Origin of the sequence: Acetobacter tropicalis (genome assembly GCF_030644465.1) — a bacterium.
Taxonomy (GTDB): Bacteria; Pseudomonadota; Alphaproteobacteria; order Acetobacterales; family Acetobacteraceae; genus Acetobacter; species Acetobacter tropicalis.
Genome location: NZ_JAUYUW010000001.1, coordinates 2,281,724 through 2,337,369 on the forward strand (window position 1 = coordinate 2,281,724; position 55,646 = coordinate 2,337,369).

Below are 55,646 nucleotides of genomic sequence, written 5' to 3' on the forward strand. Positions count from 1 at the left end.
TATGGAACCTGACCACGATTCCGCTAACAGTCATGAGATCCGCCGGTCCTTCGGGTACCGGCTGGCTCGTCTTGCGTCCGTATGGCGGCGTGAGATTGATGCAGATTTGCGGGAATTCGGGCTGACGGACGCAACGTGGCGGCCCATCTATTATCTCAATTTTTCATCAGCCCCGGTCAGGCAGACTGATCTGGCCCGTTCCCTCTCGCTGGAAGCGCCTTCGCTTGTGAGGCTTCTGGACGTGCTGGAGAAGCGCGGCTTTATTGTGCGTGAAATTGATGAGGATGATCGCCGTTCCAAACTTGTCAGTATTACGGAAGAAGGGCGGGATGTTGCCGCTCTGGTCAGCCGCGCGGCTGATGAGGTGACAAACCGTCTGACAGCGGATGTCTCTTCCGCCGAACTGGAGCAATGCTGTCATATTTTTGACCGTGTGGAACAGGCTGCCGTTGGACAGAAAGACCAGCCGGCAGGTGAGAGAGAACACGCACGGTGATGGTTGGAACGAGAATGGCGTCATGCTGACGGAATTCAATCTTTTCGGTGTCTTTATGGCGCCGGTTGTTGTCTATGCGCTGGCGGCTCTGCCGCTCACGATGTTTGTACGGTTCGCCTTGTGGTGGAGCGGCCTGCTGGGCTGGTTCTGGCATATCGCGCTGTTCGAAGTCTCTCTTTACGTGTGTATTTTCTGCTTGCTGATCCTGTACGTCTGATCCCCCGATAAAGGCTTTTGAGTCCCCGCAATGCCCCTTCTGCGCACCCTGATACGAGTTATTCTGACCCTGGCGGTCGTCTCACTGGCCATTGTTCTGGGGATAACCCTCTGGAACGTTTACATGATTGCGCCCTGGACCCGTGATGGCCGCGTGCGTGTGTATGTGGTTGACGTTGCCCCTGAAGTTGCGGGAACGGTGGTTCAGATTCCGGTGGTGGACAACCAGTTTGTTCATAAGGGCGATCCCTTGTTCGTGCTGGACCCGGTGCGGTTCCGTCTGGCGATTCGGGAAGCACAGGCCCGGCTGGATGGCGCGTTGGAAGACCTGAAGCTCAAGCGTAATGATGCACGCCGCCGTATGGGGCTGGGTGGCATTGTGTCAGCGGAAGAGCAGGAAGTCTTCAACTCCAATGTGGCAACCCAGATTGCCTCTGTGGATGCCGCCCGTGCGGCGCTGGATCTGGCAAAGCTGAACCTCCAGCGTTCCGTGCTGTATTCACCCGTTAATGGCTATGTGACCAACCTGAACGTACGAGTGGGGGATTACGCATCTGCCGGGCAGGCCCGGATGGCCGTGATCGATTCTGATTCCTACTGGGTTTACGGGTATTTTGAGGAAACAAAGATGTGGGGCGTGCATGTGGGGGATGAAGCCCGCGTGAAGCTGATGGGGTATAAACCTATCCTGACAGGCCATGTTGTCAGTATCGCCCGTGGTATCAATGACACCAACGGCACCCCCGACAAGCTGGGCCTTCAGGACGTGAACCCCATCTTTACATGGGTGCGTCTGGCCCAGCGTATTCCGGTTCGTATCCATCTGGACCATGTGCCGGACAGCGTTACGCTGGCAGCGGGCATGACGGCGACTGTCAGTGTTGGACCAGAGCCACGTGGGCGTCGGGGTAAGCTGACGACCTGGCTGCAAGATCATCTCTGAGCGCGACGGGAAACGGAAAATGAAGGTTCGTCGTCGCCTCGGCCTGTTCATGGCGTCTTCCATGCTGCTTTCGGCCTGCACAGTTGGGCCGAACTATCAGCCTGATCGCATGAAAGTGCCTGCGCAGTTCAAGGAAGCGGCGGAGGAACACCCCGCAACTCCGGAAGAAATTGCACACACCACTCAGGAAATGACCGAGTGGTGGGCTTCCTTCAATGATCCCATGCTGACCAGTCTGGTGAAGCAGGCGATTGAAGGGAACTTTGATCTCCAGATCGCTGGTCAGCGTATTCTGGCGGAACGGGCTATTCGTGATCGGTCAGCTTCCCAATGGTATCCGCAGATGGACGCCAATATGGGCGGGGGGGATGTTCGGTATTCTCTGAACATTGATAACTGGCCCATTCGTCCGGGTAATCCGCAAAACCGGCCAGAAGCGTCCATGCTGACATATGGTGCCATGGCTACATGGGAAATGGACGTATTCGGCCGTATCCGCCGCGATGTGGAAGCGCACGAGCGCGCGGTGGAAGCGTCCATTGAAGGCCGCCGCGCCCTGTTGATGACGCTGCTTTCCGAACTGGCGTCTGATTACATGCTGCTGCGGGTAACGCAGTTGCAGATTCATATCGCCACGGACAATATCCGGGTGGCCAAGGATGCGGTGGACCTGACCAACAAGCTGTATCTGGAAGGTGTGGGCAACACCTTGCAGATTGCACAGGCGCAGGCGGAACTGGATTCCCAGATTGCGGCCCGTGAACCGTTGAAAACCCGTGTCTCCCAGATCACGCATGCCATTGCTGTGCTGCTGGGGAAAATGCCGGGCGAGTTGGAAGATCAGCTCAAGGTGGTGCGGCCGCTGCCGACGGTTCCCGCGTTCCCCGCGACTATGCCGTCCATTGTGATGGCGAACCGCCCGGATATCCGGATGGCGGAACGTAAATATGCATTGGCAACGGCGCAGATTGGTGTGGCGGTGGCCAACCTGTATCCGCACTTTGTTATTCCGTTGACGTTCAACCCCAACGCGTCAGCCATGTACCAGCTCTTCCAGGTGAACGCCATGAGCTGGCAGTTCCTGATGATGGCCAGCCTGCCCTTGATGCATGGCGGCAAGATGACGGCGGAAGTCCGGGCAGCACAGGCATCGGCCGAGGCCGCGCGGTTGGAGTATAGGCAGACGGTGTTGACCGGCTTCAAGGAAGTTGAAGATGCCATGGCCGCTTGGCATGATGACATTGAATATGCCGAGCAACTGCATAAGGCTGCGGAAGACAGTGCGACTGCCAGCGAGCGGGCACGCAAGCTGTACGGTGCTGGTCTGGTTGGCTTTCTGGAAGTGCTGACCACGGAACGCACAACCCTGAATGCCCAGAACCAAGAAGCACTGGCCAAGCTGGAACGTTTGCGTGATGCCGTGAACCTTTACACGGCTTTGGGCGCTGGGTGGAAAGGCGTGCCGCTTACCAACACCACACTTCCTGTTTCTCTTGAAACGCAGAATGTGTTAGCGCGGGCCTTCAAACAGTAATTGCAGGGGGCCCCCATGCGCAGCCAGTCCTCATCTTATGTGCGTCGGCTTCTGCTGATTTCCTTCTGTTTTCTGGGAGGATTTGCGCTTCTGTGTATCAGCGGCTGGGTCATGGTGGTCAGGAGCAGCCCGCAGGATACGACACTGGTTACAGTGTTTCGCTGGGTGCCTGTCATTTTGGGGGCGTTGACCGTTCTGTTCGGGTTCTATCTGCTTAATCTGCCCGTGCCAGAAGATCCGGAAGATTTTTTTCTGGGTGACGATGCAGATGGAACGGTTGAACGGATGGATGGAAAGTAACCGGCTGTTTGAGACGCTTTCCCGGCCAGTTTGGCAGGATTTTTGACTCAGATTGCCTTGGCTGCTTTCGTTGCTTCGGTATTACGAGAGCAAGAGAATAAAAAACCATCCCCCGCTTTTTATGAGCGGGGGATTTTTTCTTGAAAGACCCCGAACCTGAAAGTCTGAGGTCTTTTTAAGCGACCGCCTTATTTTTTGGGCGCGCGTACAGCCGTTACTTCAATTTCGATCAGCCAGCCGGGGTTGGCGAGTTGCGCCACGGCAAAAGCAGAGCGAACCGGCAGATTGGGCTGTTTCGCTGTGCCGAAATACTGGGTGTAGGCTTTCATCATGCCTGCAAAATCAAGCTGTTTTGTGCGAGGGTCGGCCACCATGTAGATATGCATCTGCACAACGTCCCCCATGGTCAGGTTCAGCTTTTTTAGCTCGGCTTCAATGCGCTGAAGAGAGGCAAGCGTCTGGGTCTGCGTGTCACCATAGGCTTCAAGGCTTTTGGGCGGAGCAGTTTTATCCTGCACCGGGGCCCCCATGCCGCTCAGATAGATGGTGCTCGCTCCTGCCGGAACCTCAATGGAGGTCGAGATCGGAAAATCGCCTTCGGCATGACGCACAATGCCCGTTTCAGCCTTGGCCACCAGCGGCATGGCCGTTGTGGCGGCAACCAGCGCCAGCGTACCAGCGGAAAGAAGAGTTTTGGAAAGGCGCACGTTATTCATCCTCTACAGTCAGGTGAGGCCGCATGGCGGCGACGTCTTCAGGCTTGAGCGTGTCAGTATAGTGGTTGCCAAAGTGCGTGCGAACGTAATTCACAACATTGGCCACCTGCTGGTCATTCAGCGCCACACCAAACCATGGCATGCCACCAAATCCGTTCAGCACCACATAGGCCGGGTATTCGGCACTTTGTAGCTTGGGGTTTCCTGCCAGCGCGGGAAAGCGGGCTCCAGCGCCTTCCGCGCCTTTGCCGTCCGGCATATGGCACCCTTGGCAGACATGTTTGTAAACCGCAGCACCATCGGGCAGCGTCTGCACCTTGCCTTCAACTGAACTGGCGCTGTCAGCATGGGCGACATCCGGCATAAGGGCGGGGGAGAGCAGAAGGGCGGAGAGAAGGAGAATGTGACGCATCAGGCGGCTCCCAGTGCGCGTTTGTGCAGACGGGTGACGGCATCCAGCGCGGAGAGGATGGCTCCTTCCTGCCAGCAGCCAATGTAGGAAGCGTGTTCACCAGCCAGAACAACCCGGTTATCGACACTGCACAGTGTTTTGTAGTGGGTTTTGCGGGCCTCTTCCGTCCACATGGAACAGCAGCCGAGAGTCCAGGGCACGCGGCTCCAGGCAAAGCTGACGCCGTTTGAAAACTCCTTGCGGTATTGTGGGTGAATGGCTGTACCTTGGGTCAGGGCCCGTTCAAGCCGTTCCTTGGGGGTCATGCCTGCAAAATCATACGCGGCGGGGCCAAACATATAGCCCCCCAGCAGAACCGCCGGCCCTTTGGAGAAAATACCGTGGCTGGGGTAGGATATCTGGCTGATCTGCTGGTCAGTAAAGCTGATGCCACCGTAAATCTGATCATCTTCCTCCCAGAAGCGGCGTTTGAATTCCATGCCCATCTTGACCGAGGACGCATAGGGCACGGCCAGAATGGCGGCTTTCATGGCGTCACTGACCTGCACATCCAACTGGGACAGAACGGAGAGCGGAATGGTGCAGACGCAGTAATCGGCCTGGGCCTGGCGCACCGCTCCACCGTTGGCCATATCATTATAGGTAACGGTCACGCCTTTCTGGTCCTGATGCAGGGCTGTGACCTTGCAGTTGAGCGTGATCAGATCCTTTACCTGCCGGGTGAAGCCCTTGCCAATCTGGTCCATGCCGCCAACAGGCTGGAACATGGTGGTCTGCATATCCAGCCGTTCATGAAAGGCCATCCAGTTCCATAGGCCGGACTTCATGACATCGTCCCGTGCGAACAGATCGGAGGGAATGGGCGCGCCATCAATGCCGCCGCCTTGCGGGCGGGCGAAGCCACGGCGAAGGGAACTGGTATTTCCTTTCTTGTAGGTGTAATCCTTCGCCAGCCCACCCCAAGATTTCATGGCCGTGCGCAGATGGTCGCGTTCGTCCTCGCTGACAAGATCGTCCAGCTTGTGCTGATCAATGGCTTTGGCAATCAGTTCGGCCGTGAAGCCGGTGAAATCCGATGCAAATTCCCGATAACGGACGGCCTTGCCGCCAAAGGCCCCTGTGGAGTGCAGCCAGGAATTATGATTGAGCTCGATAAACGGTTCGAGCTGGATGCCAAATTCCCGGCAGTAATGCAGGAGCCCCTGATGATGATAGGGGATACGCCACGGGCCGGGGTTGATGTAATTGCCCGGCGCAAACCCCACTTTTTGCGTGGCTCCGCCCAGTTCTGTTACGGTATCGCCACCGCGCAGGCTGATGTTGCGGCCACCACTGCGGCTCTGAAATTCAAGAATCTGAACATCGTAGCCGGCTTTTCGTAATTCATAGGCGGAGAGCATGCCCGAAAGGCCAGACCCCAGCACGAGAACCTTGGTTCCTTTTTTGGCTCCGCCAAGGGCTGGCGGCCCTTTGAAATCCGTTCCCTGAGCATGGCCAAGACTGGTCATGGCCTGATAAAGGGCGGCGCTTCCTGCCAAAGTGCCAATGCGCGTCAGCAACTGCCTGCGGGTGGGAGGAGAAGAATGAGCAGATGGCATCAATAAACCCCAAGATATCCTAAAAGCGTTGCATCAGGAACGATCACGGCGGAGGAAAGGCCGGGTGGAGCGTGAAGTGTCGGCTAAATGTTCCTCGTTAAGAACATTACGTTATCAATCTGACAGTGACAACAGCTCTGATGCAATGCAATGAAAGGCGGGGCAGCGGCAGGTTTCCCTGCCGCGGCAAGCGATGAAGGAAAACCGGGCTTATCGCGTCCAGCTCCAGTTCCGTATTTCCGGCATATCCTCTCCATATTCGCACACATAGCGTTGGTGCTCAGCCAGTTTGTCCAGCACGGCTTGGTGGGCGTAAGCCGCTTTGGAGGCCAGTCTGGGCACGTGCCGGATGACGTTGGACACCAGATGGAAGCGATCCAGATGGTTGCGCACTGTCATGTCAAACGGGGTGGTGGTTGTGCCTTCCTCACGGAACCCGTGCACATGGAAGTTGATGGCGTTCCGGCGCTTGTAAATAAGCTGATGCACCAGAGCAGGATAGCCGTGGAATGCGAAAATAACCGGCTTGTCGGTTGTGAACAGGGTATCAAACGTGGCGTCTGGCAGGCCGTGCGGGTGCTGGTCTGGCGTTTGCAGCGTCATGAGATCAACCACGTTGACCACACGGATTTTCAGGTCCGGAATATGTTTGTTGAGAATACTGACAGCCGCCAGTGCTTCCAGTGTCGGCACATCTCCCGCGCAACCGATAATCACGTCCGGTTCTGAGCCTTTATCGTTACTGGCCCATTCCCAGATGCCAATGCCCTGCTGGCAATGGGTGAGTGCGGCATTCATGTCCAGCCATTGAAGTTCCGGCTGTTTGCCCGCCACAATCACGTTGATACGGTTCCGGCTGCGCAGGCAATGGTCTGTTATACACAGCAACGTATTGGCATCCGGCGGCAGGTAGATCCGTACCGTTTCGGCTTTTTTGGTCACCATGTGGTTGAGAAAGCCGGGGTCCTGATGGCTGAACCCGTTATGGTCCTGCCGCCAGACGTGAGAGGTCAGCAGATAATTCAGCGAGGCAATAGGTTGCCGCCACTCGGTTTCAGAAGCTGTTTTCAACCATTTTGCATGCTGGTTAACCATGGAATCCACAATGTGGATGAACGCTTCATAACAGGACATGAAGCCATGACGGCCCGTCAGCAGATAGCCTTCCAGCCAGCCCTGACACGTATGTTCGCTTAGAATTTCCATCACGTGGCCATCAAGGGAGAGATGGTCATCATAGGAATAGGTTTCCGCGTTCCACGCGCGGTTGGTCACATCCAGAACGGCGTTCAGGCGGTTTGAGTTGTTTTCGTCCGGGGCCACGATGCGAAAGTTCCGTTTATCCGCATTGGCGGCCATGACATCTTTCAACCACGAGCCCAGAATGCGTGTGGATTCCGCTACGGTCTGGCCTGGGGCTGTGATCTGCACCGCATGGGTGCGGAAGTCGGGCAGACGCAGGGGCCGCAGATGGGTGCCGCCATTGGCATAGGGCGTGGCGCTCATGCGTTTGTCGCCCTTGGGCGCAAGGGCCGCAAGTTCCGGTTTTAATGCGCCTTCGGGTGTGAACAGATCATCCGGTTTGTAGGACCGCATCCATTCTTCAAGCACCGCCAGATGGCCGGGCTTGCTCATATTGTCCACCGGCACCTGATGGGAGCGCCAGTACCCTTCCGTGCGCAGGCCATCAACCGTTTTGGGGCCGGTCCAGCCTTTGGGGCTGCGCAGCACGATCATGGGCCATGCGGGGCGGGTGGTGTCTCCCTGTGTGCGGGCCTTTTCCTGAATGGCGCTGATGCTGGCAAACGCCTGATCCATGGCCGTGGCCATGGCCTGATGCATGGGGTCAGGTTCATGCCCTTCCACAAAAATGGGGTCATACCCGCAGCCTTTCAGGAAATCTCTTAGCTCGGGCTTGGGAATGCGGGCCAGAATGGTGGGGTTGGCAATCTTGTAGCCATTCAGGTGTAGAATGGGCAGCACAGCCCCGTCTGTCTTGGGGTCAAGAAACTTGTTGGAATGCCAGGATGTGGCCAGTGGACCCGTTTCTGCTTCTCCATCACCGATCACGCAGGCCACAACCAGATCAGGATGGTCAAAAGCCGCGCCATAGGCGTGGGAGAGGCTGTAGCCCAGTTCTCCCCCTTCATGGATGGAGCCAGGCGTGGTGGCTGCGGCATGGCTGGGGATGCCGCCCGGGAACGAAAACTGGCGGAAGAGGCGGGTCATGCCCTCTTCATCCTGCGTTACATCCGGAAAATATTCTGTGTAGGTGCCTTCCATCCATGTGGAGGCAATCAGCCCCGGAGCGCCGTGACCCGGCCCCGCGATGAACAGGATGTTGCGGTCCTGCGCGCGGATAATACGGTTAAGGTGGAGCCAGATGAAATTCAGGCCGGGCGTTGTGCCCCAATGCCCCAGCAGGCGTTTCTTGATGTCCTCCAGCTTCAGTGGCTCACGCAGTAAAGCATTTTTCAGCAGGTAGATCTGACCAACCGAGAGATAATTGGCAGCGTGCCACCACCTGTTGAACAGGGCCAGATCTGCGGCTGAAAGCGGTGCTGAGGGAGTTTGCGTGCTCATGGAGTGTCCTTTTTCAGGAAAGAGGCCGGAAGCAGGAGGCGCAAGGGTCAGGCCGGAGAGGCTTTGGCCAGCAGATCCAGCGTTGAGATGACATCCTTGCAGATCATCAGTTCTTCATTTGTTGGCTCCACGCGGATGATGACGGAACTATCGGGCGTGCTGATAATGGGGGCATGGCGCTGGTTGGCCTCCGCATCCAGACGCACACCAACCCAGTGCAGGGCAGTACACACCTCTGCACGAAGGGCGGCATCATTCTCGCCAATGCCTGCGGTGAAGATAAGCCCATCCAACCCTTGCAGGATGGCCGTAAGGGCACCGATTTCCTGCACCACGCGATAGGCGAACAGATTGAGGGCTTCCCGCGCATTGGCAGCTTGTGGGGTGGACGCCTTTGCCTGCTCGCGGAGGGAGCGCATATCTGCCGCAAGACCGGACACGCCCAGCAGGCCGGATTGATGGTAGAGGACATCAACAATGGTATGCCATCCCGCGCCTTCTTCCTGCATCATGTAGAGCAGGACCCCTGGGTCCAGCGCTCCGCAGCGCGTGCCCATCATCAGTCCGTCCAGCGCGGAGAACCCCATGGTGGTTTCAATGCTCTGGCCGTTTTTCAGGGCGCACAGGCTGGCCCCGCTGCCCAGATGCGCAACAATGGTCCGGCCCTGCGCAAGTTTGGGATCAATCTCGCGCAGGCGGGAGGAGATATAGGCGTAGGAAAGGCCATGAAAACCGTAGCGCCGTACGCCTGCCTGATCGTATCGGCGGGGAAGGGGCAGTAATTTGGCCAGCGGGGGCATGGTGTGGTGGAAACCTGTATCAAAACAGGCAATCTGCGGAAGATCAGGGCGTTCGCGCGCAATCACTTTGATCGGGGCGAGTGTAACGGTCTGATGCAGGGGGGCGAAGGGCGTCAGCTTTTCCAGTTGCGCCAGAATATCCGGTGTAATGCGAACCGGAGCGATGAAATCAGGGCCGCCATGAACCACACGGTGGCCCACAGCCACCACTTTTCCACCATCAAGATGGCTTTCTATCCATTTGAAAAGCGGACCAAGCGAAAACGGGGCTGTTTTATCCGTATGGTCTGGCTGGCTCCAGGTACAATCCGCCAGAACGGTGCCTGTGTTGTCCACAGCATGAAAGCGCGGGGAGTCGGGCGTTGTCTCAACTGCGCCATGTGCCAGCACGGCTGGAGCAGCGTGTGCCTGCAAACGGAATAACGTGAATTTCAGGCTGGATGATCCGCAATTGAAGGCCAGTATGACGTCTGACAACCCAGGGGCTCCCGTTGCTTGATAGTGGAGAAGGCGTTTGCGAGCATAACGTTAAACGGGTGATGCCCGTATTGATACGCCTCATGCCGAGCACTTTTTCAGGAATTTGTAACAGACAAAAGCCGGTCGTCGTTCCCCGAGGCGCAGGGATAGCAAGCAAATCCGTCTTGTGCTGAAGAGTGTGAAAATGCTGGCTGCCGCAATAAGGGAAGGCTGCCTTGCCTGAATAGAATGATTTTTTGGCTGATATCGTGGGGTAAGGCGCGTCTTGCCAGCGCCCAGAAATGTCCGGCTTTTCCGAGGGAATAATGCAGACGGGGCGTTAATGCTGAAAAAGGGACCGTTGGGCCGTGTTCGCTCACGACGGAGCGAAAAGGGGCAGCAATAGGGTGAAATGGAAAACGGCTCAGACTGCGTGAGCTTTCCGGCTGAGCTTATTTTTTAAAGAGGCTGTTCAGGCAGCTAAACGGGTCAGGCAGCCAAACGCGCAAAGGCCGGTTGGGCGCGCTGGTGGTTCAGAAAAGTCTGCATGGCCGAGCGAGCCATTCCTGCGTCTCGGCCCAAGGCAATAAGCCCCGGAATCTGGCCGGGATGGCGCAGAAGGGACTTTGTAAGCGCTCCAACCTTCAGGCCACCATCGGGTGACAACACTGTGCCTGCAATGGAAGGAAGAGAACGGGTTGCGGGATCACATACCACCCGCAGTACGGCGAATGGTAGCCCAGCCTCATCAGCAGCACGGGCCAGAAAACCACTTTCCATATCCAGCGCAGCACAATGAGAAGACGCGAACAGACGCGCCTTTTCATCCGCGCTCAACACAACGTCGTCACTGTGGAGCAACGATCCGCTTAGGACACCAGACTGCCCGGCCCCCAGAATGTGGCGCAAGGTAGCGTCTGCCGTGTAAGAGCTGCCCCATGCCGAGACTTTTTCTGGCACGATAATGCTGCCCGCAGGCAAATCCGGGTCGAGGCCAGCGGCAAGCCCGAAGGAGAGAAGGCAATCTGCACCACAGGCTGCAAGGCGAGCGGCTTCCCGCAGTGCGCCAGCACGGCAGGCCCCGCTGGCGGCGATGGCCGCATGCGGAAAAACCTGCCGGATAAAGCGGGCTTCGGCCTTAAGCCCGACCAGAATACCCGGCCGGGATGGGGATGGGTGGGCAGGCTGTGCCATGAAACCTCAGAACCCGAATGCGACGCGGCGGCTGTTGCTGCTTTCCAGATTACGGTAGCGGGCCAGCGCCATCAGCGGGAAGAACTGCTTGTAACCGTGGTAGCGCAGGTAGAACACCTTCGGGAAGCCAACGGCATTGTAGGGATCTTCATGCCATTCGCCGTTTTCATCCTGCTGTTCGGCCAGCCATGCCATGCCCTTTGCTACGGCGGGATCATCCCGGCGGCCAGCGGCCATCAGGCCCAGCGTAGCCCATGCGGTCTGGGACGGCAGGCTCTCGCCATAGGTGCCGTGTGCGCCGCCTTCATAGGATTCGCAGCCTTCACCCCAGCCACCATCGGCACCTTGAACGGAGCGCAGCCATTCCACTGCTTTCACCACAGCCGGATCATCATGTGAGATACCTGCCGCGTTGAAGGCGCACAGAACAGACCATGTGCCATAAATATAGTTGGTGCCCCAACGGCCAAACCAGGAACCGTCTTCTTCCTGATCCTTGCGCAGATATTCTATGGCACGGTCAATAACTGCCTGATCTTCCACATGGCCAAGCTGGGCCAGGAAGGAGATGCAGCGTGCCGTAACGTCCGCTGTCGGCGGGTCAAGTAGCGCGCCATGGTCTGCAAACGGAATGTGGTTGAGCAGATCCTTGTTGTTATCGATATCAAAGGCGCCCCACCCCCCGTTGGTGCTCTGCATACCGATAATCCACTGGCGGGCGCGTTCCAGAGCCTCGGCATTGGCCGGGTCTCCTTCACGGTGCAGCAGCATGCCAACAACAGCGGTATCATCCACATCTGGATAATAATCATTGCCGTACTGGAAGGCCCAGCCGCCGGGGGCAAGGTCAGGCTTGTTGATGGCCCAGTCGCCCTTCACGTCCAGAATCTGCTTGTCGCGCAGCCATGCACTGGCTTTACGGAGTTCCGTGAGCGTTTCTTCCGGAGCCACGCCATTGGGGCCGGAGGCGGCTTCAAGCATGGCGTGGCCAGACAGGCCGGTATCCCAAATGGGGGAGACGCAGGGTTGGCAGTAGGCTTCATCATCCTTGATGACCAGCAGCTTCTGCACCGCTTTCCATGCCGTTACCGCGCGGGGATCTTCATCCGGCACACCAAGAGCCCGGTACATCATGACCACGTTGGCCATGGCCGGATAAATGGCACCCAGTCCATCTTCTCCGTTCAGGCGGGGTTCAATGAAGTCCACTGCCGCCTTGATGGCTTTGTCATGCGTTTTGGTCGGAATAAACGGCAGAACCGGGCGCAGAACCGTATCCAGCCCCTTGAAGACCCGGCCCCAGACGGAACGGTAAGGACCACGGATCCAGTCTTTCACCACTTCCGGGGGGGTTACAAACAGTTCGCGCACGTGAATCTGGCGTGGGTTGATGGCAATAGGTTTGAGGGCCGCAAGAACCAGCAGGGGCGCCACCACCGTGCGGGACCAGTAAGACATGTTCCATACGGAGAAGAATGCCTTGCGGGGCAGCAGCATCAGTTCCACCGGCATGACCGGCGTGGCGCGCCACGGGGCATCTCCAAACAGGGCCAACTGACACCGGGTGAACACGTTGGTGCGCTCTGCGCCACCGTGATCCAGAATGGCTTCCCGTGCCCGGCGCATGTGCGGGGCGTTGATGTCATCCCCAACGGCTTTAAGCGCGAAGTAGGCTTTTACCGAAGCGGAGAGATCAAACTTGCCGTTGTGATACAGTGGCCAGCCACCGTGATCCTTGCTCTGGATACGGCGTAGGTAGTTCCCTATTTTCTGTTCAAGCGCATCATCAATACGGTCCAGATAGTGCTCAAGCAGCACATATTCCGCTGGGATGGTGGCGTCAGCTTCAAGTTCGTAAACCCAGTGGCCATCAGCCTGCTGGCGCTTGCCCAATGCGGCATGAGCGTTTGTGACTGCGCGATCCAGTGTTTCTTTGGAAACGGGGGCGTCGGAAAAAGCGCTGCCGTCAGCGGCCATGTCGATTGTTCCTTTTAGCTTTCAGCGTTGAATTGGAAAAAACCCGACATGATGGGATCATGACGGAGAGCGAAGTCCAAGCGTATAAACAGCCCTTACACCTGAGCGCATTGCGCCTTCCAGTGTGGCGGGCAATCCGGTTGCCGTCCAGTCACCAGCCAGCGCCAGATTGACCAGTGCGGTTGCCGGACCGGGCCGCAGGCGGTTCTGTTCTGGGGTGGCGGCAAAGGTGGCCCGTTTCTCCCACACCACCCGTTGCTGGGGCGGGGTGTCTGGCAGGGCTTCCATCAGAACCGGGTCACACGCATGGCGGACATCCTGCCAGATGGTGCGGGCTAGTTCATCCGGGTCCTGTTCCGTAAAGCGGTTTGCGGCGCTGACCGTTACGGAGAGGATGTCATCCCGTAGGAAAACCCATTCCGCAATGCTGCCCACCAACCCCATGAATCCACTTTTGGCGAATGTGCCAAGCGGGCGCGGGGGGGCTGCCAGACGGAAATGCAGGTTTAGGATGCTTTCAAACGCATCAGGTGCGGTAAAGCCCTGCACCCGGCCATCCAGCAGGCCGGCGGCAACCGGGGCAGGCACGGCAAGAATAACAAAATCTTCGTCCGTCAGCGGAATACTGCCTTCTGGGCCGTGCAGGGCAGTAATACGGCCACACTCAATATCCAAGCCGCCAATGCGGCTTTGGGTCCGGATTTCCGCCTGCATCACACGCAGATGCGCCAGCGCGGGGTCCACCAGTGTCTCGGACAATCCATCCCGTGCATACCATGGCACACAGGCTTCCCCGCCCAGAGAGAGGGATTCCCGAATGACCGCGCCAAGGAGGGCAGCGCTGCCTGTCTCGCAGGGGGTGTTGAGTGCGGAAATAGCAAAGGGCTCAAGCAGACGGCGGGAAAAGGCACCCGGCAGCAGGCACTCGGCCACGGTCTGATCTTCCTTGGCGGACATCAGCTTTTGCAGGCTGCGCAGTTCCACCAATCGCATATCCGGCACCCGGCGATGCGGCTGGAACACCCACCACGGAACCCGCCCGCGGGAGAGATCAAGCGTCCAGCGTGCATCTTCGGCCAGATCGACAAACGGAAACAGGGGTTCCCGCGGGCCTGTTAACGTATCCAGACCGCCGGTCATGGCCAGATAGCGGAACACGGTCTTGTTGGCGGAAAGAAGCAGATGGTTCCCGTTATCAATCCGGCACCCGATCTGACGATCTTCATAGGAACGGGCACGACCGCCACAGGCGCGTCCGGCTTCGTGCAGCACAATATGCTTGCCAGCGCCAGCCGCTTCTACTGCTGCGGCCAGTCCGGCCATGCCGCCGCCAATAATGTGCAGGGTGCCTGCCATTCTGTGTGCTCTTTCCGCTCTCAGCTTACGGGAGGTAGGAGGCGGTCAGCCAGAAGGCCTTGCCCAGAGTGGAGGTGTGAGGCCGGTCAAGCAAGACAGCGCTGCTCCAGCCGCGCTTCCGCATGGCTACCAGCACAGCCTCATAGCTTGCCCCCATGATGCGCGCTGGCAGCATGGCCTTGGGGCGGCAGTGGCGCATGGTGGCAAAAGCGGCACGGAAATGATCCTCCGCACGGGCGGCCAGAATGTTGGCCACATCTTGCAAGCCGGGAGCCGAGAGCGCCTTAATGGGATCATGCGGCACATTGAAGCGTGTCAGCAAATCGCCAGGCAGATACAGCCGACCACGCGCGGCATCTTCTGCAATGTCACGCAGGATGTTGGTCAATTGTAAAGCGCGGCCGAGGTGATGTGCCACTTTGTCCGCTTCCTGCGTGCTGTCCCCAAAAATACGGACAGAAAGGCGACCAACGGCGGAGGCTACGCGATCACAATACAGATCAAGCGTTTTTTCATCCGGGGCAACAATGGTGTTTTCGGCATCCATGATCATGCCGTCAATCACCGCATCAAAATCTTCCTGCCGAAGGGAGAAGAAACGGATGGTGGCCATCAGAACGCGGTCTAGCGGGTCAATTGCTTTGCCATCATAGAGATCAGCAATGTGCTGATGCCATGCGTCCAGACGGGCCTTGCGCTCTTCCATGGGTTCATACCCATCGGCAATGTCATCCACCACGCGGCAGAAGGCATAGATGGCGTACATGCCGTAGCGGCGCATGGGGGGCAGAATGCGCATACCGGCGGCAAAGGATGTGCCAGCCTGTTTTACAGTGCTTTCTACCCACGCCAGATCAGCAGGATCACACCCAAGCGGGGTTGGCTTGTCATGCGTCTGGATGTCTTCGGCTGTCACGCGCTTTCCACCTGTTGGTTCATGGTTGTTCGAAACACGGTCTTTTTACAGAACTTCCGGCAGAGGGAAAGCTCAAGACCATCCCCGCAGGGCCGCAAGGGCTGCATGCATGGCATCAGTTCGTTTCAGGGCAACCCGCCCGGCCAGAGGATCTTCCCGGCGCAGGCGCAGGGTCAGCCGCTTGGCCAGTTCCACAATGGCGGCACATTCCATACGGAAACGGCGGTCTTTAATGTGGGAGGGCAGCGTGGAGGCCTGACGGTTGAGATCGTCCACACCATCCAGCAGGGTATTGAAGACGCGGCGCAGGCGTGGGCTGGTGCGTCCGGCCAGAATGTCCTCTTGCGATGCTCCAGCCAGTGCCAGCATGTCTGACGGCAAGTAGCAGCGTTTCAGCCGGATCAGGTCCCCCTGACAGTCCTGTAGATGGTTCAGAATCTGGAGAGAGGTGCACAGCGCATCAGATGCCGGAAAAGCATTGAGGCTTTCACGGTGCAACTGAATAAGGAAGCGCCCGACAGGATTGGCGGAATATTTACAGTAGCGCAGCAGGTCATCCCACGTTTTGTATTCCACCCCGCGAGCATCATCCCGGAAGGCGATGATCAGATCTGTGGCGGTTTCAAAGGGAACCCCGGTGCGGGTGAGAGAGGCCCGGAGCACGGCGGCACTCATGGAGTCCTGTCGTGTAATGGCTTCCCGCTTGCCCAGAAGAACGTCTTCCATGGCGTTCAGGCGGGCCAGCTTTTCTTCTGGTGTCAGGGTTTCACAGTCCGCAATGTCATCAATCACGCGGGCGTAGGCGTAATAGGCATGTACATGCGGGCGCAGCGCCTTGCTGATCAGCAGGGAGCCAACAGGAAAATTCTCGTCAGACGCACCCTTGCCGGAGGAAACGTCTGCCGTGCCCCATACAGATGATGTCTCGGTCATGCTCGGCTCTGCGCGGTTGGCTATCATGAAGCGGACCTTTACACCCTCTGTTCAGGCGTGCCTACTCCTTGCGCGTGCAGACAGATTTTCTGGCTGGGTCCTGGGTTGAAGCAGGGCCGGGTTTTCGCCTGCCCTGTGGTGCTGGGGTATTGCTCCGCCTGTTCTGCTTGGGGTGGGGTTACCGGCCGGGGCCGGCACCCCGCTGGGCGGAGCGAATCGGTTCTTCCTGCGGCGCAGGGGTAGGGCTAATGCGCCCATCATTGGGAATAGCTTCCCGATAGGCGCGATTTTTCCACACCACACCACGCCCACAGTAATGATTGACCGCGGAACCGATGGTGGCTGCTGTGTAGAAAAGCGCCACAAACGGCAGGGTCAGTGCCCACAAGGGGGAGAGACGGAAACGCCGCAGGGTTGGCACGAAGGAACCGATGGAGACCAACCATGTGGCCGCCCCGACCCAGCGGGCCAGACCGTGACCAAACAGCGCAATAACGCCAGGTGCCACCCACACCACGCACATGGCGAGAACCGTGAGCACCAGCAACACGGGCGAAAAACGAAGCTGAACATAAGCGGTGCGGGCAATCATGCGCCAGACATCAGCCACATATGGATAAGGGCGGATGGATTTGGCGAGGCATGAATGACCCAGATACAGCCGTCCTCCGGCCTGTTTGACGCACGTGGCCAATGTGCAGTCATCAATCAACGCACCTTTCAGTGCGGCAATTCCGCCGATTTCGGCCAAGGTGTCGCGCCGGATCAGAATGGTGCCCCCAGCAGCGCCAGCGGTGCGGCTTTCAGGGTCATTGACCTTGGCGAAGGGGTAGAGCAGCGCGAAAAAGAAGACAAAGGCCGGAACCAGAGCGCGCTCTGGCAGGCTTTCACACTGTAGCTCCACCATTTCAGAAACCATGTGCAAGGCATCTGTCTGGGCTTTGGCGACCAGAGTGGAAACATGGGCCGGTGCGTGGACGATATCCGCGTCTGTCAGCAGGATATAGCCGGTGTCCTGTTCCTGTTGTCGGCGGGCTTCCGCCACACCTTGCGCCACGGCCCAGAGCTTGCCGCTCCAGCCGGGAGATGGGTCGGCACCATCAAGAACTGTGAGGCGCCCCATGGGGTCTGGAAGGCTGCGGGCAAGGGCCCCCGTATCGTCCTCGCTGCGATCATTGACCAGAATGAGGGAGAGCTTGCCGGGATAATCCTGCTGCAACAGGGAACCCAGCGCAGCTTCAATGCCTTCGGCCTCGTCACGCGCTGGAATGACCACTGTGACACTGGGGGCAATATCCGCAGGGGTATGAGAAGGGTTGGCTGGGCGGAGAATGGGGCCGCCCTGCCAGAATTTACCGTGGAAAAAGATGAGCCCGAACCAGATGAGCGCGGAGAGAACAGCCAGGCCGAAAACCATCCCTCAGCCTCCTTATTTCAGCATTCCATTATTACGGAACCAGGTAATGGCGTCTTCCACCGCCTTGCGGGCAGGGCGAGGGGAATAGCCCAGTTCCTTGATGGCTTTTTCTGATGAAAAGAACATTTTCTTGCGGGACATGGCCAGCATCTCACGCGTAACGCGCGGAGAGAACCCAAAAGAACGGGAAAGCCATTCTGAAACAATGGCAACAGGCCAGATCACTTCCTGTGGCAGACGGATGCGCGGCGGTGGCACATGGGCAATTTCAGACACCATGGCGAACAGATCCCGCAGCAGGTAATTTTCTCCGCCCAGAATGTATTTCTCGCCAATGGTGCCGCGTTCGAGGGCCAGAGCATGGCCTTCTGCCACATCATCCACGTGCACAATGTTCACGCCCGTATCCACGTAGGCGGGCATGCGGCCCGCTGCGCAGTCCAGAATCATCTGGCCTGTCGGTGTCGGCCGGATATCGCGCGGGCCAACGGGTGTGGACGGGTTCACAATAACGGCGGGCAGGCCGTTTTCCTGCACCAGGCGCAGAACTTCCTGTTCCGCACGATATTTTGAACGCTTGTAGATGCCAATGACGCCATGCTCTTGCACAGGAGTCTCTTCATCCGATTCCGTACCGTCGCCAATCAGGCCCAGTGCCGCAACGGAGGAACAATAGACAATGCGTTCAACGCCAGCTTTCTGCGCTGCCAGCATCAGCAGGCGCGTGCCTTCTACATTGGCCGTCATCATGGGGGCGGGATCAGGCACCCACAGGCGGTAATCAGCAGCAACATGAAACACATAGCGGCAGCCTTCCACCGCGCGGGCGAAGGTTTCCGGGCGGGACAGATCACCATCCACCAGTTCGGCCGGAATATCGGCAATGTTGCGGCGATCGCTGCCTTCACGCACCATCAGTCTCAGGGTGTGGCCGCGTTCCAGCAACGTACGGGCTACGGCAGACCCGACAAAACCTGTCGCGCCGGTTACGAGCGTATGGGCGGTCATGAAAGTGCGCTCCCACAAGGGTATAAAAAGGACGGGTGTGAAACCCGAACGGCTGGATTGTCTCTTTATCCTGCCCTCCAAGGTGGCGCCAGACCCCGTGCTGGTGTAAGTGATCCTCCACTCACGAACAAAGCCCTCCTGGATGGACTGACTGCCGCCAGGCGCTGGGAGGCCCAGGGGGGCTTCTCGGGCAGATAGAGCTTAGGCCTTGAAAAAGCTTACGATTTTTCTCACTTTGCTGGGCCTTTTGGCCATTACGGCAGCCATGGCATGGAGCGGTTTTGGCTCTGTGGTTCATGCTGTTATGCGTATTGGTCTGGGCGGCTTTCTTCTGATGGTATGCTGTCAGTTGGCGGTGGACGGAGTGCTGGGCCTAGCCTGGCACGCTGCGTTTCCCGAGATTGGTTATCTGCGCCTGCTTGGTGCGCGGATGGTGCGTGATGCTGCGGCCACCTGCTTGCCGTTCTCCCAGCTTGGGGGGATTGTCATCGGGATTCGGGCCACCTGTTCCGGGCACGGCCTGCATGGGCGTGAGGCCAGACAGGTCGATCTGCCAGAAGCCGCGTGCGCCAATCTGGTGGATATCACCACGGAAGTGATGGGGCAGGTGGCCTTTGTGCTTCTGGGGGTGGCGTTTCTGGTGGCCCACCAGCGCAACAGCCCGTTTGTGATGCCTGTCATTATAGGGGCAGTGTTTTTGATTGTCGGCACGGCAGGCTTTATCTGGACCCAACGGCATGGTGGCAGCATTTTCCGCCGTTTTGGGGGGATGTTCACCCGCAGTCTGGCGTCTCAGTGGCATGACAGCGTGCTCAATGGCGCGGATGATCTGCAGGAACGGATGGAAGCAGTATGGGGCCGTCCTGGCCGTATCTGCGCTTCAGCCGCCTACCATTTGGTGGGGTGGCTGGGGAGTGCCGCCATGCTGTGGATGACAGCGGGTTTCCTTGGCGCGTCTCTCTCCTTCCCCAACGCGGTGGCTGTTGAGGGTGTGACGTGCGCCATCATGTCACTCGGCTTTCTGGTGCCGGGGAGTCTTGGTGTGCAGGAAGGAGCCTATATGGCCCTTGGTCATGCCTTTGGAATCGATTCTTCCGTCTCTCTCGGGCTTTCTCTCCTGCGGCGTGGGCGTGAACTGGCTATTGGTATTCCGGTATTGCTGCTGTGGCAGTTCATGGAAGTGCGTGGATTGCGGACGACAAGCGCCAAGCCCATGCCTAAAACAGAGGTTGGCTATGTTCCGGCTTCTTCCGTGGTGAAGGAGTGACGGGCGTGGCTGATGCGGGGCTTTCCATGCCTGACAACCAGAGTCGTCCCGTTGCGTCAGCGGTGCCTCTTCCTCCTGTGTTCGAGACGCTGGTGGTGGTCGGACCGGGGCTGATCGGATCTTCTGTCCTTCGGCGTGCGCGGGAGTTCGGAGGGCTGGCTCGGCGTGTCATTGCGGTTGATGTTTCGCCAGAGGTCAGGGCGCGGGTATCCGAGTTAGGCATAGCAGACGAAGTCATGGCCGATGCTGCCGAGGCTGCAGCCCAAGCTGATTGTGTCATGCTGTGCGTGCCTGTGGGGGCAATGGGGCCTGTTGCTGCGCAGGTGTTGCCCGCCATGCGTCCGGGTGCGATTCTGACAGAAGTGGGATCAACCAAGGTTTCGGTCATAGAAGCCATTACCCCTTATTTGCGGCCCGATGTCCCTTATGTGCCCGCGCACCCAATGGCGGGCACCGAGTTTTCCGGGCCGGATGCAGGTTTTGCTACGCTATTTGAAAAACGCTGGTGCTTGTTGACCCCGCTGGACAACACGCCTGTTGAAGCCGTGGGCGCCATTCGCATTTTGTGGGAGCGGTGTGGGGCGCGTCTGAGGGAAATGACCCCGGCGCATCATGACCGTGTTTGCGCCATTGTGAGTCACCTACCGCACCTGCTGGCCTTTACCATTTGTGGCACGGCTGATGATCTGGCAGATGAAACGCGTTCGGAAGTGCTGGATTTTGCCGCATCCGGCTTTCGGGATTTTACCCGTATCGCAGCCTCTGACCCCATCATGTGGCGCGATATCTTTCTGTTAAACCGGGACGCGCTTCTGGAAATGCTGGCGCGCTTCATGGAAGACGCACAAGCCATGGCACGCGCCATCCGATGGGGAGATGAAGCGTATATTGTGGACCGCATCGAACGGGGGCGGAAAATCCGCAAAAGCCTGATTGAAAACGAGCAGGCCTAAGACGTGCCGCCGTTAGACGCCGTGTGAAAAATCAGCCCGCACAGGAGTTGAAAGGCTGATTTGAAGGCGCGATGGGGTAGGCCATCGGGACGAGTATCCAACATCCTCGGTCCCAAACAGATTTGTGGGGCCGATCTGCCAGATGTTTCAAACCGCTCTCGTATAGAACGGGCGTATCTCAGGTGGGCTGGCCGAAGGCTTTGATGCGGAGCGCATCCAGGCGCTTGTGATTTTTGTCCGCCATGGGATTGAGATCCAGCATTTTCTGCCAAGCTTTCAGCGCAGCCTGACCATCATTGCGGTGCTCTTCAACTGTTGTCAGCAGGTTCCAGCTCTGGGCATCTTTCGGGTCCCGCTGGAGGGCCGCGCCCAGATCCTGCACGGCTCCAGCCAGATCTCCGGCGACCAGACGCATCTGGGCGCGTGAGCGCCAGAGAATGGCCTGCTCTGGCTGGAGAGCTATGGCGTCTCCCATATCGTCCACAGCGTTATCTGGTTTTTCCGCAGACACATCTTTCTGTGCACGACGCAGTAGAAGCTGGGTTGTGGGGGAAAGCCCGGCAGAACGAAGGGTTTCCAGCATGTCTTCCAGCGTATGGGCTTCTTCTGGCGTCTTGGCGTGGGCAAGCTGGTCTGCCAACAGGCCGATCCGGTCCTGACGGGTCAGTTTCTTGGCAGAAGGTGCAGAAGGCTTGTTATCGTGGCTGCTCTGCTGAGGTGCTGATGTAGCCGCGGGCGGAGGCGTGGGAGCCTTGGCTGGGGCGGAGGAAGGGGCTGGGCCAGCGGAAGCCGGTGGATGTGCCGTGGAAGTGGGGGCTGCCACTATCTGCCCGGCAGAGGCAAGCAGGCAGGAACCAGCCATGAGGAGTATCAGAAAACGGGAGCGCAAATGCAAAAACCCGTTTCTCCGGCGTGCGGAAAAACGGGTTGCGCGCATGTCATGCGTCAAACGCCAGCCGGAAGAGGCCGGAGATGGCATGGATCAGCCCTGACGAGCCTTCATGCGGGGGTTCTTCTTGTTGATGACGTAAACCCGGCCGCGACGCCGCACGACACGGCAATCTTTATCGCGCACCTTGGCTGACTTCAGGCTGTTTCTGATTTTCATGGCCCGTTTTACTCCGCCGATGCTTAAGGAACTGGAAACAAGTTGAGTGGGCACATACCGGCCCCGCCTGTACGAGTCAATGTTTCTCAAGAGTTCCGGACGGAATTTCTTCTTCTGGGTCTGGTTTCTTGCCGTTTTATTTGGATCTGGCCGTGTCTTTTTTCCCGATTGCGGAAAGGTCCGGCCTGGGTGTTTCCCGGTTGGCGGGCGCAAGGGTGGCAAAAGCTGAAGCCAGAGTATGGAAATCCGCCGCGCGCGGGGAGCGTGGGCGCCATGCCAGCCCGATGGTGCGCCACACCGGACCGCCGGAAAGCGGGCGGGCGACAACACGATGATTCTGAAGAAGGCCGTTCTCAATAGCCAATGCGGGCACGACCCCAATGCCCAGAGACAGTTCCACCATTTCAACCATGGTCTGGAGTGATGTGGCTGTGAATGTGGAGTCGCCTTCTCCGTCCGAACTGTCCCATCCTCGGCCCTGGCGGCAGACAGCGAGCGTCTGCTCCCGCAGGCAGTGGCCATCTTCCATCATGATCATGCGCTGGTTTTCCAGGCGCTCCACCGGCACATGCGTGAGGTGGCTCAGGTCGTGGCCTTCCGGCATGACAACATGAAACGGGTCCTGCCACAGGGGGAGCGTTTCCGTGCCATCACACAGGCAGGGCATGGCCAGCACCAGCATATCCAGCCGCCCGAGGGACAGTTTCTCCAATAGATGTTCGGTTGTGTCTTCTGTCAGGGAGAGTACAATCTGAGGGAAGCGCAGCCGGATGATTTTGACCAGCGGCGTCAGGAGAAAAGGGCCAATTGTCGGAATAATGCCTAGCCGTAGCGCGCCTGTCAGTGGTGTACGGGCGGCAGCGGCCAGTTGCGGCACGGCTTCCAGCGCTTCCAGCGCCTGCCGGCCCTTATTGGCAATGTCATGCCCCAGAGGTGTGAAGACCACTTTCTTTCCCACAGTGCGGTCCAGAAGCTGGGCGTCAAGCTGGCGTTCGAGCGCCATAATGCCTGCCGAAAGCGTGGATTGCGTCACGGCGCAGGCTGCCGCCGCCCTGCCAAAATGACGGAGTTCTGAAAGGGCAATCAGGTAGCGAAGTTGCTGGGCAGAAGGGAGGGGAAGCATGGCAGACCTCACACGTTTACGGCTGGCAGCAGATGCGCAGACATGATTCTCTTTTGAAGAACAGGAGGGGGATTGTTAATCGATCATTCCGATTGTTTTGATATAAAATATTCATTGGCATGAATGGACGCATCGCGCCATAGATACTTCCGCGGCAGCGGTGCGCATGTGCCGCTGTAACATATGCCCAACATATAAGGAGCAATCTGATGCTGACCGTTGGTGATAAATTTCCGAGCTTTGATCTGACCGCTGTTCCGGGTGGTCCCGAAGGGCTGAAGGGCGAATTCGTTCAGATTTCTGACAAGTCTGACGCTGGCAAATGGAAGGTTGTCTTCTTCTGGCCGAAAGACTTTACGTTCGTTTGCCCCACGGAAATCGTGGCATTTGGCAAGCTGTCCAAAGACTTCGCTGATCGTGATGCCGTTGTTTACGGTGTGTCCATCGATAGCGAGTTCGTGCACCTTAACTGGCGCCTGCACAACGAAGACCTGAAGGATCTCTCGATCCCGATGCTGGCTGACATCAAGCGTGAGCTGACAGAAGGCACGGGCGTGATGGCGAAGGATGCCGGTGTGGCCCTGCGCGCAACCTTTGTCGTGGACCCGCACGGCGTCATTCGCCACGTGTCCGTGAACGATCTGTCCGTGGGTCGTAACCCGCAGGAAATCGTGCGTATTCTGGATGGCCTGCAGAGCGACGAACTGTGCCCCTGCAACTGGAAGAAGGGTGACGACTTCATCAAAGTCTGATCCTTCTGCTTTATCAGCCAGATCATGCCAGTGATGGCTTTGGTCTGGCCAGGGCTTTCGCAGCGGTTTCGTGTCGCTGTGGAGGCTCTGTCTCAGGGTAGTCTGCTCCGGTTATGATGGGAGTAGAAGCCTGAGCCTTCCCGCCCATGCGGGTTATTCCTATGGTTTACGCCGGGCCTTCGCTGTTGACGGAGGGTTTGTGTCAGGTGTGCTGCACCGGCGTCCATATGTCTTGCTTTTTCTGTTTCCCTTTCATTTTCTGCGGATTGACCAATGTCCCTTGATGCCCTGAAGGATCGTATTCCCGATTACGCGAAGGATCTGAGGTTAAATCTCAGCTCTCTTGCCAATGATATTACGCTGACACCGCAGCAGCTTGCCGGTACGTTTGTTGCGTCTGCCATCGCGTCTCGCAATGATGAGGTGACCAAGGCCATTGTTGCAGAATTTGGCGGCAAGCTCTCTGCCGAAGCATTGACCGCCGCCAAGGCTGCCGCTGCCATTATGGGTATGAATAACATTTACTATCGCTTTGTGCATATGGCTGGTGGTGATTATGCCAAGATGCCTGCCCAACTGCGTATGAGCGTTATTGCGCGGCCCGGAGTGGAAAAAGCGGATTTTGAACTGTGGTCCTTGGCTGTGTCCGTCATCAACGGATGTGACCTGTGCGTGACCAGCCACGAGAAAATTGTGCGCGACGCATTGGGTGCAGAAGCTGTTCAGACCGCCGCCCGTATTGCTGCGACGGTGCATGCCGTTGCTGTGGCTGTAGAAGGCGCTGCTGCTCTGGGTGATTGACGCTCCGTCCGCTATCGGGCGGCGTCTTTTCAGCCTCAAAAACCTCGGCACATCCTGCCTGCTAACCGCGTGAGCGAAGGGCCTTCCTTTAGTAGGGCCTCAGAGCTTTCGTGTGTAGGGGTGGGGTGCCGAGGTTTTTTATTTGAGACAGAATAGCTCAAAAGGATAGGGAGGTTTGCTTGGATAAAAAGGGAAAGTGATTGTTTCGTCCCGAGCAAAGCTTCCCTCAGCAGGTATCAGGAAATAGGTTGTTAATGTTCTAGGGGTCTCTCTTGGAGTATCACTGTGAGAGAGTTCGGGCACATAAGGCGGTGGCAGAAATAGCCTCAGCTCTGGTGTCCATATTATCAATAAGCAAGGAAACAGCGAAGCTGGAAAATCCGGCTGCTATCAAAGCCACGTAGAAACGCGCCCTTGCTCATTTTGATAGAATTTTAAATGAGAAAGTGGCGCGAGTGACGGGGCTCGAACCCGCGACCTCCGGCGTGACAGGCCGGCGCTCTAACCAACTGAGCTACACCCGCAGTCCAGACGCTTACCAGTAGTGTGCGTCGGTATGAGGGGCTTTATAACGGGGATTTTTCGTTTGGCAACAGGGTTTGGGTAAAAAAATGCAAGATTATGTATTTTTCTCTTTAATCCAGAGACTTAAGAGGAAAACCAAGCCCGGGGACAGACGCGGAAAGGAGAGAGGAAACCGCGTTATTTTTGCGTGTAAGCGCCTCAGAATGAAGAGGCTGGAAAACCCCATCCGCTGGAACACGGATGGGGAGACAGATTAATTCTGTTTTTCAAATGCGCCTGCCAGAGTGAGGGTGACATCATCCCCCACCATTGGCACGTACGTTTTCACGCCAAATTCGCTGCGTTTGATAACCCCGGTGGCCTGAAAGCCGACCGTATAGGCTTTGTCCATCGGGTTTACACCAGAGCCTACATAGTGGGCTTGGAGTGTCAGGGGCCGGGTCACGCCATGCAGAGTAAAGTTACCGGTAATGGAAGCACCCCCTTTGCCATCCGGTGTGACCTGGGTGGAGACAAAGGTGGCGGTGGGATATTTGCCAGCGTCCAGCCAGTCAGCGCCTTTCAGTTCTTCTGTCAGCCTGTCGCTGGTGGTCTGAACACTGCTGACCGGTACGGAAATGGTTAGTTTGGAGGCCGCCGGATGCGCGCTGTCCAAAGTGAGGGAACCGCTGGCTCCGGAGAATAGGCCAGAATAATTGGTAAAGCCGAAATGCAGCAGGGAAAACACAACCTGCGTATGGCCCGGCTCAACCTTGTAGGTGCCGCTTTGAACGTGCTGGGGCGCACTGTCAGCCAGAGCCATGCCGAGAGAGGTAGCCATCCCGATGACGGCAAGAGAGCATGCAAAGATACGTTTAGACATGAAGGAATGTCCTTGGTTGATGGTGAGGAAAAAGAGGCAGAGGGGCAGACTGTTCGTGTTGCGTAACGCAAGACCGTCCGGTTCGTGCTCTGCCGGGGAAAAAAGATCAGCCTCCGAAGGTAAAGCCGGAGAGAGATTTACCCATGACCGTGTCACTATAGGTCCGCACGCCTCCATCGGTGCCCGCAGCCCCTGCGACGACCATGAGAGGAAGGAGATGTTCTTCTCTGGGGTGGCAGATGCGCGCGGATGGTGCATCTTCCCATTGAATGAGGGCCTGATTGCGTAAGGTTGCCGGTTGGGTCACAGCATCGGCCAGCCACGTATCGAACTGATGGGATGCATCATCGGACTGTGGGTTCGCCGCCATGAAGTGGCGCAGATTGTGGTAGGTCATGCCTGTGCCCACAATCAGGATATTTTGGTCACGGAGCGGGGCGAGCGCCTGCCCGATGCGCAGATGCAGGGCCGGGTCCATATCCTGTTGGAGCGAGAGTTCAACAACGGGAATATCGGCTTTTTCAAACGCCAGCATAAACGGAATGAAGACTCCGTGGTCCAAACCACGTTCAGCGTCTGCTTCCGCCGGTATGCCTGCGTCTTTCAGTAAATGTTGCACCGTTTCCGCCAATTCGGGCGAGCCCGGTACATCATACTTCAGATGATAGGTATGGGGAGGAAACCCATAATAATCATAAATCAGCGGAGGCTGTGTGCCAGACGTAACTGTTGGAACACGAGTCTCCCAATGGCCAGAGATCACCAGAATGGCATCCGGTTTCTGGGGCAGAGTGTGAGGGATGTCCCGCAGATAAGCCGCCATGGTGTCCCATGTGTCCGGCCAGTCCATAAAGAAGCACGGACCGCCACCATGCGGCAGAAAAAGGACTGGCTGGCGCTTGGGGTGCAGTGAAACAGGAGAGAGGTCAGGCATGGGACAAATCAACCTTGGCAGGTGCAATGGTGTGAGTGTTGCCTTCTCTTCCTCGTTTGATAATCCTGTGTTTCAGTAAGATATCTCACACCCAAAGTGTGAGATTGGATTTGATGTGAGCGTAAGTCATAAAAAAACCGGAGGGGGCATACGGCCACCGGCTCCGGTTTTCTCAGGTCATCCTGCGGCCTTGCCTGGCCATAGGGAAAGGCGAAAACGCTTTATTTGGCCTTTTTGGCTTCTTCCACGCCAGTGCGGATGAAGTCACCAGCTTCTTCACGGGTGCCCCAGCCGGTCACTTTCACCCATTTGCCGGGTTCCAGATCCTTGTAGCGGGTGAAGAAGTGCTCAATCGCCTTGACGGTGATTTCCGGCAGATCCTGCACGCTTTCCACTTTGCTGAACTGCGGGTGAACCTTGTCATGCGGGACGCAGATGATTTTTTCGTCCTGGCCGGATTCGTCTTCCATCTTCAGCACACCGATGGGACGGGCGCGAATCACGGAGCCGGGCACAACGTTGCTGGGGGTCAGCACCAGAGCGTCTGTCGGGTCTCCATCAGCGGCCAGTGTGCCGGGAATGAAGCCATATGCCGTGGGGTAGGCCATGGGCGTGAACAGGAAGCGGTCCACAAACAGGGCGCCGCTTTCCTTGTCGATTTCGTATTTGACGGAAGATCCCTGCGGGATTTCGATCACCACATTGATGTCAAACGGCACATCTTTACCAGGAGAGAGTTTCGACACGTCCATAAGGCTGCTCCAGCATGGGTAAAATACGGATGCCAGACCCTATCCGCCATGGTGCGACTTGCCAAGTCGGAACAGAAGGGAGTGAATTTTGGCTGTTTTTCACACTCAGAACTCTTGCCAAATGTGTCAGGTTGCGTAATCAGAGAGCCACCTGCGCGCCCGTAGCTCAATTGGTTAGAGCGGGCCGCTCATAACGGCTAGGTTGCGGGTTCAAGTCCTGCCGGGCGCAGGTTTTTGCCTTTCACGTCCTTATCGGCGCCTTTTTACCAGTCCATTCGCGGGAGTTCATCTCATGGCACCATATCAATACGTCTATGTGATGAAGGATCTGACCAAGTCCTATCCGGGTGGTCGGGAAGTGTTCAAAGGCATCACGCTGTCCTTCCTGCCGGGCGTGAAAATTGGTGTTCTGGGCGTTAACGGTGCCGGTAAATCCACCCTGCTCAAGATCATGGCGGGGATTGATAAGGAATATGGCGGGGAAGCCTGGGCGGCTGAGGGCGTAAAGGTCGGGTATCTGGAGCAGGAGCCCCAGCTTGACCCCAAACTGACCGTTGGCGAGAACGTGGCCCAAGGCTTTGGCGACCTGAAAAAGGCCGTTGACCGCTTCAATGAGATTTCCATGCGCTTCGCCGAGCCCATGGAAGATGATGAAATGAATGCCCTGCTGGCTGAACAGGCCGATCTGCAGGAAAAGATTGATGCTGGCGATGGCTGGGAACTGGACCGCAAGCTGGAGATCGCGCTGGATGCACTGCGCTGCCCGCCTGCTGACAGCCCGGTAGACAAGCTTTCCGGTGGCGAACGCCGCCGTGTGGCTCTGTGCCGCCTGCTTCTTGAAAAACCTGATATCCTGCTGCTGGACGAACCAACCAACCATCTGGACGCAGAAAGCGTGGCATGGCTGGAAAAGACGCTGCACGATTATCAGGGTACCGTGATGGTCATCACCCATGACCGTTACTTCCTGGACAACGTGACCAACTGGATTCTTGAAATCGAACGCGGTCGCGGTATCCCGTTTGAAGGCAATTATTCCTCCTGGCTGGAACAGAAGCGCAAGCGTCTGGCACAGGAAGAAAAGGAAGAAAGTGCCCGCCAGCGTGCCCTTGCCGCCGAACAGGAATGGATTGGGTCCAGCCCCAAGGCACGTCAGGCCAAGAGCAAATCCCGTATTGCGCGATATGAAGAAATGCTGGCCCAGAGTGCTGAAAAGCAGACGGGTGTGGCGGATATCGTCATTGCGCCCGGCCCGCGTCTGGGTGGCACGGTGATCGAAGCGGATCACCTCAGCAAAGGGTTTGGTGACCGTCTGCTGATTGACGATCTCAGCTTCAAGCTGCCGCCGGGTGGTATTGTCGGGGTGATCGGGCCGAACGGTGCCGGTAAGTCCACGCTGTTCAAGATGATCGTGGGTCAGGAAAAGCCGGATTCGGGTGAGCTGAAAATCGGTGAGACTGTAAAGCTGGGATATGTTGACCAGTCCCGTGACGATCTGGACCCCAACAAAACCGTGTGGGAAGAAATTTCCGGCGGGACGGATGTCATTTATCTGGGCAAGCGCGCCGTTCCTTCCCGTGCTTATGTCGGGGCGTTCAACTTCAAGGGCTCAGACCAGCAGAAAAAGGTTGGCATTCTCTCCGGTGGTGAGCGCAACCGCGTGCATCTGGCCAAGATGCTCCGCAAGGAAAGCAACGTGCTGCTGCTGGACGAACCAACCAACGATCTGGACGTGGATACCCTGCGTGCGCTGGAAGAAGCCTTGGCAGAATTTCCGGGGTGTGCCGTGGTCATTACCCATGACCGCTGGTTCCTGGACCGTCTGGCAACGCATATTCTGGCGTTTGAAGGGGATTCCCACGTCGAGTGGTTTGAAGGAAACTTCCAGGCTTATGAGGAAGACAAACGCCGGCGTCTGGGTGCTGATGCTACGGAACCGGGCCGCATCCGTTATCGGCCCATCGCCCGCTGATCAGGTCTGGATGGGTGTCTGATGCGGCATCCGTCCTGTCTGCTCTCAGGTAAATTTTTCTTTTCTTGTCTGACGCCCCATGCCGGGGCGTTTGCGCGTACCCCTGCCGTTGTGCGGAGGGCGTACCATGTCTGATGCCCGGACAGTCCGCACTGGCCGTTTGGTGTTGCAGCCCGTTACATGGCGGGACATGGAAGACATGGTGCGGTTGAAAGCCGATGGCGGTGCTTTTGGCCAGATGCTGGGCGGGGTTTGTACCCGTCAGCAGGCCGAGCGGGATATGGCGGATGATATTGCCTTCTGGGCGTGCCACCGAGTGGGCATTTTCACCATCCATGAGCACGGCAAATTTGTGGGTATGACCGGCATTCATGACAGGCCGGACGGGCGCGGATTTGGGCTGAGGTTCGCCCTGTACCCATGGGCAAGCGGCAGAGGTATTGCGCGGGAAGCCGCCAACGCCGCTTTAAGCTTCACGCATAATGCGGGCATTCGGCGTGTTATCGCCGTGGCCAAAGAGACCAATCTTCCTTCCCGTAGCATTCTGAAGGGAATCGGGATGCGTGAGTGTGAAACATTTCAGCGCGATGGCCAGACCATGGTGGTCTATGAGAGTATCCGGCCTTCCTGAAGAGATGACTTTAGGGCTGCGTTGAAAAGTCTCTCATGGTGTCTTTCTGGAAGGGTGTTTGCATCCATCTTCCGCCAATATTTCGTCCTGTTAGTCTGAAATTGGAACCTCACATTTCCTTTTAGACTCAGGCAGTCACATTGTTTTTCTGCAAAATCAGTGAAGCGTTTCGAAGGTAAAGGGCAGCAGCGGCCACTTATCGGGCGAAATCCGCATTGAGTTTGCGGGTCTGATCAATAATTGTTTGAGTCAGATGGCTCTGGTTCGAGGCAAGGCGCACATGAATCGTCATCAGATCCTGCGCCGAGGTGAGATGGATCACGCCTTTGATCGGGGTGTTGTTGGCTGTCAGCCGACTTTCCGTGCCGAATCCGACCGTATGGGCTGGCGTTACAAAAGCGATATCCCTATCCCCTTCGCGGGTTATCTGGTCATCAGGGTATGGGCCGGTTGGAAAGCGGCTGGCGGGTTCTATGCCCTCCTGAATGACGGATTGCACAAAGGGTTGGTGTGTAGGGAAGGCGCGGGCAATGGTGCGGGCCACGTCAAAACGGCCGCTGGTCGTGCCGGACGTTGAGGAAACCTGAATGCCGGGGCCGCTGATTCTGACTTCCAATGTCGAGTCTGTTTGGGGAAAAGCATCGGGTTTGAGCATCAGAAACGCGCCTGAAGACCCGTATAATTCCAGACAATGCCAGCCTGCGGGCGCCACAGCCGCAAGGTCTTGCGAGGCATAAAGCGCCAGCCCTTTTGGGAGAGGCGCAGGCAAGGTGAAAGGCGAGAGTGTGGGCGCGGGAACAGGCCCTGTCTGCCCATTTGCCGGACATCCCTGAAAACGAGAGGCAGGCGAAGACCCAGCTTCAGAGGGCAGAGGACACAGGAGCAAGATACCTGTCAGGGCCGCACAGGGCTGGAAGAATGCCCGCCTGTGTCCAAGGAAAATGCGGAGAAAAATCATGATTGTGCCTTTTCCCGTCCAGTCCTGTCTCGCTCAGTTCTTTGTCATCGTGTGCCTTAAAAGAACGAAAGAGGAGAAGAGGTTCCTTCCGATGTGGAACGTTCAAAAAAGGGGAAGGGATGGCGCATAAAAAAAGCGCCACTCCAGAAGAGTGGCGCTTGGTCATTCAACCGTAAAAGGTTGAAAAAGAGGCTTACTGCTGCGTGGCGGCGGTTGTGTGGTGTGCAATCTGGCGCTTCAGAGCGCCGATCAACGCATCTACGCTCCCCCCATTGCGGGCAATGTAGGAAGAGTAATCCTGCCGCTGCGTCAGGCGCAGGCTGGCACCTTCCCCAATTACGTCCACTACTTTGGAGGAGTTGTTCACAATCCACTGCATGGTTGCGGGGGGCTGCTGCGGGCGGAGAAGGGTGGCCTCAACGGCATCATCTTCACCAGATTTGGTCACGTTGCCAATGGTGAAGCTTACACCGCGGTAATCACCCAGTTTATCTGTAATGGCGTTCACCAGAACCTGGTGGAACAGGCCCAGATATTCTTTCTGCTGGGCAGGGGTGGCCGCTTTCCAGTAACGGCCAAGGCAATAGCGGCCAATGCCATCAATATCCACGTTCTGCTGGATAAGCGGCATGACCCTTTCCTTTTTTTCAGAAAGAGAAACCGGGCTGTTCACAATTGCGACCAGCTTGTTGCCGAAATCCTGAATAAACAGGCGGGTATTCTGAGCTGCATGTGCGGGCAGGATAGAAAGGCTACCTGCACAGACCATGGCAAAGGCACCCAGAAGAAAGCGGCGGCCAGAGAGGAATGTCATGTCAGTGCTACCCTTGTTGTTTATTTTTGACATGGTACCACAAAGGCACAGTCGCCCGGTGGTCGTTCTTGATAGCTTCAATCTGGGCTTTGCGCTGCTGCTGATACGCGCTGCGGATGGTGGCGTAGGGGTCCAGAGCATCACGTTGCAGTGCGTCCAGCTCATCCAGATGTTCTGAACGGCCGTGCACAATGCCCATCATGTTATAGGCCCAGTTGAAGCTGATCAGCCCATATCCACGAGGTACATAGTTCCAAGGGGAAAGCCCCTGGTCAATCCCGTAACCAATTCCGTCACGGATTGAGGATGGACCCATTGGCAGGAACAGGTAAGGGCCAGAGGGAATGCCCCAGTTGGCCAGCGTCATCCCGCCATCATTATCATGATGAGGATATCCGGCCATTTTGGCGACATCAATCAGCCCGCCAAGGCCGACTGACATATTGATGCACCAGCGTACAAACGCATCCCCCGCGCGGCGTGGCTTACCTGCGCCAACATCGTTAAAGAAGACAGAGGGCTCGTTCATGGTGGTGATCATGTTGCCCAGTGAATTCCGCACAGGGCGGGGCACGGCCCATACATAGGCCTTGGCTACCGGCCGCAGCGCCCATTTATCGAACGTCATGGTCAGGTTGTAGACCTTGCGGTTCAGGGGCTCGTAGGGGTCATTCGCCTGCTTGTATTCGGCTAAAGCGTCGGGGTCTTTGGGGGGAGGCGTGCGGATGCTGCTGCACCCGGCCAGCGCCAGAAGGGAAACGGCAAGAAGAGAAGAGCGGGTGGAGAAACGGCGATAAGCCGAAAAGCCTGCCCGGGTCTGACCATTCTGTGCCTGACCGCGAGGGCGGAGCCGCATACCGTTCCGTCCTGAATTCATTGCCGCCTTCACCTTCACCCTGTGACGCATCCTTAATCTGACCTGACCGTATGGCAGGCCTATCCTGCCGCCTTGTCTACCACGAGAACGGCGCTACGCAATGCAGGGCTTCTCTGCGCGTGAGGCAGGGTAGAGGAAAAAAAGCGCCTCTCTGGCCCTTCGGTTCATCGCAAGGTGTGATTTTTCTGTTTTCTGTTGCCTGAATGCCGCAGTCACGGAGGAGTCTCTGAAGACCGACCACAACAGGCGCACTTTAAACTCTCTGCTGTGCAAGATGCAGCTTACAGGCCGCGTTCCCGTTTGATGAGGTCCCACGCTGCGTTAATACGAGAAATCCGGGCAGAAGCCTCCGCAATTTCGGCAGGTGTTGCGTTGCGGGCTGACATCACATCCGGGTGATATTGGCGAACCAGTGTTTTCCAGTGCGCGCGAATCTCTTCGTTGGAGAGAGAGGCCTCCACGCCCATGATCACATAAGCGTCTTCTTCTGCCATAGCGGGGCGGGCGCGGCCCTGTTCTGCACGTTCCCACGCCCCTTTGCTCAGCCCGAATAACGCGTGGACACGTTGCAGGAAGCGGGTTTCTTCCTTGGTCAATGGCTCATCAGCGGCCACATCAGCGCGGGCAATGGTGAACAGGATGGCCAGAAGGTCTTCAAGCGGCTGTTTATCATCAGCGTAGGCTTGTCCCAGTTCACGGGCAAAGGCTTCATAATCATCCGTGCGCTGGCGGGACATATCAAACAGCCGGCCAAGCTCGCGCATGTTTTCCGGGGGTACCCGAAAGCGTGCCTTGAAGGCGTTGATTTCTCGCCGATTTACGGGAGCATCACATTTGGCCAGCTTGGCGCACAGAATCACGCTGCTCAGGCCATAAAGCTGTTCTTTCTTACCCATGGCGGCGGCCAGTTTGGCCGCCATAAAAGTTGCCGCACCGTTGGGGTCCGGATGAGCACGGGCCGCCCAGCGGTCACTCCACCCTCCTGTGGGGGGCTGGAGCAAGGTGCCTTTATCCGCGGCATGCCCCAGAGCTGTGCCCAGAGCTGCTCCCACGGGGCCTCCCATGGCAAACCCGGCAACGCCACCAAAAATTTTACCCCAAATAGCCATTCTGCTCGCTTCAACCATGTCTGCTGTGAGTACCATATGGTACCCGGTTTCAGCCTTGCAAACACCATAGCAAGCAGATGGCCTGCAAGAGAAGGCAATCTAGCGGCAACGCTGCCATGGCGATCTTTACGCAATAAGGCGGGGAACAGGGCGAATGCCGCGAAAAAAGGGATCAGGCTTTTCTGGTCTGTATCAGCACAGAACTTTGGGCATAGAAGAAAACACGAGAGGCTTTCTTCTGTGCAGGCCATTTATGCTTTGGGGTCCGTCATGGAAATCAGGCGGCTTATGGCGTCCAGATACGCAATGTAGGCTTTGCGCCCTTTCTCTGTCAGGCTGAGCTGGGTGAGGGGGCGTCGTCCTGCAAAGCTTTTATTTTGCAGGATGTAGTCGGCTTCTTCCAGTTTTCTGAGATGCGTGGACAGATTGCCATCTGAAACCTGAAGATGCGCCTTGAGAGTTGTGAAATCTGCCGTGCCTGTTGATGCCAGAAAGGTCATGATGCCCAGCCGCACCCGCCCATGAATGGTTTCATCCAGGTCATGAATATCAAAGGAAAACATGGGTTCTTAAGCAGTCGCGTTATGTTTGCGCATCAGCACACCGCCGGGCACCGCCAAAAGAAGCACGAGCAAACCGCCATAAAGCAGGAAAAGATATGGGCTGTTGATGAAAATTGCAGACAGAAGAGCCCCAATGAAAGAGGAAGCGGCAACAATTTGCAGCCACTTCTGGCCGGAAATCAAGGCTGCAACTAACCAGCCTGTGCCGTAAAGCCCCAGAATGAGCGAGGGAAACAGCGCCCAGACCAGCGTTGTCTGGCATCGCCACATGATAAGCAGCCCGGCAAGGAAAACCGTAAGAATGCACCAGCCAATGGATTGCCAGACCTGTGCCATGGCCTGATTCATGAAGGAGGCTGCACCTGTAACGGGTGTTGTCCGTGCAAGAATGAAAATACAAGCGCAGTGAACCGCCATTGCCACACCATAAATCCATATGATGGCATCTGGTCCAAAACCTAAAAGGTGCAGGGAGGCTGCCCAAGCGACAGCGGAAGCAACACCAAAAATCAGGCCTCCTGCAAGAAGGAAAGGGCCAAAGGTAAGGGGCGTATGCTGTCCGGCTTCAGCAAGTGCACGCAGAAAACTGATGTCCTGTTGCAGAGAGTGATTGTCTTGGATCATGGCGCATCTCACAAGGGAGCGGAAGGGAATGGCTGTCAGTAACCATGGACAGAGCATAGGAAATTAACTTTGAAATTAAAAGTAAAATTTTATGCAAAGTTTGAGAGATGAGTCTTTGGTTTAATCGGGGCACTCAGAAAGTGGGCGCCCAACGTAGGAAGATGATAAGGAGGAGGGAATGCAGGGAAGAAATACCGTGCTCGTGGGGATGCCGGACGGTAGTTTCTCACTCAGTCAGAGGTCATTTCAAAAATTATCTGACGAAAATTGATGTTTTTTTATTGCAGAATGTGTTGTCTTTAATATCATCGTAGTGTGGGCGCAAAATGATACTTTAAACTCTAAAGCGTTTTGATAATTCTCACCCCAGACTTTTGAAACTGCAATCTCAGTGTATGGCGGTCTTTGAATAATCCGTTATAATGGAATGGAAAATTGATAAAAAACCATCAGGGATCGTAATTTTTTTGGATGGTGTGAGGAGGGGTGTCCTCTTGCCTCTCCATGACTTTTTTGCGTAACCAGTTGAGAGCATGAACCCTTAAGGCAGAAGCCAGAGAGTGCGGAGGAAGGCGTTCTGAATCCACCTGTGCAACCAGAGCCGGAAGAGGCTGTTGGGTTGCCTGTGCCATTTCCTCCAGAACCTGCCAGAACTCCTGTTCCAGTGCCACGCTTGTATCGTGTCCGGAAAGGATAAGGCTACGTTTGCGTAAATGCAAACTCATGGCTGGTGTTCTTTCAGGCGGAGGGTGGCCCATTGGGCGGCGTCCGTAACGACCGGATCAGGGTCTGTTAGCAAATTTTCGGCGTGGGGTAACAGGGAAGGGGTGCGGCTGTTGCCAATAGCAATCAGCACGTTGCGCACAAAGCGGTTACGGCCAATACGTTTGATGGGAGAACCGGAAAACATTTGGCGGAACGCCGTATCATCCAGTTGGCTCAAGGTGGTCAGCTCTGGTGCAATCAGGTCTGCCCGGGGATGCAGTTTGATCTGGCGGGAGGTCTGGGCAAAGCGGTTCCAGGGGCAGACGGCCAGACAATCATCACACCCATAAATATGTGTGCCAATGGCAGGGCGCAAAGCATGCGGTATTGGGCCGGAATGCTCAATGGTCAGGTAGGAAATGCAGCGCCGTGCATCCATTTTGTATGGTTCTGGAAAGGCCTGTGTGGGGCAGGCGGTCAGGCAGCGGGTGCAACTCCCGCAGCTTCCGCCCGAAGGTGCGGAGGGCGGAAGCTCTAGGGTAGTATAAATCTCACCCAGGAAAAGCCAGCTTCCATGCGCGCGGGAAACAAGGTTGGTGTGTTTGCCTTGCCACCCTAATCCTGCCTTTTCTGCTAAAGGTTTTTCGGAAACAGGCGCGGTATCGACAAAGACCTTCACCTGGGGCGTTTCCAAGGCTGGATGTGCCTGTGTGGGGACTTCCAGCGCAGTCCGTCCTTCCTTGACCACAAACTGGGCTAGGTGTTTCAGCATGCCTTTTATCAGGTCATGGTAATCGCGGTGGCGGGCATAGACGGAAATGTTGCCGCGATCTGGCTGGCGCAGGGTTGCCAGAGCATCGTCCTCTGGGGCGTAGGACACGCCGAGAGCAATCACACTGCGAGCTTCTCGCCATAAATCCTGCGGATGCGTACGCTGCTCCGTGCGCTCCGCAAGCCAGTCCATTTCCCCTTGATAGCCATTGGCCAGAAAATCGGTCAGCCGGTCGCGTACCTCCGGTCCCAGATGTGCGGGGCAAAAGCCAATGGCATCAAACCCTAGCGCCAGCGCTTTGTCCCGAATACGGGTGGCGAGTTTCTCCATGTGGGCGGAGGGCTGGGAAGAAGAGGTGTGTGGGTCAGGCAAGAGAGGTGCCACTGTCTGCCCAACCTGTTTGGGCTTGTACTGAGAAAAAGGGAGGTGCGGATGCTAAGGCAAGATGAGCCGCAGGGGGTGCTGCCCATAAGAGAGAGTATTTCCGCATCCTGTAAACGAAGGGAGAAGTCTCAAGGAACGGATGGGATGACCGGTTGTGGCATTTCATCTTCTGTCCAGTCTTCTGCGGCCCATTCAGCCCGAAGCTGTGTAGCCAGCGTTTCCAGTCGGCCTTCCAGAATGGCTTGGCGTATCTGGCGCATCAGTCGCTGATAATAGGCGATATTATGCCATGTCAGCAGCATGGGGCCCAGAATTTCATTCGCACGGAATAGATGATGCAGATAGGCGCGGCTGTGGCGTGAACAGGCCAGACAGTCACAGTGTGGAGAAATGGGCCGTGCATCGCCAGCGTGGCGGGCGTTGCGTAAATTCAGGGTGCCACGTTCTGTATAAGCGCGGGCTGTACGGCCGGCACGGGTGGGCATGACGCAGTCAAACATGTCCACGCCACGCATCACGCTGCCCAGCAGATCATCAGGCGTGCCAACGCCCATCAGGTAGCGAGGCGCATTTTGCGGCATAAGCGGAACGGTGGTGTCCAGTGTGGCGAACATCAATTCCTGCCCTTCGCCAACGGCAAGGCCGCCAATGGCGTAGCCTTCAAACCCTATGTCGGTCAGGGCTTTCACGCTTTCGGCCCGTAGGTCTGTTTCTGTGCCGCCCTGCACAATGCCAAACTGACCATAGCCCTCGCGGTGCACAAAAGCCTCGCGGGAGCGTGCTGCCCAGCGCATGGATAGGCGCATGGATTTGGCAATGATTTCTGGCGGCGCAGGCAGGGCCGGGCACTCATCAAAACACATGGTGATGGTGGCATCCAGCGCGTGCTGGATGTCGGTCGAGCTTTCTGGAGTCAGGCGATGCGTTGAACCGTCAATATGGGATTTGAAGGTGACGCCATCCTGATCCAGTTTGCGCAATGCCCCCAGAGACATGACCTGAAAGCCGCCAGAATCCGTGAGAATCGGGCCGGACCAGTCCATGAATTTGTGCAGGCCACCCAGTTGCCGTACCCGTTCCGCGCCCGGGCGCAGCATAAGGTGGTAGGTGTTGCCCAGAACAATGCCCGCGCCGGTGGATCGCACCGCATCCATGGTCATGGCTTTTACGGTGCCCACAGTGCCCACGGGCATAAAGGTGGGGGTGGCAACGGGGCCGTGAGCAGTGTGCAGGGTACCAGCGCGGGCGTTGCCGTCCGTGCTCTCGCAGGTCCAGTTGAAACGGGTCATGAAAGGGCTCCGGTCGCACCTGTGGGGTGGGCAGTGGTCTGATGAGAAATGCGGTAGGTATCAATGGGGTTGGCGCACCGCAGCAGGCAGGCATCTCCGTAGGAATAGAAACGGTAGCCAGAGTTTACAGCGTGGGCATAGGCCGCACGCATGCGCTCTGTTCCGGCAAAGGCGCTGACCAGCATGAACAGGGTGGAGCGTGGCAGATGAAAATTGGTCATCAGCATGTCCACTGCCCGGAATTTGTAGCCGGGCCGAATGAAAATGGAGGTTTCAGCGTCAAACGGATGCACCCGGCCTGTTTCATCCGCAGCGCTTTCCAGAAGGCGCAGGCTTGTGGTGCCGACAGCAATAATACGGCCACCCGCCTGCCGTGCAGCGTTGATACGCTCTGCTGTTTCTTGCGTGATGATCCCGCGTTCAGCATGCATGTGGTGTTTGGAGATATCGTTCTCCCGCACGGGCAGGAAGGTGCCTGCACCCACATGCAAAGTAAGCGTGCAGCGTTCAGCTCCGGTCGCGTCAACTGCTTCCAGCAGGGAGGGCGTAAAGTGCAGTCCCGCCGTGGGGGCGGCCACAGCCCCTTTATGTTCGGCAAAAATGGTGGCGTAGTCTTTGTCGTCCTGCGCCGTCGGGCCATGTGGGCGGTGAATGTAGGGTGGAAGCGCCAAAGCCCCGACATCTTTCAGGAACGCATCAAAGGCGCTGCCTTCTGCTGAGAACCGGAGCACGGCTCCGCCACCCTCTTCCCGCGCCAGAACCTCGGCAGTGTGGGGGCTGCCGGTAAATGTCAGGGTATCGCCCACCCGCAGGCGGCGCGCATTGCGGACCAGCACATGCCATGTGCCATCGGCCAGAATACGGTCCAGCGTGATGCCGATACGGGCTTCCCCACGCAAGGCGTGCAATTGAGCGCGGATAACGGCTGTATCGTTTGCGACCAGCAGATCACCCGCGCGCAGCAGGGAGGGGAGATCAGACACATGCCGGTCATGGAACGGGCCGTCCTGCGGCACATCCAGCAGGCGGGCGTTCTCCCGTGGTCTGGCAGGTTCCTGCGCGATCAGGGTTTCGGGCAGGTGGAAATCAAAATCTTCTGTACGGTCGCTCATGGCCCGATGGGTTTACGCAATAGGCAGCGCCTGCGCCAGAGGGCAGATGGATGGAAAACTGAACCTTGTGAGCACTGAGGCGTCTGGCCCACAGGGAAGAGGGCAGAAGGCGGCGGCAGGGTTTTGCAAAAGATGGCATGGGTGGTACGTCTCATCCTGTCTTGAAGTGCGAGCAGGCGAGGTTCAAAGTCCACTCCTGTTTGTATGAGAAAATTTGGAGAAGAGAATGTCTTACGCATTGCTTGATGCAGACCGGGTTGCCAAAGCAGCCAAAACCTCCCTGGGTGTTTTGCAGGCCAGCAACGAATCTTCTGAAGCGCATCAGCGCAAGATCATCATGATTGAACGGATTGAAGCTCTGGCCCGTGCTGCGGCTGAATCTGACGCTGGCAAGGCCGTTACCCTGACGTCTGAAGAATTCTGGCTGATCAGCCGCAACTGGTAACAAAGGAAAAGCACACCATGGCGTTTGTTCTCTCAAGCCCGGCTTTTACTGAGGGCGCAACCCTGCCGCAGGCCCAGGTTTACAACGGCATGGGGCAATCCGGGCAGAATCTTTCCCCCGCGCTGGAGTGGAAAGGCGCGCCGGAGGGCACCAAAAGCTTCGTGATCACAGTGTATGATCCGGATGCTCCAACAGGGTCCGGCTGGTGGCATTGGGTGGTTGCCAATATTCCTGCAAGCGTGACCAGCCTGCCCGAAGGTGCAGGGTCAGGCAAAGGCGGGCTCCCCGCAGGGGCCCTGCAGGTGCGGACTGACTTTGGCGTGCCGGGTTATGGTGGGGCAGCTCCTCCGCCCGGACCAGTGCATCATTATGTTTTTACGGTGCATGCGCTGGATGTGCTTCAACTGGACGTAACCGCAGAGTCGAGCCCGGCTCTGGTTGGTTTCATGGTGCATCATCATAGTCTTGGTGCGGCCAGCCTTACGGCTGTTTATGGCGGCAAAGCATCGTAACCCTCCGACTCTAAAGAAGCCGGGAGGTCACAGGATTTTCTGTGAAGTAAAAAAAGGGAGGCGCTCCTACGTGCCTCCCTTTTTGTTTTTCAGGATGAAAGCGAGACAGAAGAGGCAGAAGCTGGAGTGTGGCGGGCCAGTTCCACCACCACATCCACCATGGATACGCTGCCGTCATGGCTCAGCAGGGCCTCTTTCCCTCCCACATGATGCGGCATGACCATCAGGGGAGCCCCTTCATCCATGAATTTGATACGCAGATCATTCCAGCGGGGGGCTACAAAACGCCGGAAGGCAGCGGCCAGCGCACACTGGTCCACACACCAGTTGGTGGGGTTTTGGGGGCTATAGGCGGTATTCAGGTAGTCACTGAGAAAATGCGCAATGGGGGGCAGAAGGTCGGGCTCTCCAAAATAGGAAATGCCAGCCCCAAATCCCCATGGTTCGCCCATAACCTGTTTGCCTTCATGGTTATAGGCGTACAGACGGAACCCGTAATCGGATGAGTCCGCCATCTGCCGCCACAAGGCCACGAAGTCTGCCGGGAAGTAGCCGTCACAATCTGCCGTGATAAGCGGGCACCGGAAGCGGGCCACAATTTCAGGCAGCATCAGATACCGTATGGCTGTGTAAGTTGCGCCATCTCGATATGTCAGCGTGCCGTGAGCAAAGCTCAGCTTGACCTTTGGGTCATGCGTGGCCAGCCATTCTGAAACCGTTGTCAGGAACGTCAACTGCTCCATGGTGGGTTGTTCCACCCCGATAAAGAGGTGAATGGCACCCCCTGATGGATCGGCGCGACAGGCCCGGACAAGGGAGAGGATCAGCTTGGGAATGAAGCGGAAATATTTGGAATCACACCCAAAGACGAGACCCAGGGCCGGAGGGATGGCGGCGGCGTTTTCTTCCGGGCTGAAATGCCATTTCCAATCAGATACGCCAAGGCGGTCTGGCACGGCGCGGGAGGAGAGTGAATTGCATTCACCCTCACTCAACCAGGAGAAGACTCCACAATTATAATGAATGGGATTAATCTTCGTCTCAATCGCCAAGGCTTTTGCATTTGCATAATGGGTATCGGCTTCTCTGCACAGGCCCGCCAGCCAGCTTGCATGCGCCATGTTCACTTCCTCCCAATAGCTGATGCCATTGAGATGGGCTTCTGCGGCCAGAAGTTTGAGGCGATGCGGAATACTTTGGCCTGTGCAGGTTTCTTCAAACCGTTCGCTGTAGGCTTGGCGTAGGTCGTGGCCATTCTGGCGTGCCAACGGCATGGGAACAAGAAGCTGGTTAAAAAGTCCGTCAAACATGGATAGGCCCATGCGGCGCAATTGCCTGGGTAAATCCAGCAGAGCGTCTTCCCCCCCTTTCAGCCGAGTGAGCAAAGGTTGAATTCGTTCCAGAGTGATGTCGGGGAAACGGGTCGTCAGGGCCTCGTGCAGAAGTTGCGCGGCCGTTTCATACTCTTTGGTGCGCAGGGCCAGAATGGCGGCGTAATAGATCAGATCCGGGTTGGTATCCTGCGTGCGTGCGCAGGAGAGGAGGCCCGCTGCCAAATCCCAGAGTTCAAAAAAGCCACACTCGCGCGCCAGATGAAGCAGATACCCGGTATCCCCCGGATTCACACAAACCTTGAGGATATGTTCACGTAATTCTTCAGATACGGCCCATGGGGTGCGCTGACTGGGGCGGATTTCCCCCATCTGTAGCCGCTCTGTCAGTGTTTCCAACAACGCGGAAAGGGTGCGGGAGGGGCATTGTGTCAACGTTACCCGTTGATCAGAGTCTTCGCTCCATAGGGTGAGTGTATCCCCCTTCCGTTCGGCCTGAAGGGCTTCAGCAGGCCACTTGTGGTCTCCCAGATGAACATGGTGTTCGTGGCATACGGCCCGTCCAACCCAGCGACCGTTTTCGTGCCAGTCCCGGGTCGTCAGATCTTTCAGAAGGGGAAGAAGCGTGGTGGGGATGGCCAGAAAATGTTCCCAGGCAGCGCAAATGGGTGCGGCGTCAAGTTTGTCGAGCCCGCGGCTGGAGAGGTAATGCGCGTTTGCCTTTAGCGCGATAAGCGGTCTGTTTGGAATTGAGTCGACCGGAACGACTTTTGTAAAGGCGTCACACGGCTCTACTGCGCCATCATCATGTAAAACGACAGGGGAGACCGCACGGAACAGAACATCCGTGAAGGAAGCGGGATGCATGTGCAGGCCTGTGTAACCCACCAGCGCGCCATGCCATGAGAGAAGAAAAAACGCCATTTCAAAACTTTATCCTGAAACGGCGTTCGTGAAAGAGAAATTTTATCAGGTCAGACTGTTTTTGTGTGCAGTCAGAAAGAACAGACCTGCCTTTATGCCAGTGCCTCTAACAGCGGTGGCAGATACTGATCCAGTTTTACGCGAAGCGGCATCAGATAAGCCCGCCCTTTTTCCTGCGAGAGGTGCCGTAATACGGTCTGGGCAAAATGGATATTGGCCTCCAGCGTGGGTTCAAAATCCTTTGGGAACACCACATGGTTGGTGGTTTCCCAATAAGAGCGTGAGCGTGGGCCGATAACGGGAGACAAGCCCCAGAACACGGTTTCATCCCGCAGCCATTCGCGGCAGAGGTCAAACAGTTTCAGGTCAAACACGGGTTGGGTGAAGAATCCTTCCGCCCCGGCCTCTTTCTTGCGGGCAACGTCCTCCAGTTCCTGCCATGGCGCACGGCGGTAAGGATCAAATGCCGCATAAATGCGCAGGTGAGGCGCTTCCTTTTTGTAGCGGCGGATAATGCTTTCCGTGCTGTTGGGGTAGGTGCGGTGGGACAGATCTGCCGGCGGATCTCCGTGCACCACCAACACGTCTTCAAGCCCCGGCTGATCTGCGCCGGGCAGAGGGGCATCTGGAGCGACATCAATCGCCCGGATGTGGGGGACAACCCGCGCAAAGTGGGGGCGGATCAAGGCAGCAGCATCCCAACTGCGCAGCGGAAAGCGCATCAGATCCGGCACGTTCAGCGTATCGGCTGCGGGAAACAGAGCCTTTACGCTGGCAACATCGTCCAGCAAGGCTTCCGTGCTGCGGGGGATCAGTTCAACGGAGAGGCGTGAAAGGCTCATTCCGGTTTTCCCGTTACCAGAAGGCGCGCAGCCGTGAGAGTATTTTTCAGTAGGCAGGCAATGGTCATGGGGCCGACGCCACCCGGTACTGGCGTGATACGGCCAGCCACTTTGACGGCTTCGTTAAATACAACATCGCCGACCAGCCGGGTTTTGCCGTTCTCCAGCGTGACGCGGGTGATGCCCACGTCAATCACTGTGGCTCCCGGTTTGATCCAGTCACCCCGTACCAGTTCACGTACCCCGGTGGCCACAACCAGAATGTCGGCCTGCCGGGCCAATGCAGCGGTATCCCGCGTATGGATATGCGCGATAGAGACCGTGCAGCCTTCGGCCAACAACAGCAGGGCCAGCGGCTTGCCGACCAGATTGGATGCACCAATCACCACGGCGTGCTGGCCGTGCATGTCTCCCAACTGGTCTTTCAGCAGGAGCAAGCAGCCCAGCGGGGTGCAGGGCACAAGACCGGGGAGCCCGATTGCCAGACGCCCTGCGTTGGTTTCTCCCAGTCCATCCACATCCTTTTCGGGGCGGATGGCATTGGTCACACGCCGCGCGTCCAGCCCTTTGGGCAGCGGAAGCTGAACCAGAATGCCATGAATTTCCGGATCGTTGTTCAGGCGTTCAATCAGCGCCAGAAGTTCGGTTTCAGAGGTTGTTTCCGGCAGCATGTGCATGAAGGAGCGCATGCCTGCATGATGAGTCTGGATAGCCTTGTTGCGCACATAGACTTCGCTGGCCGGATCATTCCCTACCAGAATGACAGCCAGCCCCGGCGTGACGCCGTACTGATCATGGAAAGTACGCACATCATCGCGGATCTGAGCGCGAAGGGAGGCGGCAAAGCCTTTGCCATCAATCAGGGAGGCTTGATGGTCGGAAGAAAGGGGAGAGGATGCGCTCATCGTTCCTGCTGCCAGTCTAATCGGGAAGGGGCGGTCTGAAGTGTTGGAGGCATACGCAAAAAAACACCTCGGGACAATGCCGCAGCCCGGTACAGCCGCAGTTTTCTGCGCGCATGTCAGGGCAGCAGGGATAAACCGGCAGCCGCTACATGTGTCGGGCTCCCTTATTCTGCGGCGTTATCCTGCCGATAGGGGGAAAGCTGGCCCAGCGCCTGGGCTTCTTCCGTCATTGCTAAGCGTTCGTGTTCCAGAAAGTTCGCCACACTGGCCCGAAAGGAGGGGTTTTCAATCCAGTGGGCGGAATGGGTGAGGCTGGGCACATAACCGCGCTGGATCTTGTGCTCCCCCTGTGCGCCGGCTTCTACTCGTTTCAGCCCATGTGCGATGGCAAAGTCTATGGCGCGGTAATAGCAGAGTTCAAAATGCAGGAACGGCCAGTTGCCCGTGCAGCCCCAGTTGCGTCCGTACAGAGTATCTTTGCCCAGCAGGTTCAGGGCGGCGGCAACGGTTTCCTGCCCGTTGCGCGCTACCATCAACACAACCCGTTCTCCCAGCCGTTCTGAAAGCAGAGGAAAGAAAGCAGGGGTGAGGTAGGCGCTACCCCATTTGCGGTCCACCGTGTTCTGGTAAAATCTGTAGAACGCATCCCACTCGGGTTTGGTAATGTCGTTCCCGCGCAGGGTATGAAAGGTGAGGCCTGCCGTATTGGCGTCTCGCCGCTCGCGCCGCAGGACCTTGCGTTTGCGGGATGAGAGTGCCTCAAGAAAATCCTCAAAGCTCTGATAACCCCGGTTATGCCAGTGATATTGCAGCCCCAGCCGATGCAGCCAGCCACGTTTGGCCATCAGGGCGCTTTCCTGCTCCTGACAGAAAGTGACATGGACGGAAGAAAGGCCGGTATCGCCACAGATCTGGCGCAGGGCATCTGCCAGCACGGCTGCAGCTTCCGGGGGAGCATCAGGGTGCACAAGCAGGCGCGGGCCGGGTGCAGGGGTAAAAGGAACGGCAACTTGCAGTTTGGGATAATACTGGCCGCCTGCGGCTTCAAAAGCGCGGGCCCAGCCTTGGTCAAACACATATTCGCCCCAGGAATGCCCTTTCAGGTAAGCGGGGCAGACGGCCGCCAGGGTGCCATCCGGGGCGTGCAGGCTGACATGCCGGGGCATCCAGCCCGTGCGGCGGGAGACAGAACCACTGTCTTCCAGCGCAGAGAGAAAGGCGTGGCTGACAAACGGGTTATCTGACCCCGCGCAGGCATCCCACGCCTCTGCCGTGAGGGAATGGATGCCGTCGTGGAGTGAAACAGACCAGTCCGGCATGGCGCATCCTCTCAATCAGTCGATTTCGAACAACCCTTCCACTTCAACCGGGGCATCCAGCGGCAGGGATGGCACACCCACGGTGGAGCGGGCATGGCGGCCAGCATTACCAAATACATCCACGGCCAGATCAGAGGCACCATTCATGACGGATGCATGAGCCGTAAAATCTGGCGTGCAGGCAATAAATCCGCCCAGACGCACCACGCGTTTCACACGGCTGAGGTCACCTACGGCGGCCTTAACCTGTGCGATCACGTTGATCATGCTGTAGCGGGCAGCTTCAACGGCGGTTTCGACAGATACCGCGCCACCCAGCTTGCCTGTGGCGAACAGCTTGCCGTCAACCATGGGTAACTGGCCGGATAGAACCAGCAGGTTGCCAGTCTGCACGGTCGCTACATAGTTGGCAACAGGAGCAGCGGGTGTGGGCAGGGTGATACCCAGTGCGGCCAGACGTGCTTCAGGGGTGGTGCTCATACAATCATCTCCGTTCAGGGTGCCGCGTGCACCATCAAAGGCGCATGCGGCGGGAAAAGAGGCTGCCCCGGCAGGCTAAAAGCCGGTCCCGAAAGGGAGAGCCGGCGATAGAAAACTGCTCCGTCTGGCTCCAGCGTATCACCCGCAACAGAGTAGCAGGGCAGCGCCGGGGCCAGAGTTCCGTTAGCTGACAACCAGCCGCAGGCTGCCTCGTTTGCGGGGGGCAGGGTCGCTCTCATCCGCCGGGAAATCAAGCGGCAACAACGGATCAGGCTCGCCCTGCATGTCCTGATGGGGGCCATCGGGCAGCTTTTTACCCAGATAGGCTTCAGACAAAGCGCGAAAGGCATAATCCAGCATGGAAGTGGCGTAGGTGGCCACAGGGTCGCCTTCCACCGTGCCGGAGGGGCCGAAGCAGGAATAGGCAAAGCTGTTCACATATTCTTCCAGCGGCGCACCATATTGCAGGCCAATGCTCACGGCTTCCCCAAAGCTTTCCATCAGCCCTTTCACCATGGCACTCTCCCGCGTGGGGGTGAGGGACAGTTCGCCCAGCGTTCCGTCTTCATACTCTCCAGTACGCAGGAACAGGCGGTGGCCGCCAATGGCTGTTTTCTGGGTAAAGCCGCCGTGGCGGTGGGGCAGCGCACGGCGCATTCCGCGTTCCAGCTTGCGGCGTAGCGGCTGGGCGGCCGGGTCTGGCCGTGCTGGCATGCGGTCAATAAAGCCGGTCAGCGCCCGATACATGGCCATGTGCGCGGTGGGCCCAGGCAAGGGCAGTACGGTTTCCCCAGCCAGCGCAGCCGCCAGAGCGGTTTCTGTGGTGAAGCCTCGGGCCTCCAACCGGTTGACGGTGCTTTGAGCCAGCCGTCCATCCGGGCGCAGCAGGGAGAAAACGGGAGCAAGGCCGCACGCTTCCACGCCCAGCACACCATCGACTGGCCCGGAGGTGGAGAAGCCGGTTTCAATGGCTTCAAGCGGATTTTCAGTTTCTACCGCAGCTTCATTCCACACGGCCCGGAGTGTTTCGCTCAGGCCCGGCAAAACGGTCCGCACAGGCGGAAGGGGCAGGGACTCGGGGCCACAGCCGGAATGGGCTGTCAGCGTTGCCAGTGTGGCAATGGCGCATGCGGCGGCACGACCATCTTCACTATCATAGTCCAGCCCTACTCCAGCCAGACACGCATCCAGATTGGTCAGCAGGATGTCCCCGGCACAGGGCGGGGCAGTGCCTGCGCCATCCACATCAGAGCTCTTGACGGCAGGCTGAGTGTTTTCAGACTGGGGTGCAAACAGATCAGGCAGCGGCAGCTCGCCGTTGCGCTGGTTGCCCATGGTGTGGGAGGCATCACGCAGCACGCGGGAGAGCAGACGCAGGGCCGCCACAAAGGTTTCTGCGGCAAACCCTTCCCCCGGAGAGACAAAAGCGGCCAGATTGAGCACAAAGCCCGGTGGTCGATCGAACTCACATGCCCAGACGGCTTCTGTCGGAGCCGCCTGACGCATGAGCAGAAGCCAGATGAGAGACCGCGCAGTGGCGTCATCCTGTGTCAGGGCGTCCACCCAGCGCGAGGCCGTGCGCGGGAGGTCTATTGCGTCCGTGCCGGGTATGAGCTGGGCCAGCGCAGAAGCTGCGTCGGTATCCCACTCAGCGGGCAGCGTTACGGAGCGGAAAGGAGCATCCGGGTCTGCTGCGGCCTGTAGTGTGCTCATGAGCACACCGTTCCAATGGCGTCTGGCTCTTGTCATGCCCGCAGTTTACGCCCTGTGCACAGGCCGATGGAACCCGGTCAGACCCCTCTGCAGATTATACAGACCCCGGTATAATGAGGATATGGGGGATAACTTTTTTCCAATCGAGCGCAGTTGATCGAACAGGCGGCCAAAAGGCATGGACCGCGCCTTGCCAGCGGTTTTATCATCCCGTTCATGGCAAATATCGGAACACGGCTGTACACGCGCCGCAAAGGGCGGCTGGTTGGCAAGGACGCCCAAGGGCGCTGCTATTACGAATCGACCGGCCCCGCACGCCGTGGCGGCGGGCTTGACCGGCCTGAACGGTGGGTGATCTACCTGAAAGGGGAAGATCCTTCCGCCGTGCCGCCGGAATGGTGGGGGTGGCTGCACCATACGCTGGATGCGCCCATTCCTGATGAAGAGCGCAAGCCATGGCAGCTTCCGTACCAACCCAACATGACCGGCACGGCGCAGCGCTATAGCCCGCCGGGCAGTGCATACAGCAGCGGGCAGAAACCTCCTGCCACAGGAGATTATGACGCCTGGACGCCGGATGCGTGATCTCGGACGCATTCCCTGCTAAGAGGAAAATCCAGAGCAGGGAGTGCAACAGGATTTATGGCTTCAGTGACATCAGTAACCGCACGGCGGAATTCGGTTGAACTCATAACGGGTGTGGTCGTGCTGATTGCCCTCGCCCTCATGCTTGTGGCCGCTGTGGTAGGGGAAGGCCGGAAAACCGATAGTACGGGTTATCCGCTTCATGCCAGCTTTTCCCACATAGACGGGTTGGGCGTGGGTTCGGATGTGCGGCTGGCGGGTGTTACCGTTGGGCAGGTGGTCCAGGAACGGGTTGATCCCACGACCTACAAGGCGGAAGTCACCTTTACCGTGCGGCCCGATATCAAATTGCCAACGGATAGTGCTGCCATCATCACCAGTGATAGTCTTCTGGGCGGTAAATACATTGCCCTCTCTCCTGGTGGGGATGATCAAACCCTGAAACCGAACGCCATGGTTAATCAGACCCAGGGTTCGATCAGTCTTGAACAACTGCTGAGCAAATTTATTTTCTCTGTAACGGACACACTGACCCGCGCCAACAAGGATGCGGCCAAGGATCAACCCGCTGCCCCGGCTGATGCGGGGAAGGGTGATCTGCCTTGAGGCAGAACGCCTGGTGTGCGCGGCTGTGGAGAAAAATAGCGAGATGAAAACCCCTGAAATCTGGCCGCAGGACGACGGGCAACCCGTTTCCTGCGTGGAAAAATTAAAGGTGCTGGAAGAAAACTGGCAGGAAGTGCAGGACGTTCTGCGTGATGCGTTTGAGGATGCGGTTTTAATGGGGGTAAGTGAACAGGTGATGCGTGACCGGCTGGCTGATCTTGTAACGGCTCTTGTCTCCCCCCGCCGGGGGAGTAGCGCATGAAAAGCACACACATTTTGCGCAAGATCGCCCTTGCCTGTGTCATGGTCGGCAGCGCGGCCGTAGGCGCTGTTTCCGTCGCTCATGCCGTCGGCACGCCGCTTGCCCCTCCGGCTATTTATCCACCCAACACATGGCAGGGGAAAGCGACCGCCGTTGTGCGTGTGCTTGATCGGCTGGATGCTCATGTGGAAGTGATCTCGGTTCCGGTTGGAACGACTGCACATTACAAGAGTTTAGAGATATCAGCGGGTCGTTGCCTGGAACGGCCGCAAACATTATCTCCGGATGCCGCAGGCTGGCTGGAGTTGCATGACACGCACCCGGATGGGGCAACGTTCAAAGGCTGGATGCTGGCGGCGGAACCTGCTTTGGGTGTGTTTGAAAGTGCTGTGTACGATGTGCGGATGGTGCGGTGTGAAGGGGATAATGTTGCCCCTGCTGCGCCGCCACTGCCCACACCAAGCGTGCCGGTGCTGACGCAACCTTCTGGTGCCACCCCTCCTTCTACCGGGAGTGATGGCGGAGCAGGCGGGCAGGCTCCCTCTACTGGAGCAGCGCCCGCGGGCCAGAACCAGACACCAGCCACACCTGAATATGGCGGCGAATATTAAGGTTAAGGACGCATTTTCTCCATAGTGTGTCCACAGAATGCATGACCAGCCCTGCCGTGCGGGGTGGTTGTCGTCAGCCGTTGGCTCCGGCATCGTTCAGCAACAGGCTCTGACGACCCTGAAGGCGGGGGATGGAGCCTGAAAAGACAGTAAGACGAGGTGCACGTGGTCCGTACTTTTTCCAGTAATGAATTTCGCCTTCAGGTTCCCCCCGTGAAGGAGGCGGCTTTTTTATTCGATTTTGACGGAACACTGGTTGATATTGCACCCACGCCTGATTCCGTAGTGGTGCCAAATGGGCTGCTGGAAACATTGCGCAGCCTGCGGGCCGCGTGTGGTGATGCCCTTGCGGTTATCTCCGGCCGCCCGATTGATCAGATTGACCATTTTCTTGGTGATGTACCGTTTGCCGTGGCGGGCGAGCACGGGGTAGCCGTTCGGCACCGTCCCGGTGGGCCGATCGAACGAGTTGCTCTGCCTGCCATCCCCCAAAACTGGCTGGTTGCAGCCCGAAAACTGGTAGAGGCATGGCCCGGTTCCCGGCTTGAACACAAGCAGGCGGGGTTTGTGCTGCATTATCGCGCCGTGCCGGAAGCAGGAAACGTATTTCGGGAGGCCGCCGAGGGCTGGATGCGGGAAGCAAACGGAGCCTTCCATTTGCAGGCCGCCAAAATGGCGTGGGAAATCCGTCCGGCAGGAGTGGACAAAGGGTATGCCGTGTCCAGCTTGATGGAAGCTGCCCCTTTTGCGGGCCGGAAACCTGTTTTTGTGGGTGATGACGTGACGGATGAAGACGGCATTGCCGCTGCGAAGAGACTAGGCGGAGCCGGATTGCGGATTCCAACCGACTTTCCAACTCCCGCAGCGTTTCGGGACTGGTTGGGAACACTGGTTGGAAAGGAGCTCTAAGGCATGGGGCGTCTTGTTGTTGTATCCAACCGCGTTCCTGCCCCGCGTGACCGGCATCAGCCCGCAGGCGGCCTTGCCGTTGCCTTGCGCGATGCACTGAGTGAAGGGCAATGCCTGTGGTTCGGGTGGTCTGGCCAGCAGATTTCCGAGCATGAGCAGGAAGACCGCGATGTCAGCATCGATCATGTGGAAAATGTGACCTACGCCACGATAGATCTGACTCACGCCGAGTTTGACGGGTTCTATCAGAAATATTCCAACGCCATCCTATGGCCGCTCTGCCATTACCGTGCAGGTCTGATGGAATATAACCGGAAAGATCGAGAAGTTTATCTGAGCGTGAACGAACTGTTTGCCCAGAAGCTTCTGCCGCTTTTAAAACCTGATGATCTGATCTGGATTCATGATTACCACCTGTTTCCGTTAGGGCAGGCATTGCGTGATCTGGGCGTGACATCTCCCATAGGCTTCTTCCTGCATATTCCTTTCCCGCCATGGAGCCTGATGAAGGCCCTGCCGGGCGGGGCAAGGCTTATGCAAAACATGCAGGCCTATGATGTTATCGGCCTACAGACAGAAGATGATGCGCGTAACATGAATGATGGTTTTTCCATCTGCGGTGTGAAGGCGCGGGCGCAGGTCTTCCCCATAGGCATTGATCCGGAAAGCTTTGCCGAGCAGGCCAAGGCTGGAGAAAATGTGGCGGAGGTGGAGCGTCTGCGTGAAAGCCTGGCAGGAAAACCGCTGATTATTGGTGTGGACCGGCTGGATTATTCAAAGGGATTGCCTGAGCGTCTGAAAGGATATGAAACCTTTCTTCAGCGCTACCCTGAACACCGGGGCAAGGTTGTTTACCTGCAAATTGCGCCAGTTTCCCGTGGGGATGTTGAGGAATACCGTCTGCTCAAGCAAGGACTGGACGAGGCCGTTGGCCGCATTAACGGCAGCTATGGGGATTTTGACTGGACGCCGGTGCGGTACATCACGCACCCGGTGCCACGCCATTTGCTTGCGGCCTTCTACCGGCTGGCCAATGTTGCGTTGGTAACCCCTTTGCGGGACGGTATGAATCTTGTGGCAAAGGAATACGTGGCGGCACAGAACAAGGACGACCCTGGCGTACTGATCCTTTCACATTTTGCGGGTGCTGCTCCTGAAATGGAAGATGCTCTGCTGGTCAATCCGCATGATGCGGATGAAATAGCCGAGGCATTGCACAAGGCGCTGGCCATGCCGCAAGCGGAACGCCGCTCCCGATGGGCTTTGTTGCAGCCTGATGTCTGGCGGGTTACGGCCGGAAGCTGGGCGCGGGATTTCATAAGTACATTAGCAAAGGTGAAACGCGGGTGAAGGCTGCGCTGGTTAATCGGAAAATGGGACTATTTCTGGCGTTGGCCGGAGGGCTGGCGCTGGGCGTAGCATGGTGGGTGGAACATGTTCTGCAAATCATGCCGTGTGAGTTGTGTCTGGTAGAACGCTGGCCGTGGCGCATTCTCATTCTGATTGGCATTATCGATATTGTTCTGCCGGGTGCGGCGGGTGGTCCGGTGCTGTGGCTGGCTGTGCCTGTTCTTCTGGCATCAGTCGGGCTGGCTGCGTGCCACGCCGGGGTAGAGTGGCAATGGTGGCCCAGCCCGTTACCGGGGTGCCATGCACCGCATATCACCGGCCGCACCATGGCAGAACGCTTGGCATCCATGCCGTTGCGCCCCTCCAAACCCTGCGATGCTCCCACCTATCTTGTGCCGGGCTTACCGCTGTCCATGAGTGTTATGGGCGGCCTGTATGCGGCCGCTATTCTGGCTGTGTTCTTTATCTGGAAACGCAGAGTGGCCCGCACAGCAAGACGGATTTTCTACTGAAAAGCTGCCAGACAGATTGCATGCAAAGCCTGTCTGATCAGACTACTCCGCTTTTTGCGTCTGATAGGCTGGTGCCTTGATGATGCCTCTGTCTGCACGTGGCTTGTAAAAATCTTTTCCCCAGCCCTAAAAATTTCTCGTCTGTGGCACGGTGCAGATTTTTCACACCGGATTATAACTGGTTTTCGTGGATCTGTGCTTCTTGCAGCACATGCTTGGCAAGGGTGGCGACGCGCTTGCTGGCTGCAGCACCCAACGCAGTCATGTCCTTATAGGAAAACCAGCGGGCTTCGAGAGCATCATCGCCCGCACACGGGGTCTGCAATGTTGGTGCTGATTCTGTGCAGCACACGGCGATAATGATGTAATGGAACAGCAGTGCGCCATCCGGGCCGTAGTGCAGGCTATCAAACACATCAGCCACATGTGTGGCTTTGGCGCACATTCCGGTTTCTTCAAGCAGTTCCCGTTCTGCTGCCTGAAGCAGGGTCTCGCCTGCTTCAATGCGCCCACCGGGAAATCCCCATAGTCCGGCATCCGGCGGGTTGGCCCGTCTGACCAACAGGAAATCGGAACCGCGACGTACTACGGCAAGAACCCCCGCACGGGGCATAAAGGGAGGTGTTTGGGTCATTACGTCTCTATCAGACAGATCATTCAACAGGGGCTTACGGAGGGGAGTATAGAAGGTAAGGCTGATTGATCAAAAAGTCAGAAGGTCTGTCAGGCGAGGAAGGCCGGGTAAGGGGAGAAGGCTGACCGGCAAAGCCAGCCCGTTTGGGTGCTGCGTTTCGGTCAACCTGTTCCAGCCACACGGTATGTCTTTTGAGACTCATGTTTCTGGAAAATTGCCTGTATGGCAGCCTCCCATATTTGCCATGCAACTTATCACGGAGGAGAGGTTTAGGCTTTGGGTTTCTCCGCCCTTATCTTGCTGATAAAGAACGGATAAAGTTGCAGTTTATATTTGTTGGGAGTTCTCAGGAATGACGGCAGAAATGCTTTCTATCCCCGGTCTGGCCAAACCGGCCTCACGCATCGCCCTTGGAACATGGGCTATTGGCGGGGCCATGTGGGGCGGACCGGATGATGAGAATGCCGCCAGAACCATTGATAAGGCGCTTGATCTTGGCATCAATGTTATTGATACCGCTCCCGTTTACGGCTTTGGTCATTCAGAAGATGTGATTGGCCGGGCGCTGGAAGGCAAACGGGACCGCGTGATTCTGGCTACTAAAGTCGGCCTGAACTGGCAGGACGGCAAGGTGTTCCGTGATAGCCGGCCAGAGCGTATCAAACAGGAAGTGGAAGACTCTCTGCGGCGGCTGCGCACGGACCATATTGATCTTTATCAGGTGCATTGGCCCGACCCCAAAACGCCGATTGAAGAGACAGCGCGGGCGCTTGAGCAGATTGTCACGGATGGCAAGGTGCGGGCTCTGGGCGTAAGTAACTTCTCGCCTGCTCAGATGGATGAATTCCGCAAGGTGGCTCCACTTGCCGCAGTGCAGCCGCCTTACAACCTGTTTGAGCGCGAGATTGAAAAGGATGTGCTGCTGTATGCCATTCAGAACAAGCTTGTGGTGCTGGCATATGGTCCTCTTTGCCGGGGGCTGCTGTCTGGCCGCATGACGGCTGACCGGAAATTTGAAGGGGATGATCTGCGCAAGACCGACCCCAAATTCAAAGAGCCGCGCTTTGACCAGTATCTGAAGGCGGTGGCAGACCTCAAAGCCATTGCAGACAAGCACGGCAAGAGCATGCTGGCGCTGGCGATTCGCTGGGTGCTGGACCGTGGGCCGACCATTGCTTTGTGGGGCGCAAGAAAGCCCGAACAGATCAGTGGTGTGGATGATGCTCTGGACTGGAAGCTGGATGAAGCGGACATGAAAGAGATTGACGCCATCCTGACCCGTGACATTACGGACCCGGTAGGACCGGAGTTCATGGCACCGCCCGCACGCGCCTGAGGGAGTGGCAGGAAGGGGCCCCGGCAGCGGGCCCCTTCCATATGGGCTTGCTGTAAGACCCGCCGTGGTCGCAGGGCTGGCGTCCGGGGTTTAACGTTGACTCGGCAAGCCGCTTTTCCGCAAGCTGTCAGGAATGAAAGACCCCTCCACCCTTCCTGAAGCGCCAGAACAACCGGGAACGGTCTTCCAGTTCCCGCTTCAGCAGGTTCTGAGCAGCCAGCAGGCGGCTGGCTATCTGGGGGTTTCTGAAAAACGGTTGCAGATTCTGGCGCTGTTTGGCGGTGGCCCGGCCCGCGTCAGGCAGGGCGGTGCTACGCCTCATTATCGCAAGGATGATCTGGACGCATACAGCGCCGCGCTGTTTTCCTATGCCGGACTTTCAGATGATGAACTGGCCCGGTATCGTAGCAACCGCACAGCAAGCGGTTTTTCAGGTATTGATCGCTTTATGGACATGGCCAGTCGAGATGAACTCTCTCAGGCGTGTGCCTTTATTGGCGGTCGTATTGCCATTGTTCTTGGTATGGTGGTGATTGTGCTTTCCCACACCCCCCTTTCACGCATGCTCTTTCATATGCAGTAAGGCAGTTTTTGGCGCGGTGGAGCGGGGCAGCCCTTGCGGGAG

The 55,646-nt window shown here is 57.4% G+C and carries 57 protein-coding genes and 2 tRNA genes; 23 read left to right on the plus strand and 36 right to left on the minus strand.

Going from position 1 to position 55,646, the window contains the following annotated elements:
- Nucleotide 1 precedes the first annotated feature (1 nt).
- Genes QWU00_RS10350 through QWU00_RS10370 form a run of 5 tightly spaced genes read left to right on the plus strand, consistent with a single transcriptional unit; the run spans nt 2 to nt 3,489 of the window.
- Nucleotides 2-496 carry a MarR family winged helix-turn-helix transcriptional regulator gene (locus tag QWU00_RS10350; protein WP_006560265.1) on the plus strand — a complete coding sequence of 165 codons (495 nt, stop codon included), beginning with the start codon at nt 2-4 and terminating at the stop codon, nt 494-496.
- Nucleotides 497-518: 22 nt separating this feature from the next.
- Nucleotides 519-713, plus strand: a complete 195-nt coding sequence (locus QWU00_RS10355; protein WP_006560264.1) for a DUF1656 domain-containing protein — start codon at nt 519-521, stop codon at nt 711-713.
- 30 nt (nt 714-743) lie between these two features.
- Nucleotides 744-1,655, plus strand: a complete 912-nt coding sequence (locus QWU00_RS10360; RefSeq protein WP_006560263.1) for a biotin/lipoyl-binding protein — start codon at nt 744-746, stop codon at nt 1,653-1,655.
- 19 nt (nt 1,656-1,674) lie between these two features.
- Nucleotides 1,675-3,189 (plus strand): efflux transporter outer membrane subunit, encoded by a 1,515-nt coding sequence (locus tag QWU00_RS10365; protein ID WP_006560262.1) that lies wholly within the window; start codon nt 1,675-1,677, stop codon nt 3,187-3,189.
- Nucleotides 3,190-3,204: 15 nt separating this feature from the next.
- Nucleotides 3,205-3,489, plus strand: coding sequence for a hypothetical protein (locus QWU00_RS10370; protein WP_035382473.1), 285 nt, complete (start codon nt 3,205-3,207; stop codon nt 3,487-3,489).
- A gap of 188 nt (nt 3,490-3,677) precedes the next feature.
- On the opposite strand, the gene QWU00_RS10375 is transcribed toward QWU00_RS10370, so the two are convergent.
- From QWU00_RS10375 to hpnA, 12 genes are all read right to left on the minus strand, one after another.
- Nucleotides 3,678-4,133 (minus strand): RidA family protein, encoded by a 456-nt coding sequence (locus QWU00_RS10375; protein WP_086898027.1) that lies wholly within the window; start codon nt 4,131-4,133, stop codon nt 3,678-3,680.
- 64 nt (nt 4,134-4,197) lie between these two features.
- Nucleotides 4,198-4,617, minus strand: a complete 420-nt coding sequence (locus tag QWU00_RS10380) for a c-type cytochrome (protein WP_035382471.1) — start codon at nt 4,615-4,617, stop codon at nt 4,198-4,200.
- Nucleotides 4,617-6,215 (minus strand): flavin monoamine oxidase family protein, encoded by a 1,599-nt coding sequence (locus tag QWU00_RS10385; RefSeq protein WP_006558213.1) that lies wholly within the window; start codon nt 6,213-6,215, stop codon nt 4,617-4,619. Before QWU00_RS10385 ends, QWU00_RS10380 begins: the two co-directional genes overlap by 1 nt.
- 210 nt (nt 6,216-6,425) lie before the next feature.
- Entirely contained in the window at nt 6,426-8,798 is a 2,373-nt protein-coding gene (locus QWU00_RS10390) for a phosphoketolase family protein (protein WP_035382470.1), read from the minus strand.
- Nucleotides 8,799-8,845: 47 nt separating this feature from the next.
- Nucleotides 8,846-10,075, minus strand: coding sequence for an acetate/propionate family kinase (locus QWU00_RS10395; RefSeq protein WP_035382469.1), 1,230 nt, complete (start codon nt 10,073-10,075; stop codon nt 8,846-8,848).
- 471 nt (nt 10,076-10,546) lie between these two features.
- Nucleotides 10,547-11,251: a phosphorylase family protein gene (locus tag QWU00_RS10400; protein ID WP_035382468.1), complete on the minus strand. Its 705-nt coding sequence runs from the start codon at nt 11,249-11,251 to the stop codon at nt 10,547-10,549.
- Between the two features lie 6 nt (nt 11,252-11,257).
- A complete protein-coding gene (shc, locus tag QWU00_RS10405) occupies nt 11,258-13,228 on the minus strand; it encodes a squalene--hopene cyclase (RefSeq protein ID WP_035382467.1) in 1,971 nt (656 codons plus the stop codon).
- Between the two features lie 57 nt (nt 13,229-13,285).
- Complete coding sequence (gene hpnE / locus QWU00_RS10410; protein WP_035382466.1) at nt 13,286-14,584, minus strand: hydroxysqualene dehydroxylase HpnE; 1,299 nt, start codon at nt 14,582-14,584, stop codon at nt 13,286-13,288.
- Nucleotides 14,585-14,609: 25 nt separating this feature from the next.
- Nucleotides 14,610-15,500, minus strand: a complete 891-nt coding sequence (gene hpnD / locus QWU00_RS10415) for a presqualene diphosphate synthase HpnD (RefSeq protein WP_035382465.1) — start codon at nt 15,498-15,500, stop codon at nt 14,610-14,612.
- 72 nt (nt 15,501-15,572) lie between these two features.
- Nucleotides 15,573-16,433 carry a squalene synthase HpnC gene (gene hpnC, locus QWU00_RS10420; RefSeq protein ID WP_035382510.1) on the minus strand — a complete coding sequence of 287 codons (861 nt, stop codon included), beginning with the start codon at nt 16,431-16,433 and terminating at the stop codon, nt 15,573-15,575.
- A 178-nt stretch (nt 16,434-16,611) separates the two neighbouring features.
- Nucleotides 16,612-17,850, minus strand: a complete 1,239-nt coding sequence (locus tag QWU00_RS10425; RefSeq protein ID WP_035382464.1) for a glycosyltransferase — start codon at nt 17,848-17,850, stop codon at nt 16,612-16,614.
- Nucleotides 17,851-17,862: 12 nt separating this feature from the next.
- Complete coding sequence (gene hpnA / locus QWU00_RS10430; protein WP_006558203.1) at nt 17,863-18,858, minus strand: hopanoid-associated sugar epimerase; 996 nt, start codon at nt 18,856-18,858, stop codon at nt 17,863-17,865.
- A gap of 208 nt (nt 18,859-19,066) precedes the next feature.
- Between hpnA and QWU00_RS10435 the strand changes: the two genes are divergently transcribed.
- Together QWU00_RS10435 and QWU00_RS10440 are read left to right on the plus strand one after the other, a co-directional pair.
- The gene (locus QWU00_RS10435) at nt 19,067-20,125 is read left to right on the plus strand and encodes a lysylphosphatidylglycerol synthase domain-containing protein (RefSeq protein ID WP_006558202.1); all 1,059 of its coding nucleotides are present in this window, start codon (nt 19,067-19,069) and stop codon (nt 20,123-20,125) included.
- Nucleotides 20,126-20,151: 26 nt separating this feature from the next.
- Nucleotides 20,152-21,078 carry a prephenate dehydrogenase/arogenate dehydrogenase family protein gene (locus tag QWU00_RS10440; RefSeq protein ID WP_052051584.1) on the plus strand — a complete coding sequence of 309 codons (927 nt, stop codon included), beginning with the start codon at nt 20,152-20,154 and terminating at the stop codon, nt 21,076-21,078.
- Between the two features lie 178 nt (nt 21,079-21,256).
- Here QWU00_RS10440 and QWU00_RS10445 read toward each other — a convergent pair whose 3' ends face one another.
- The 3 genes from QWU00_RS10445 to QWU00_RS10455 form a co-directional block, all read right to left on the minus strand.
- Nucleotides 21,257-22,057, minus strand: coding sequence for a tetratricopeptide repeat protein (locus QWU00_RS10445; protein ID WP_035382463.1), 801 nt, complete (start codon nt 22,055-22,057; stop codon nt 21,257-21,259).
- A gap of 3 nt (nt 22,058-22,060) precedes the next feature.
- Nucleotides 22,061-22,186, minus strand: a complete 126-nt coding sequence (gene ykgO / locus QWU00_RS10450) for a type B 50S ribosomal protein L36 (RefSeq protein WP_003625637.1) — start codon at nt 22,184-22,186, stop codon at nt 22,061-22,063.
- Nucleotides 22,187-22,322: 136 nt separating this feature from the next.
- The gene (locus tag QWU00_RS10455) at nt 22,323-23,309 is read right to left on the minus strand and encodes a hydrogen peroxide-inducible genes activator (protein WP_006558199.1); all 987 of its coding nucleotides are present in this window, start codon (nt 23,307-23,309) and stop codon (nt 22,323-22,325) included.
- Between the two features lie 209 nt (nt 23,310-23,518).
- On the opposite strand from QWU00_RS10455, the gene QWU00_RS10460 reads away from it, so the two are divergent.
- Together QWU00_RS10460 and QWU00_RS10465 are read left to right on the plus strand one after the other, a co-directional pair.
- A complete protein-coding gene (locus QWU00_RS10460) occupies nt 23,519-24,061 on the plus strand; it encodes a peroxiredoxin (protein WP_006558198.1) in 543 nt (180 codons plus the stop codon).
- Nucleotides 24,062-24,334: 273 nt separating this feature from the next.
- A complete protein-coding gene (locus QWU00_RS10465) occupies nt 24,335-24,862 on the plus strand; it encodes a carboxymuconolactone decarboxylase family protein (protein WP_035382462.1) in 528 nt (175 codons plus the stop codon).
- 447 nt (nt 24,863-25,309) lie between these two features.
- Here QWU00_RS10465 and QWU00_RS10470 read toward each other — a convergent pair.
- The 4 genes from QWU00_RS10470 to ppa all read right to left on the minus strand — a co-directional run bounded on the left by QWU00_RS10470 (nt 25,310) and on the right by ppa (nt 27,935).
- Nucleotides 25,310-25,386, minus strand: a tRNA-Asp gene (locus QWU00_RS10470).
- 254 nt (nt 25,387-25,640) lie between these two features.
- Nucleotides 25,641-26,249 (minus strand): YceI family protein, encoded by a 609-nt coding sequence (locus QWU00_RS10475; RefSeq protein ID WP_035382461.1) that lies wholly within the window; start codon nt 26,247-26,249, stop codon nt 25,641-25,643.
- A 106-nt stretch (nt 26,250-26,355) separates the two neighbouring features.
- Nucleotides 26,356-27,183, minus strand: coding sequence for a DODA-type extradiol aromatic ring-opening family dioxygenase (locus QWU00_RS10480; protein WP_035382460.1), 828 nt, complete (start codon nt 27,181-27,183; stop codon nt 26,356-26,358).
- 221 nt (nt 27,184-27,404) lie between these two features.
- Nucleotides 27,405-27,935 carry an inorganic diphosphatase gene (gene ppa / locus QWU00_RS10485; protein WP_035382459.1) on the minus strand — a complete coding sequence of 177 codons (531 nt, stop codon included), beginning with the start codon at nt 27,933-27,935 and terminating at the stop codon, nt 27,405-27,407.
- 155 nt (nt 27,936-28,090) lie between these two features.
- Between ppa and QWU00_RS10490 the strand changes: the two genes are divergently transcribed.
- From QWU00_RS10490 to QWU00_RS10500, 3 genes are all read left to right on the plus strand, one after another.
- Nucleotides 28,091-28,164, plus strand: a tRNA-Ile gene (locus tag QWU00_RS10490).
- Between the two features lie 63 nt (nt 28,165-28,227).
- Nucleotides 28,228-29,907, plus strand: a complete 1,680-nt coding sequence (gene ettA / locus QWU00_RS10495; protein WP_035382507.1) for an energy-dependent translational throttle protein EttA — start codon at nt 28,228-28,230, stop codon at nt 29,905-29,907.
- A 127-nt stretch (nt 29,908-30,034) separates the two neighbouring features.
- On the plus strand, nt 30,035-30,538 hold the full coding sequence (locus QWU00_RS10500; protein ID WP_035382458.1) for a GNAT family N-acetyltransferase: 504 nt from the start codon (nt 30,035-30,037) through the stop codon (nt 30,536-30,538).
- Nucleotides 30,539-30,734: 196 nt separating this feature from the next.
- On the opposite strand, the gene QWU00_RS10505 is transcribed toward QWU00_RS10500, so the two are convergent.
- From QWU00_RS10505 to queA, 10 genes are all read right to left on the minus strand, one after another.
- Nucleotides 30,735-31,496, minus strand: a complete 762-nt coding sequence (locus tag QWU00_RS10505) for a hypothetical protein (protein WP_035382457.1) — start codon at nt 31,494-31,496, stop codon at nt 30,735-30,737.
- A gap of 193 nt (nt 31,497-31,689) precedes the next feature.
- Complete coding sequence (locus QWU00_RS10510) at nt 31,690-32,310, minus strand: MlaC/ttg2D family ABC transporter substrate-binding protein (protein ID WP_035382456.1); 621 nt, start codon at nt 32,308-32,310, stop codon at nt 31,690-31,692.
- Between the two features lie 7 nt (nt 32,311-32,317).
- Nucleotides 32,318-33,187: an MlaA family lipoprotein gene (locus QWU00_RS10515; protein WP_035382455.1), complete on the minus strand. Its 870-nt coding sequence runs from the start codon at nt 33,185-33,187 to the stop codon at nt 32,318-32,320.
- 281 nt (nt 33,188-33,468) lie between these two features.
- On the minus strand, nt 33,469-34,296 hold the full coding sequence (locus QWU00_RS10520) for a TerB family tellurite resistance protein (protein ID WP_035382506.1): 828 nt from the start codon (nt 34,294-34,296) through the stop codon (nt 33,469-33,471).
- Between the two features lie 251 nt (nt 34,297-34,547).
- Nucleotides 34,548-34,859: a winged helix-turn-helix domain-containing protein gene (locus QWU00_RS10525; RefSeq protein ID WP_035382454.1), complete on the minus strand. Its 312-nt coding sequence runs from the start codon at nt 34,857-34,859 to the stop codon at nt 34,548-34,550.
- 6 nt (nt 34,860-34,865) lie between these two features.
- Nucleotides 34,866-35,483 (minus strand): hypothetical protein, encoded by a 618-nt coding sequence (locus tag QWU00_RS10530; protein WP_150395594.1) that lies wholly within the window; start codon nt 35,481-35,483, stop codon nt 34,866-34,868.
- Nucleotides 35,484-35,932: 449 nt separating this feature from the next.
- Nucleotides 35,933-36,208 (minus strand): ribbon-helix-helix domain-containing protein, encoded by a 276-nt coding sequence (locus tag QWU00_RS10535; protein WP_035382452.1) that lies wholly within the window; start codon nt 36,206-36,208, stop codon nt 35,933-35,935.
- A complete protein-coding gene (gene queG, locus QWU00_RS10540; protein ID WP_035382505.1) occupies nt 36,205-37,290 on the minus strand; it encodes a tRNA epoxyqueuosine(34) reductase QueG in 1,086 nt (361 codons plus the stop codon). The genes QWU00_RS10535 and queG overlap by 4 nt, the downstream gene beginning before the upstream one ends.
- Before the next feature lie 182 nt (nt 37,291-37,472).
- Entirely contained in the window at nt 37,473-38,633 is a 1,161-nt protein-coding gene (gene tgt, locus QWU00_RS10545; RefSeq protein ID WP_035382451.1) for a tRNA guanosine(34) transglycosylase Tgt, read from the minus strand.
- A complete protein-coding gene (queA, locus tag QWU00_RS10550) occupies nt 38,630-39,745 on the minus strand; it encodes a tRNA preQ1(34) S-adenosylmethionine ribosyltransferase-isomerase QueA (RefSeq protein WP_035382450.1) in 1,116 nt (371 codons plus the stop codon). Before queA ends, tgt begins: the two co-directional genes overlap by 4 nt.
- A 226-nt stretch (nt 39,746-39,971) precedes the next feature.
- On the opposite strand from queA, the gene QWU00_RS10555 reads away from it, so the two are divergent.
- Both QWU00_RS10555 and QWU00_RS10560 read left to right on the plus strand, forming a co-directional pair.
- Nucleotides 39,972-40,190, plus strand: coding sequence for a hypothetical protein (locus tag QWU00_RS10555; protein ID WP_035382449.1), 219 nt, complete (start codon nt 39,972-39,974; stop codon nt 40,188-40,190).
- Nucleotides 40,191-40,207: 17 nt separating this feature from the next.
- A complete protein-coding gene (locus QWU00_RS10560; protein WP_035382448.1) occupies nt 40,208-40,702 on the plus strand; it encodes a kinase inhibitor in 495 nt (164 codons plus the stop codon).
- Between the two features lie 89 nt (nt 40,703-40,791).
- On the opposite strand, the gene QWU00_RS10565 is transcribed toward QWU00_RS10560, so the two are convergent.
- The 6 genes from QWU00_RS10565 to QWU00_RS10590 form a co-directional block, all read right to left on the minus strand.
- On the minus strand, nt 40,792-42,957 hold the full coding sequence (locus tag QWU00_RS10565) for a hypothetical protein (RefSeq protein ID WP_052051579.1): 2,166 nt from the start codon (nt 42,955-42,957) through the stop codon (nt 40,792-40,794).
- A gap of 92 nt (nt 42,958-43,049) precedes the next feature.
- Nucleotides 43,050-43,799 carry a methylenetetrahydrofolate reductase gene (locus tag QWU00_RS10570; RefSeq protein ID WP_035382447.1) on the minus strand — a complete coding sequence of 250 codons (750 nt, stop codon included), beginning with the start codon at nt 43,797-43,799 and terminating at the stop codon, nt 43,050-43,052.
- Complete coding sequence (locus QWU00_RS10575) at nt 43,796-44,704, minus strand: bifunctional methylenetetrahydrofolate dehydrogenase/methenyltetrahydrofolate cyclohydrolase (RefSeq protein ID WP_006557117.1); 909 nt, start codon at nt 44,702-44,704, stop codon at nt 43,796-43,798. The genes QWU00_RS10570 and QWU00_RS10575 overlap by 4 nt, the downstream gene beginning before the upstream one ends.
- 164 nt (nt 44,705-44,868) lie before the next feature.
- The gene (locus QWU00_RS10580; protein ID WP_035382446.1) at nt 44,869-46,023 is read right to left on the minus strand and encodes a GNAT family N-acetyltransferase; all 1,155 of its coding nucleotides are present in this window, start codon (nt 46,021-46,023) and stop codon (nt 44,869-44,871) included.
- Nucleotides 46,024-46,038: 15 nt separating this feature from the next.
- Nucleotides 46,039-46,503 carry a RidA family protein gene (locus QWU00_RS10585; protein ID WP_035382445.1) on the minus strand — a complete coding sequence of 155 codons (465 nt, stop codon included), beginning with the start codon at nt 46,501-46,503 and terminating at the stop codon, nt 46,039-46,041.
- A gap of 183 nt (nt 46,504-46,686) precedes the next feature.
- The gene (locus tag QWU00_RS10590) at nt 46,687-48,252 is read right to left on the minus strand and encodes a TSCPD domain-containing protein (protein WP_035382444.1); all 1,566 of its coding nucleotides are present in this window, start codon (nt 48,250-48,252) and stop codon (nt 46,687-46,689) included.
- Nucleotides 48,253-48,432: 180 nt separating this feature from the next.
- Here QWU00_RS10590 and QWU00_RS10595 point away from each other — a divergent pair, with 180 nt between their 5' ends.
- The 7 genes from QWU00_RS10595 to QWU00_RS10625 all read left to right on the plus strand — a co-directional run bounded on the left by QWU00_RS10595 (nt 48,433) and on the right by QWU00_RS10625 (nt 53,051).
- On the plus strand, nt 48,433-48,801 hold the full coding sequence (locus tag QWU00_RS10595; protein ID WP_035382501.1) for an NADH:ubiquinone oxidoreductase subunit NDUFA12: 369 nt from the start codon (nt 48,433-48,435) through the stop codon (nt 48,799-48,801).
- 57 nt (nt 48,802-48,858) lie between these two features.
- Entirely contained in the window at nt 48,859-49,407 is a 549-nt protein-coding gene (gene mlaD, locus QWU00_RS10600) for an outer membrane lipid asymmetry maintenance protein MlaD (RefSeq protein WP_035382443.1), read from the plus strand.
- Nucleotides 49,408-49,450: 43 nt separating this feature from the next.
- Entirely contained in the window at nt 49,451-49,669 is a 219-nt protein-coding gene (locus tag QWU00_RS10605) for a hypothetical protein (RefSeq protein ID WP_035382500.1), read from the plus strand.
- Entirely contained in the window at nt 49,666-50,280 is a 615-nt protein-coding gene (locus QWU00_RS10610; RefSeq protein WP_231551925.1) for a DUF2155 domain-containing protein, read from the plus strand. Before QWU00_RS10605 ends, QWU00_RS10610 begins: the two co-directional genes overlap by 4 nt.
- A gap of 165 nt (nt 50,281-50,445) precedes the next feature.
- A complete protein-coding gene (gene otsB, locus QWU00_RS10615; protein ID WP_035382498.1) occupies nt 50,446-51,189 on the plus strand; it encodes a trehalose-phosphatase in 744 nt (247 codons plus the stop codon).
- Between the two features lie 3 nt (nt 51,190-51,192).
- Nucleotides 51,193-52,539, plus strand: coding sequence for an alpha,alpha-trehalose-phosphate synthase (UDP-forming) (locus QWU00_RS10620; protein ID WP_035382442.1), 1,347 nt, complete (start codon nt 51,193-51,195; stop codon nt 52,537-52,539).
- A complete protein-coding gene (locus tag QWU00_RS10625) occupies nt 52,536-53,051 on the plus strand; it encodes a disulfide bond formation protein B (RefSeq protein ID WP_187668606.1) in 516 nt (171 codons plus the stop codon). Before QWU00_RS10620 ends, QWU00_RS10625 begins: the two co-directional genes overlap by 4 nt.
- A gap of 172 nt (nt 53,052-53,223) precedes the next feature.
- Here the strand turns inward: QWU00_RS10625 and QWU00_RS10630 are convergent, their stop codons facing one another.
- A complete protein-coding gene (locus QWU00_RS10630; protein WP_035382441.1) occupies nt 53,224-53,685 on the minus strand; it encodes an NUDIX hydrolase in 462 nt (153 codons plus the stop codon).
- 352 nt (nt 53,686-54,037) lie between these two features.
- Between QWU00_RS10630 and QWU00_RS10635 the strand changes: the two genes are divergently transcribed.
- On the plus strand, nt 54,038-55,021 hold the full coding sequence (locus QWU00_RS10635) for an aldo/keto reductase (protein ID WP_035382440.1): 984 nt from the start codon (nt 54,038-54,040) through the stop codon (nt 55,019-55,021).
- A gap of 133 nt (nt 55,022-55,154) precedes the next feature.
- A complete protein-coding gene (locus QWU00_RS10640) occupies nt 55,155-55,604 on the plus strand; it encodes a hypothetical protein (protein WP_035382439.1) in 450 nt (149 codons plus the stop codon).
- Nucleotides 55,605-55,646 lie beyond the last annotated feature (42 nt).

Bases quoted from the DNA above. Each gene is read 5' to 3' on its own strand.
- ettA (WP_035382507.1), top strand. From the start codon at position 28,228: ATGGCACCATATCAATACGTCTATGTGATGAAGGATCTGACCAAGTCC.
- QWU00_RS10570 (WP_035382447.1), bottom strand. From the start codon at position 43,799: ATGAGCCTTTCACGCCTCTCCGTTGAACTGATCCCCCGCAGCACGGAA.
- QWU00_RS10425 (WP_035382464.1), bottom strand. From the start codon at position 17,850: ATGGTTTTCGGCCTGGCTGTTCTCTCCGCGCTCATCTGGTTCGGGCTC.
- QWU00_RS10595 (WP_035382501.1), top strand. From the start codon at position 48,433: ATGGCAAATATCGGAACACGGCTGTACACGCGCCGCAAAGGGCGGCTG.
- hpnA (WP_006558203.1), bottom strand. From the start codon at position 18,858: ATGACCGCCCATACGCTCGTAACCGGCGCGACAGGTTTTGTCGGGTCT.
- QWU00_RS10515 (WP_035382455.1), bottom strand. From the start codon at position 33,187: ATGAATTCAGGACGGAACGGTATGCGGCTCCGCCCTCGCGGTCAGGCA.
- QWU00_RS10400 (WP_035382468.1), bottom strand. From the start codon at position 11,251: ATGGCACAGCCTGCCCACCCATCCCCATCCCGGCCGGGTATTCTGGTC.
- QWU00_RS10380 (WP_035382471.1), bottom strand. From the start codon at position 4,617: ATGCGTCACATTCTCCTTCTCTCCGCCCTTCTGCTCTCCCCCGCCCTT.
- hpnE (WP_035382466.1), bottom strand. From the start codon at position 14,584: ATGGCAGGCACCCTGCACATTATTGGCGGCGGCATGGCCGGACTGGCC.
- ppa (WP_035382459.1), bottom strand. From the start codon at position 27,935: ATGGACGTGTCGAAACTCTCTCCTGGTAAAGATGTGCCGTTTGACATC.
- queA (WP_035382450.1), bottom strand. From the start codon at position 39,745: ATGAGCGACCGTACAGAAGATTTTGATTTCCACCTGCCCGAAACCCTG.
- QWU00_RS10350 (WP_006560265.1), top strand. From the start codon at position 2: ATGGAACCTGACCACGATTCCGCTAACAGTCATGAGATCCGCCGGTCC.
- QWU00_RS10590 (WP_035382444.1), bottom strand. From the start codon at position 48,252: ATGACAAGAGCCAGACGCCATTGGAACGGTGTGCTCATGAGCACACTA.
- QWU00_RS10455 (WP_006558199.1), bottom strand. From the start codon at position 23,309: ATGCTTCCCCTCCCTTCTGCCCAGCAACTTCGCTACCTGATTGCCCTT.
- QWU00_RS10355 (WP_006560264.1), top strand. From the start codon at position 519: ATGCTGACGGAATTCAATCTTTTCGGTGTCTTTATGGCGCCGGTTGTT.
- QWU00_RS10460 (WP_006558198.1), top strand. From the start codon at position 23,519: ATGCTGACCGTTGGTGATAAATTTCCGAGCTTTGATCTGACCGCTGTT.
- QWU00_RS10465 (WP_035382462.1), top strand. From the start codon at position 24,335: ATGTCCCTTGATGCCCTGAAGGATCGTATTCCCGATTACGCGAAGGAT.
- QWU00_RS10510 (WP_035382456.1), bottom strand. From the start codon at position 32,310: ATGACATTCCTCTCTGGCCGCCGCTTTCTTCTGGGTGCCTTTGCCATG.
- QWU00_RS10575 (WP_006557117.1), bottom strand. From the start codon at position 44,704: ATGAGCGCATCCTCTCCCCTTTCTTCCGACCATCAAGCCTCCCTGATT.
- QWU00_RS10365 (WP_006560262.1), top strand. From the start codon at position 1,675: ATGAAGGTTCGTCGTCGCCTCGGCCTGTTCATGGCGTCTTCCATGCTG.
- QWU00_RS10640 (WP_035382439.1), top strand. From the start codon at position 55,155: ATGAAAGACCCCTCCACCCTTCCTGAAGCGCCAGAACAACCGGGAACG.
- QWU00_RS10605 (WP_035382500.1), top strand. From the start codon at position 49,451: ATGAAAACCCCTGAAATCTGGCCGCAGGACGACGGGCAACCCGTTTCC.
- QWU00_RS10505 (WP_035382457.1), bottom strand. From the start codon at position 31,496: ATGATTTTTCTCCGCATTTTCCTTGGACACAGGCGGGCATTCTTCCAG.
- QWU00_RS10565 (WP_052051579.1), bottom strand. From the start codon at position 42,957: ATGGCGTTTTTTCTTCTCTCATGGCATGGCGCGCTGGTGGGTTACACA.
- QWU00_RS10375 (WP_086898027.1), bottom strand. From the start codon at position 4,133: ATGCCGCTGGTGGCCAAGGCTGAAACGGGCATTGTGCGTCATGCCGAA.
- QWU00_RS10390 (WP_035382470.1), bottom strand. From the start codon at position 8,798: ATGAGCACGCAAACTCCCTCAGCACCGCTTTCAGCCGCAGATCTGGCC.
- QWU00_RS10585 (WP_035382445.1), bottom strand. From the start codon at position 46,503: ATGAGCACCACCCCTGAAGCACGTCTGGCCGCACTGGGTATCACCCTG.
- QWU00_RS10630 (WP_035382441.1), bottom strand. From the start codon at position 53,685: ATGACCCAAACACCTCCCTTTATGCCCCGTGCGGGGGTTCTTGCCGTA.
- QWU00_RS10385 (WP_006558213.1), bottom strand. From the start codon at position 6,215: ATGCCATCTGCTCATTCTTCTCCTCCCACCCGCAGGCAGTTGCTGACG.
- QWU00_RS10535 (WP_035382452.1), bottom strand. From the start codon at position 36,208: ATGAGTTTGCATTTACGCAAACGTAGCCTTATCCTTTCCGGACACGAT.
- QWU00_RS10580 (WP_035382446.1), bottom strand. From the start codon at position 46,023: ATGCCGGACTGGTCTGTTTCACTCCACGACGGCATCCATTCCCTCACG.
- hpnC (WP_035382510.1), bottom strand. From the start codon at position 16,433: ATGACCGAGACATCATCTGTATGGGGCACGGCAGACGTTTCCTCCGGC.
- QWU00_RS10480 (WP_035382460.1), bottom strand. From the start codon at position 27,183: ATGCCTGACCTCTCTCCTGTTTCACTGCACCCCAAGCGCCAGCCAGTC.
- QWU00_RS10500 (WP_035382458.1), top strand. From the start codon at position 30,035: ATGTCTGATGCCCGGACAGTCCGCACTGGCCGTTTGGTGTTGCAGCCC.
- QWU00_RS10445 (WP_035382463.1), bottom strand. From the start codon at position 22,057: ATGCCATCTCCGGCCTCTTCCGGCTGGCGTTTGACGCATGACATGCGC.
- shc (WP_035382467.1), bottom strand. From the start codon at position 13,228: ATGGCCGCTGACGGCAGCGCTTTTTCCGACGCCCCCGTTTCCAAAGAA.
- mlaD (WP_035382443.1), top strand. From the start codon at position 48,859: ATGGCTTCAGTGACATCAGTAACCGCACGGCGGAATTCGGTTGAACTC.
- QWU00_RS10560 (WP_035382448.1), top strand. From the start codon at position 40,208: ATGGCGTTTGTTCTCTCAAGCCCGGCTTTTACTGAGGGCGCAACCCTG.
- QWU00_RS10440 (WP_052051584.1), top strand. From the start codon at position 20,152: ATGCCTGACAACCAGAGTCGTCCCGTTGCGTCAGCGGTGCCTCTTCCT.
- QWU00_RS10555 (WP_035382449.1), top strand. From the start codon at position 39,972: ATGTCTTACGCATTGCTTGATGCAGACCGGGTTGCCAAAGCAGCCAAA.
- QWU00_RS10370 (WP_035382473.1), top strand. From the start codon at position 3,205: ATGCGCAGCCAGTCCTCATCTTATGTGCGTCGGCTTCTGCTGATTTCC.
- ykgO (WP_003625637.1), bottom strand. From the start codon at position 22,186: ATGAAAATCAGAAACAGCCTGAAGTCAGCCAAGGTGCGCGATAAAGAT.
- QWU00_RS10520 (WP_035382506.1), bottom strand. From the start codon at position 34,296: ATGGCTATTTGGGGTAAAATTTTTGGTGGCGTTGCCGGGTTTGCCATG.
- QWU00_RS10525 (WP_035382454.1), bottom strand. From the start codon at position 34,859: ATGTTTTCCTTTGATATTCATGACCTGGATGAAACCATTCATGGGCGG.
- QWU00_RS10610 (WP_231551925.1), top strand. From the start codon at position 49,666: ATGAAAAGCACACACATTTTGCGCAAGATCGCCCTTGCCTGTGTCATG.
- QWU00_RS10530 (WP_150395594.1), bottom strand. From the start codon at position 35,483: ATGATCCAAGACAATCACTCTCTGCAACAGGACATCAGTTTTCTGCGT.
- tgt (WP_035382451.1), bottom strand. From the start codon at position 38,633: ATGACCCGTTTCAACTGGACCTGCGAGAGCACGGACGGCAACGCCCGC.
- QWU00_RS10635 (WP_035382440.1), top strand. From the start codon at position 54,038: ATGACGGCAGAAATGCTTTCTATCCCCGGTCTGGCCAAACCGGCCTCA.
- queG (WP_035382505.1), bottom strand. From the start codon at position 37,290: ATGGAGAAACTCGCCACCCGTATTCGGGACAAAGCGCTGGCGCTAGGG.
- QWU00_RS10620 (WP_035382442.1), top strand. From the start codon at position 51,193: ATGGGGCGTCTTGTTGTTGTATCCAACCGCGTTCCTGCCCCGCGTGAC.
- QWU00_RS10475 (WP_035382461.1), bottom strand. From the start codon at position 26,249: ATGTCTAAACGTATCTTTGCATGCTCTCTTGCCGTCATCGGGATGGCT.
- QWU00_RS10360 (WP_006560263.1), top strand. From the start codon at position 744: ATGCCCCTTCTGCGCACCCTGATACGAGTTATTCTGACCCTGGCGGTC.